50 protein-coding genes and 5 pseudogenes (2 of these 55 only partly in view) are annotated in these 57,671 nt (G+C 55.0%); 22 read left to right on the top strand and 33 right to left on the bottom strand.

The features are described from left to right. Positions 1-156: the 5' end (the start) of a histidine kinase famiy protein gene (locus JN403_RS03610; protein WP_205485388.1), read on the bottom strand. 1,440 nt of this gene lie to the left of the window's left edge; the window shows 156 of its 1,596 coding nt (coding positions 1-156); the start codon lies at positions 154-156; the stop codon falls past the left edge of the window. A gap of 63 nt (positions 157-219) precedes the next feature. Next, positions 220-582 (bottom strand): response regulator, encoded by a 363-nt coding sequence (locus JN403_RS03615; protein ID WP_205485390.1) that lies wholly within the window; start codon positions 580-582, stop codon positions 220-222. Positions 583-1,203: 621 nt separating this feature from the next. On the opposite strand from JN403_RS03615, the gene JN403_RS03620 reads away from it, so the two are divergent. Next, positions 1,204-2,517, top strand: a complete 1,314-nt coding sequence (locus tag JN403_RS03620) for a PAS domain-containing methyl-accepting chemotaxis protein (protein WP_205485392.1) — start codon at positions 1,204-1,206, stop codon at positions 2,515-2,517. Positions 2,518-2,978: 461 nt separating this feature from the next. Here JN403_RS03620 and JN403_RS03625 read toward each other — a convergent pair whose 3' ends face one another. The 5 genes and pseudogenes from JN403_RS03625 to JN403_RS25250 form a co-directional block, all read right to left on the bottom strand. Continuing rightward, positions 2,979-3,242, bottom strand: coding sequence for a hypothetical protein (locus JN403_RS03625; RefSeq protein ID WP_205485394.1), 264 nt, complete (start codon positions 3,240-3,242; stop codon positions 2,979-2,981). Between the two features lie 236 nt (positions 3,243-3,478). Continuing rightward, positions 3,479-3,712: pseudogene (locus JN403_RS03630) on the bottom strand (methyl-accepting chemotaxis protein); the annotation flags it as partial. 330 nt (positions 3,713-4,042) lie between these two features. Beyond that, positions 4,043-4,180 carry a hypothetical protein gene (locus tag JN403_RS03635; RefSeq protein WP_166650636.1) on the bottom strand — a complete coding sequence of 46 codons (138 nt, stop codon included), beginning with the start codon at positions 4,178-4,180 and terminating at the stop codon, positions 4,043-4,045. 451 nt (positions 4,181-4,631) lie between these two features. Continuing rightward, on the bottom strand, positions 4,632-5,942 hold the full coding sequence (locus JN403_RS25245) for a M10 family metallopeptidase C-terminal domain-containing protein (RefSeq protein ID WP_275900176.1): 1,311 nt from the start codon (positions 5,940-5,942) through the stop codon (positions 4,632-4,634). Continuing rightward, positions 5,923-6,174, bottom strand: coding sequence for a hypothetical protein (locus JN403_RS25250; protein ID WP_240356801.1), 252 nt, complete (start codon positions 6,172-6,174; stop codon positions 5,923-5,925). Before JN403_RS25250 ends, JN403_RS25245 begins: the two co-directional genes overlap by 20 nt. Before the next feature lie 608 nt (positions 6,175-6,782). On the opposite strand from JN403_RS25250, the gene JN403_RS03645 reads away from it, so the two are divergent. Beyond that, the gene (locus tag JN403_RS03645; protein ID WP_205485396.1) at positions 6,783-8,408 is read left to right on the top strand and encodes a methyl-accepting chemotaxis protein; all 1,626 of its coding nucleotides are present in this window, start codon (positions 6,783-6,785) and stop codon (positions 8,406-8,408) included. Between the two features lie 971 nt (positions 8,409-9,379). Next, the gene (locus JN403_RS03650) at positions 9,380-9,931 is read left to right on the top strand and encodes an IclR family transcriptional regulator C-terminal domain-containing protein (protein ID WP_240356802.1); all 552 of its coding nucleotides are present in this window, start codon (positions 9,380-9,382) and stop codon (positions 9,929-9,931) included. Positions 9,932-9,987: 56 nt separating this feature from the next. On the opposite strand, the gene JN403_RS03655 is transcribed toward JN403_RS03650, so the two are convergent. Then, positions 9,988-10,824: an SDR family oxidoreductase gene (locus tag JN403_RS03655; RefSeq protein ID WP_205485400.1), complete on the bottom strand. Its 837-nt coding sequence runs from the start codon at positions 10,822-10,824 to the stop codon at positions 9,988-9,990. A 448-nt stretch (positions 10,825-11,272) separates the two neighbouring features. Between JN403_RS03655 and JN403_RS03660 the strand changes: the two genes are divergently transcribed. Next, complete coding sequence (locus JN403_RS03660) at positions 11,273-12,685, top strand: MFS transporter (protein WP_205485402.1); 1,413 nt, start codon at positions 11,273-11,275, stop codon at positions 12,683-12,685. A 704-nt stretch (positions 12,686-13,389) separates the two neighbouring features. On the opposite strand, the gene JN403_RS03665 is transcribed toward JN403_RS03660, so the two are convergent. Then, positions 13,390-14,223, bottom strand: coding sequence for an SDR family oxidoreductase (locus JN403_RS03665; protein WP_205485404.1), 834 nt, complete (start codon positions 14,221-14,223; stop codon positions 13,390-13,392). Between the two features lie 1,307 nt (positions 14,224-15,530). On the opposite strand from JN403_RS03665, the gene JN403_RS03670 reads away from it, so the two are divergent. From JN403_RS03670 to JN403_RS03690, 5 genes are all read left to right on the top strand, one after another. Beyond that, positions 15,531-16,388 (top strand): fumarylacetoacetate hydrolase family protein, encoded by an 858-nt coding sequence (locus JN403_RS03670; RefSeq protein WP_205485406.1) that lies wholly within the window; start codon positions 15,531-15,533, stop codon positions 16,386-16,388. Positions 16,389-16,467: 79 nt separating this feature from the next. Beyond that, on the top strand, positions 16,468-17,151 hold the full coding sequence (locus JN403_RS03675) for an EthD family reductase (protein WP_205485408.1): 684 nt from the start codon (positions 16,468-16,470) through the stop codon (positions 17,149-17,151). Positions 17,152-17,228: 77 nt separating this feature from the next. Next, entirely contained in the window at positions 17,229-18,074 is an 846-nt protein-coding gene (locus JN403_RS03680; protein ID WP_205485410.1) for a hypothetical protein, read from the top strand. A gap of 33 nt (positions 18,075-18,107) precedes the next feature. Continuing rightward, on the top strand, positions 18,108-18,506 hold the full coding sequence (locus tag JN403_RS03685) for a cupin domain-containing protein (RefSeq protein ID WP_240356803.1): 399 nt from the start codon (positions 18,108-18,110) through the stop codon (positions 18,504-18,506). Positions 18,507-18,662: 156 nt separating this feature from the next. Beyond that, positions 18,663-18,998 (top strand): NIPSNAP family protein, encoded by a 336-nt coding sequence (locus tag JN403_RS03690; protein ID WP_205485412.1) that lies wholly within the window; start codon positions 18,663-18,665, stop codon positions 18,996-18,998. Positions 18,999-19,095: 97 nt separating this feature from the next. On the opposite strand, the gene JN403_RS03695 is transcribed toward JN403_RS03690, so the two are convergent. The 4 genes from JN403_RS03695 to JN403_RS25255 all read right to left on the bottom strand — a co-directional run bounded on the left by JN403_RS03695 (position 19,096) and on the right by JN403_RS25255 (position 23,594). Beyond that, a complete protein-coding gene (locus JN403_RS03695; protein ID WP_240356804.1) occupies positions 19,096-19,458 on the bottom strand; it encodes a hypothetical protein in 363 nt (120 codons plus the stop codon). A gap of 603 nt (positions 19,459-20,061) precedes the next feature. Then, positions 20,062-20,835 (bottom strand): hypothetical protein, encoded by a 774-nt coding sequence (locus JN403_RS03700; protein WP_101270437.1) that lies wholly within the window; start codon positions 20,833-20,835, stop codon positions 20,062-20,064. Positions 20,836-21,067: 232 nt separating this feature from the next. Then, positions 21,068-21,589: a DMT family transporter gene (locus JN403_RS03705; RefSeq protein WP_205485414.1), complete on the bottom strand. Its 522-nt coding sequence runs from the start codon at positions 21,587-21,589 to the stop codon at positions 21,068-21,070. 1,333 nt (positions 21,590-22,922) lie between these two features. Next, a complete protein-coding gene (locus JN403_RS25255) occupies positions 22,923-23,594 on the bottom strand; it encodes an MFS transporter (protein WP_240356805.1) in 672 nt (223 codons plus the stop codon). Positions 23,595-24,238: 644 nt separating this feature from the next. On the opposite strand from JN403_RS25255, the gene JN403_RS03720 reads away from it, so the two are divergent. Next, positions 24,239-24,790 (top strand): TetR family transcriptional regulator, encoded by a 552-nt coding sequence (locus JN403_RS03720; protein ID WP_101270432.1) that lies wholly within the window; start codon positions 24,239-24,241, stop codon positions 24,788-24,790. Positions 24,791-25,146: 356 nt separating this feature from the next. Here the strand turns inward: JN403_RS03720 and JN403_RS03725 are convergent, their stop codons facing one another. Both JN403_RS03725 and JN403_RS03730 read right to left on the bottom strand, forming a co-directional pair. Further along, complete coding sequence (locus JN403_RS03725; RefSeq protein WP_205485418.1) at positions 25,147-26,037, bottom strand: hypothetical protein; 891 nt, start codon at positions 26,035-26,037, stop codon at positions 25,147-25,149. Between the two features lie 573 nt (positions 26,038-26,610). After that, positions 26,611-27,573 (bottom strand): tyrosine-type recombinase/integrase, encoded by a 963-nt coding sequence (locus tag JN403_RS03730; RefSeq protein WP_205487224.1) that lies wholly within the window; start codon positions 27,571-27,573, stop codon positions 26,611-26,613. A 544-nt stretch (positions 27,574-28,117) separates the two neighbouring features. Here JN403_RS03730 and JN403_RS03735 point away from each other — a divergent pair. Then, the gene (locus JN403_RS03735) at positions 28,118-28,732 is read left to right on the top strand and encodes an HAD family hydrolase (protein ID WP_205485419.1); all 615 of its coding nucleotides are present in this window, start codon (positions 28,118-28,120) and stop codon (positions 28,730-28,732) included. 380 nt (positions 28,733-29,112) lie between these two features. Here the strand turns inward: JN403_RS03735 and JN403_RS03740 are convergent, their stop codons facing one another. From JN403_RS03740 to JN403_RS03765, 7 genes are all read right to left on the bottom strand, one after another. Further along, positions 29,113-29,604 carry an HAD domain-containing protein gene (locus tag JN403_RS03740; RefSeq protein ID WP_205485421.1) on the bottom strand — a complete coding sequence of 164 codons (492 nt, stop codon included), beginning with the start codon at positions 29,602-29,604 and terminating at the stop codon, positions 29,113-29,115. A 143-nt stretch (positions 29,605-29,747) separates the two neighbouring features. Continuing rightward, positions 29,748-30,209, bottom strand: a complete 462-nt coding sequence (locus tag JN403_RS03745; protein WP_205485423.1) for a hypothetical protein — start codon at positions 30,207-30,209, stop codon at positions 29,748-29,750. Continuing rightward, a complete protein-coding gene (locus JN403_RS03750; protein WP_205485425.1) occupies positions 30,210-30,689 on the bottom strand; it encodes a hypothetical protein in 480 nt (159 codons plus the stop codon). It abuts the gene before it with no gap. 62 nt (positions 30,690-30,751) lie between these two features. Beyond that, positions 30,752-32,032, bottom strand: coding sequence for a hypothetical protein (locus JN403_RS03755; protein WP_205485427.1), 1,281 nt, complete (start codon positions 32,030-32,032; stop codon positions 30,752-30,754). Continuing rightward, positions 32,029-33,261, bottom strand: coding sequence for a hypothetical protein (locus JN403_RS25260; protein ID WP_240356807.1), 1,233 nt, complete (start codon positions 33,259-33,261; stop codon positions 32,029-32,031). Before JN403_RS25260 ends, JN403_RS03755 begins: the two co-directional genes overlap by 4 nt. Positions 33,262-33,344: 83 nt before the next feature. Then, entirely contained in the window at positions 33,345-34,046 is a 702-nt protein-coding gene (locus tag JN403_RS25265; RefSeq protein ID WP_240356809.1) for a hypothetical protein, read from the bottom strand. Positions 34,047-34,052: 6 nt separating this feature from the next. Then, the gene (locus JN403_RS03765) at positions 34,053-35,162 is read right to left on the bottom strand and encodes a site-specific integrase (RefSeq protein WP_205485429.1); all 1,110 of its coding nucleotides are present in this window, start codon (positions 35,160-35,162) and stop codon (positions 34,053-34,055) included. Between the two features lie 98 nt (positions 35,163-35,260). Between JN403_RS03765 and JN403_RS03770 the strand changes: the two are divergent. From JN403_RS03770 to JN403_RS03780, 3 genes and pseudogenes are all read left to right on the top strand, one after another. Further along, positions 35,261-36,397 (top strand): annotated as a pseudogene (locus JN403_RS03770) (YifB family Mg chelatase-like AAA ATPase); the annotation flags it as partial. Positions 36,398-36,457: 60 nt separating this feature from the next. Then, on the top strand, positions 36,458-36,757 hold the full coding sequence (locus tag JN403_RS03775; RefSeq protein WP_122534143.1) for a type II toxin-antitoxin system RelB/DinJ family antitoxin: 300 nt from the start codon (positions 36,458-36,460) through the stop codon (positions 36,755-36,757). Next, entirely contained in the window at positions 36,744-37,028 is a 285-nt protein-coding gene (locus tag JN403_RS03780) for a type II toxin-antitoxin system RelE/ParE family toxin (protein ID WP_122534372.1), read from the top strand. Before JN403_RS03775 ends, JN403_RS03780 begins: the two co-directional genes overlap by 14 nt. Before the next feature lie 50 nt (positions 37,029-37,078). Here the strand turns inward: JN403_RS03780 and JN403_RS03785 are convergent, their stop codons facing one another. Both JN403_RS03785 and JN403_RS03790 read right to left on the bottom strand, forming a co-directional pair. Next, entirely contained in the window at positions 37,079-39,055 is a 1,977-nt protein-coding gene (locus JN403_RS03785) for a methyl-accepting chemotaxis protein (protein WP_205485431.1), read from the bottom strand. Between the two features lie 218 nt (positions 39,056-39,273). Further along, positions 39,274-40,194 carry a LysR substrate-binding domain-containing protein gene (locus JN403_RS03790; protein ID WP_108121193.1) on the bottom strand — a complete coding sequence of 307 codons (921 nt, stop codon included), beginning with the start codon at positions 40,192-40,194 and terminating at the stop codon, positions 39,274-39,276. A 163-nt stretch (positions 40,195-40,357) separates the two neighbouring features. Here JN403_RS03790 and JN403_RS03795 point away from each other — a divergent pair, with 163 nt between their 5' ends. Then, positions 40,358-41,740, top strand: a complete 1,383-nt coding sequence (locus tag JN403_RS03795; protein WP_172610281.1) for a NorM family multidrug efflux MATE transporter — start codon at positions 40,358-40,360, stop codon at positions 41,738-41,740. Positions 41,741-41,920: 180 nt separating this feature from the next. Here the strand turns inward: JN403_RS03795 and JN403_RS03800 are convergent, their stop codons facing one another. Beyond that, positions 41,921-43,591, bottom strand: a complete 1,671-nt coding sequence (locus JN403_RS03800; protein ID WP_122623547.1) for a bifunctional diguanylate cyclase/phosphodiesterase — start codon at positions 43,589-43,591, stop codon at positions 41,921-41,923. 201 nt (positions 43,592-43,792) lie between these two features. On the opposite strand from JN403_RS03800, the pseudogene rep reads away from it, so the two are divergent. The 4 genes and pseudogenes from rep (at position 43,793) to JN403_RS03820 (ending at position 48,382) form a co-directional block, all read left to right on the top strand. Continuing rightward, positions 43,793-45,801, top strand: a pseudogene (gene rep / locus JN403_RS03805) (DNA helicase Rep). 39 nt (positions 45,802-45,840) lie between these two features. Further along, positions 45,841-46,410, top strand: a complete 570-nt coding sequence (locus tag JN403_RS03810; RefSeq protein ID WP_122534147.1) for a xanthine phosphoribosyltransferase — start codon at positions 45,841-45,843, stop codon at positions 46,408-46,410. A 189-nt stretch (positions 46,411-46,599) separates the two neighbouring features. Next, positions 46,600-47,483: pseudogene (locus JN403_RS03815) on the top strand (MBL fold metallo-hydrolase). An 83-nt stretch (positions 47,484-47,566) separates the two neighbouring features. After that, on the top strand, positions 47,567-48,382 hold the full coding sequence (locus JN403_RS03820) for a sulfite exporter TauE/SafE family protein (RefSeq protein WP_205485433.1): 816 nt from the start codon (positions 47,567-47,569) through the stop codon (positions 48,380-48,382). A gap of 34 nt (positions 48,383-48,416) precedes the next feature. Here the strand turns inward: JN403_RS03820 and JN403_RS03825 are convergent. The 6 genes and pseudogenes from JN403_RS03825 to dadA form a co-directional block, all read right to left on the bottom strand. After that, a pseudogene (locus JN403_RS03825) lies at positions 48,417-50,338 on the bottom strand (acetyl-CoA hydrolase/transferase C-terminal domain-containing protein). A 105-nt stretch (positions 50,339-50,443) separates the two neighbouring features. Then, a complete protein-coding gene (locus JN403_RS03830) occupies positions 50,444-50,746 on the bottom strand; it encodes a DUF2845 domain-containing protein (RefSeq protein WP_205485435.1) in 303 nt (100 codons plus the stop codon). Positions 50,747-50,754: 8 nt separating this feature from the next. Then, positions 50,755-51,303, bottom strand: coding sequence for a cupin domain-containing protein (locus JN403_RS03835; protein WP_122534152.1), 549 nt, complete (start codon positions 51,301-51,303; stop codon positions 50,755-50,757). A gap of 158 nt (positions 51,304-51,461) precedes the next feature. Then, positions 51,462-52,535, bottom strand: a complete 1,074-nt coding sequence (alr, locus tag JN403_RS03840; protein ID WP_205485437.1) for an alanine racemase — start codon at positions 52,533-52,535, stop codon at positions 51,462-51,464. 44 nt (positions 52,536-52,579) lie between these two features. Next, the gene (locus JN403_RS03845) at positions 52,580-52,933 is read right to left on the bottom strand and encodes a RidA family protein (RefSeq protein ID WP_205485439.1); all 354 of its coding nucleotides are present in this window, start codon (positions 52,931-52,933) and stop codon (positions 52,580-52,582) included. Next, on the bottom strand, positions 52,905-54,206 hold the full coding sequence (dadA, locus tag JN403_RS03850; protein WP_205485441.1) for a D-amino acid dehydrogenase: 1,302 nt from the start codon (positions 54,204-54,206) through the stop codon (positions 52,905-52,907). Before dadA ends, JN403_RS03845 begins: the two co-directional genes overlap by 29 nt. A gap of 154 nt (positions 54,207-54,360) precedes the next feature. Between dadA and dadR the strand changes: the two genes are divergently transcribed. Continuing rightward, the gene (dadR, locus tag JN403_RS03855; RefSeq protein ID WP_065988245.1) at positions 54,361-54,849 is read left to right on the top strand and encodes a transcriptional regulator DadR; all 489 of its coding nucleotides are present in this window, start codon (positions 54,361-54,363) and stop codon (positions 54,847-54,849) included. Between the two features lie 20 nt (positions 54,850-54,869). Here dadR and JN403_RS03860 read toward each other — a convergent pair whose 3' ends face one another. Beyond that, complete coding sequence (locus JN403_RS03860) at positions 54,870-55,223, bottom strand: YkgJ family cysteine cluster protein (protein ID WP_205485443.1); 354 nt, start codon at positions 55,221-55,223, stop codon at positions 54,870-54,872. Between the two features lie 153 nt (positions 55,224-55,376). Here JN403_RS03860 and JN403_RS03865 point away from each other — a divergent pair, with 153 nt between their 5' ends. Then, a complete protein-coding gene (locus tag JN403_RS03865; protein WP_205485445.1) occupies positions 55,377-56,687 on the top strand; it encodes an FAD-binding oxidoreductase in 1,311 nt (436 codons plus the stop codon). Positions 56,688-56,725: 38 nt separating this feature from the next. Here JN403_RS03865 and JN403_RS03870 read toward each other — a convergent pair whose 3' ends face one another. Continuing rightward, on the bottom strand, positions 56,726-56,959 hold the full coding sequence (locus JN403_RS03870; RefSeq protein WP_122534158.1) for a DUF1127 domain-containing protein: 234 nt from the start codon (positions 56,957-56,959) through the stop codon (positions 56,726-56,728). A 177-nt stretch (positions 56,960-57,136) separates the two neighbouring features. Between JN403_RS03870 and JN403_RS03875 the strand changes: the two genes are divergently transcribed. Further along, positions 57,137-57,671 carry the 5' end (the start) of a PLP-dependent aminotransferase family protein gene (locus tag JN403_RS03875; protein WP_205485447.1) on the top strand. 893 nt of this gene lie beyond the right edge of the window, so the window shows 535 of its 1,428 coding nt (coding positions 1-535); the start codon lies at positions 57,137-57,139; its stop codon lies off the right edge, out of view.

The raw sequence follows: 57,671 nt of genomic DNA on the forward strand, positions 1-57,671 counted from the left end.
GTTGTTCGCGAAGATTATCGGGTTATCAGGCCGTTTGGGGTCTGTGACGATCATCGGCATGCGCGTGGTCTCCACGGCAGCGAAGAAGATGTTGTGATCTGATCCGCTGATGTCTCCGGTGGAGCTATCGTTTACACGTGTTGGGTGACTCGCCATCGCTGCTCCGGCCTGTATCAAGCAGTACGCTATCTGTGAATAGTCTGTATATATGAACAGTCTTTAATGCTGTGGTGCAAGTTTTTGACAGATCGCATGCAGTTGATCGATTTCGAACGGCTTGGGTAACCAGTGCACGTGATGACCAGCCAGTGATTCAGCAGTAGCGTGGTAGCCGGAAGCGACGACAACGGGCGTCGAAGGCTGAAGCCGATGGACGCGCCTAACCAACTCAATGCCATCAATCTCTCCTGGCATCTGCAGATCCGTAATCAGTAGCCGCGGAGGATAGCCGCAGTTTTCGATAAATCTCCAGGCAGCATCGGCATTGCTGAAAGGCGTAGCCGTGTAGCCATACATCTCCAGAACGTCGATTACCAGATTCAGGATCAGACGCTCGTCTTCAACAACCAGGATGGAGTCCATTCGCAGTAGCTCTACAGAGGAGGAGTGTGTCTGCTCCGACAAAATCTTCAGTGGTTGATTCCTAATAAGCGAGTGGAATTTGCCGGCCGGTCAGTCCAGTGCTGTGGTTAAACTCATGGAGTTCCGACAGTCCGGATGCCTGTATAGAAAAAACGGTTACCGACTTATGCACGGCGGGTCAGTCAGTTAGGCTAAGGCATTTTCCGTTCAGTCTCTTTGCTGTAGAGAGAAGCGCTATGGCCCACCGTCTGCTCAACTCAGCCTCCGATCCGCAGCGTCTCATTCGTGCCTTGAGGCTGAAGCAAGACCTACAGCAGGGACTGCTTACGTGTCTGGAGCAAATCTGGTCTGCAGACTCCGTCATTGTCTAAGTCAAGCTCATGGCCGCGCCCTCGGTGTCAGCACTGGCCTCGGGTTAGCGCATGCTGTAACTCCGGAACAGTTCAAGGTATTAGCTGAAGCCTATTTGCGAGCTTTCGACGTTCGCCTTGCAATGTTCATGCACCAAAGCTCACGTCCGTCGCTCGGAGGTACTTGTGAGCTTTAGACTGTCCAGAAAAACTGCATTTCAAGGTTTTTTCAGGTTGTCGATAGCCTTGAATATCAACGCGAGCGGCCTTTATGTTCAACACCCGGTTAAAAAATAAAATCCAGCAATTGGAGAAACGGCTGGTGGCTCTAGAGCAGGTAAAGGCCACACTGGATCTCGAAACCGTGTCCGTTAGTTTGGACGCGGAAGGTGTCATCCTGCAGGTGAACGCCTTGTTCGAGAAAGAGTTGGGATTTACCAGGGCAGAACTGTCCGGCCGTACCCTCCGTGAACTCAGTCCCCCTGAACTGCATGGAGATGTACATCAGCGCCGGGCTCTCGACGCAATTGCCCAAGGCAAGCATTACAGCGGCACGCTGCGCCTTTGCAGCCGGGATGGTCGACATGTCTGGCTACGGACAATGGTGATGCCTTTTACAGGTGAAAGTGGACGTGCCGAGCAGATCGTTTTGTATTCCAGTGTGCTGACAAGGACCATTGAAGCCTCAAGGGAGAATGAGGCGCTGGTGGGGGCAGTGATGCGCTCCACAGCTGTCATCGAGTTTTCCCTGAACGGAGCCGTGCTGACGGCCAATCAGAATTTTCTGAGCGCTATGGGCTACACGCTTCCCCAAATCCAGGGCCAGCATCATCGGATCTTTTGCCTGCCGTCCGAAGCTGAATCAAAAGAATATGAGCAGTTTTGGCATACCTTGCGACAGGGGGCGTATGTCACTGGAAGGTTTTGCCGAGTGGATAAACTTGGCAAAGAGGTATGGCTGGAGGCTTCCTACAATCCAATCGTGGACGCTAATGGCAAGCTCTACAAGATTGCCAAATTAGCTACCGTTATTACCGACCAAGTCACTCGTGAGCGTGCGGTCTCTGAAACAGCCGGCATGGCCCACGGCACTTCGGTTCAGACCAATGCCAGCGCACAGCAAGGCCGAGAAGTCATTCAGAATACCGTCACGACCCTTAATACTCTTTCGGCTTTGATGCAAGACGCTGCCCATGGCATTGAAGCACTCAATACCCAAAGCCAGGCAATCGGCACCATTGTTGAAACCATCGGCAGCATCGCGGACCAGACCAATCTGTTGGCCTTGAATGCAGCGATTGAAGCGGCACGCGCCGGGGAGCAAGGCAGGGGTTTTGCTGTTGTCGCCGACGAGGTCAGAAATCTGGCCCTTCGAACCACAAAAGCAACTGGAGAAATCGTCGAGGTTGTGAAGAACAATGAGCTTTTGGCTTCCAACGCCGTGACGATGATTGGTAAAAGCAGGCAGCAGGCCGAGGCGGCTTTGGATTTAGCAAGCGAGGCGGACGACGTGATCAAGGACATTCAACAAGGTGCCAACAGCGTTGTTGCCGCTGTTGAGCAGTTCTCCGGGCAAGCTGGGTAGTCTTAGCTTTGCGATCGTGATCCTGCCCCCTGATTGAGATTCGGGGCTTCGCGCACAGCTGGTAAATACCCTTGCGCAGCAACACGCGGTGTTCGGCCACTCGCATGCATGGCAGTCGCTGAGCGTAATCTTCCCTAGGCTCTTTAGGCAGTGGGGACGCATGGCCGAGCGGATGGATTTGCTTTGGAACTGAATGTGGCCGGGCGGTTAACCCCTCTCCCAAGCCGACTATCTAAGGGCGTGTTATGCCGCTGCACGTGAAAAATGCGAGGTCCAGTTCAAAGCTAAAGCAGATGCTAACCAGTGTCAGGCTGCAGTTTTTTCTGGAGAGGCCGTGCTTAACGCCGCTATCTGAGAGGTGTAAGCCCCAAGCCCTGCACGGCCGTCTCCAACTTGGCTAGGGCTTCTTCGCATTAGTGAACGCATCAGTACTTCTTATGAGCTTGAGGCCACTTCCTGGCTCAGAGATGCTTCTTGGCTTCCTTGTCTAAATGCTTGTCGGCCTTATGGCGTTCGTCATTATCATGTTTCACGCCTTTATCAACTTCACTGGCGTCGTGCCTGACGCCTTTATCGACTTCGCCAGCGTCGTGGTCGACGCCTTTGTCCAGCTCTCGGTTGTCATGGCGAATACCTTTGGCCACGTCGTCTTCGGCAGATGCGAATGGGATAAGAGAGCCGGTTAGTAGAAAGGCGATCATGGCAGATGAAACGAGCTTGCGCATGGTGGAACTCCTGAGTGAAAGGCGAGGTTTCCAAACCTCATCGCTTTGAGGCTAGACGATTGTGCTAAAAACGAAAGGTCTATAGTTGGTCAGGCACTTCAACCCGTTGGCACTGATCACGACAAACTGCTCAGTCCCAGCGGGAAAGCTGTCCATGTTGTGAATTTCTTAAAAATCGCTGTTTGGCACTGCCAGTGAAGGGAATCTTGAAATAAAGGCTGGATAAGAGGCCAAGCCTATACGCGAAAACGACGGATTCGTTCGTTGAGTCCGACCGCCAGTTCCGACAATTGCTGGCTGGCCGCTCGCGTCTGTTCAGCCCCGGCTGCCGTCTGGACCGAGAGATCACGAATTCTAAACAGATTGCGGTCGACCTCGCGGGCCACCCGAGCCTGCTTTTCGGCCGCGCTGGCGATCACTAGGTTTCGCTCGTCAATACCTGACAACGACTCGGCAATGGCGGACAGAGCAAGGCGTTTGTGCAAGTAGAGAGATGCAGCGTCGAGGATTGTACGATAGATGGAGATCAGCCGTCGTAAGGATCCCCTTTGTTGGATCAGGCTAATGGGCCCAACAGACCGAGAGCAACAGCAACTCCACCGAGGTGCTCAAGTAACCGCCGCAGTTTCGCGAATGTCCACACCTAGACGACAAGCTGATCGACGAAATCGTCTAGAGGGTTACCCAAGGTGTCGCTCCTCTTGCTGGCCGCTGTAATCCAGGGCTCAAGTCTCCTTGGATTACAGCGATTACTCGGACATGAGAAAATGCTGGGGTCAGACGCGTTCAGTAGCAAATGTCTACTTTTTCTTTTTGTCTGGGGTTTGAGTCAGTGCCGAACCAGCGACTGATTTTTCTGCAGCAGAAGATTTATCGTCCTTCAATTGCTTACCTGCTTTTGACGCTACGCCTTTGCTGGTTTTTTCATTGCTAGCCATATTGAGCCTCCAGTAGGTGTGCCGGTGATGGCACTGTTTCTCTTCTAATGTATAGCTGAGCGGCTGGCTTTAGGCGAATCATAAACAGGACTTTTTGGAAACTGCTTACATCAGCAGGTGCTGGCACCACTATTTGTCCTCTGTTAGTAGTTGACCTTTTAGAGTCGGTAATCCGGTCATTCCTCCGGCGGTTCTACCGGCAATCGTAGATTCGCGCCGTGGTGATGTTGGCGAAGGGGAAACTGCGCAGCAAATGCACAAGGATACTGGGGCACCTACGATCATCTTTGGCTCTTGATATCGTGCAGCAGCTCCGGCTGGTGGCTGCTTACGGTCGATAGCTGTCGGTCATGGGTGACCGCTTTCGCCCCACAGCTGCCGTCCAGCACGCACACCGTAGCGATTGCGTAAGCTAAAGTTGCGTGCGGATAGCCCGGTTGCTCAGGCAGCGTTAGCCCACGTGGTCAATGTCAATAGTGGCGTGGCCAATGAGGACCACCTCTGCCTTATCGGCAACCACCAAATCTGCATTGGTGATCAACTGCGTGTAGTCGAATCCGGCTAGCGAGACCTGGAAAGCGTGCCCATCGGCCCCCGCTTCGCTGCTGCGCAGGTAGGTACGATCAGTGTTCTCATCGTAGGTCATGCGCAAGGTACCGTCACGGCCGTCTCCCAAACCGGTCACGCCGAGCGCAGCGACGTCGAGCTTGTCCTGGCCCCAGATGAAGTCAGTGATCAGGTCGCTGCTGCCGGCATAGCTGTCGGCGCTGCTCGTGAACACGAACCGGTCGTTGCCTGTACCGCCAGTGAGCTTATCCGCGCCTAATCCACCGGTCAGCACATCGTCGCCGGCGTTACCCTCCAGCGTGTCGTTTCCGGCGCCGCCGGCCAGCGTGTCGTTGCCCCAGTAGCCATACAGGATGTTCGCCTTGTCGTCGCCGGCCAGATTCACTGGTGTGATCGGCTGCGGGGTGGTCACGGCGGTCGCGTCACTGGGCGGGGCGAACAGTACGGTGCTGGCATTGAGCTCACTGACGTGGTTCCCGCTGAGCAGAATTTCGAAGCGGTTGCCGTTGGCATCGGGCTCCAGCGATTTAAGCGCGGTGGTATCGCCGGCCAAGTTGAGGACCACCTTCAGCGTACCATTGTAGCCGTTGCCCAGCCCGGTGAAGCTCAGCGCGGACACGTCGATCATGTCATGGCCGCTGCCACTGAAGTCGGTGATTAGGTCGCGGCTGCTGTAGCTACCACTGGCATCATTACGGTAGCTGTCGCTGAGCCGGGTATACACGAAATTGTCGGCACCTGCTCCGCCGCTCAGGGTATCGCCGCCGGCGCCGCCGAATAGCCGGTCATTGCCCGCACCTGCTTCGACGGTATCGCGGCCAGTGCCGGCCTTCAGGGATTCGCTGGCGTGTGTGCCTTCGAGCAGATCGTTGTGCGAAGTGCCGTTGATCAGCGGCTGGAAGTTGGCATCGGTAATAAGGCCGCTATTGGCCAGAAACTGCACGGCAAAATGTTTGCCATTACCGTCTCGCTCGTAGCTTTCCAAAATGTAAATGCCGCGCAGAGGCTCGCTACGGATGTGCAAGGTATCGCCATAACCATTGCCTAAATGACTATAGCCCAGAGCCGACACGTCGAGGATATCGTGGGCGGGATCGAAATAGTTGATGGTGTCGGTATACTCCCCTCCGTCCTTGATATAGCTGTCGCCGAGGCGGTCGAAGCGGAATACATCATTACCAGCCCCGCCGTCCATACCGTCGTATCCGGCACTGGAGACCATCACATCGTTGCCCCCCGCTGACTAGCTGGTCGTTGCCGCCCCCACCCATTAGCAGTTCATTGGCCAGCCCACCACGTATGTAGTCATTGCCAGGAGTACCCTGCACGATGAGTTCGATCGCGTTCTTGCTGACCTGGCTACTGGCACTTGTGACCTGTAAATCCGTATAGCTGGTGACTTCCTTGATGCCGGAAATTTGGGTCATACCTGCTCCTTATCTGCGGTTGGTCCACAGCACGTGTGGTGTAACGCTATTAACGCCGTTTCGTTGCGGGCAATGGGCCGGTATCGACGAAGCGGCGATAAGAAGCGGGTCAATACACATCGTTACGCGGTAGCCTTTAGTTGTTTGACATTCGATGCCAATGGCCGCTTCGGGTCGATAGCGGCCCCCAAGGACCTTGGGTTTTGTCAGATTCCGGTACTAGATGGTGTCAACGCAACGCCTCTTAATTCGTATCGGGAAGGCTGGCCAGCTGATCGAGCAGTTGGGCACCTACAGCGTCGAATCGCAGATGCGCTTTATCCCAGAAGCCGCATGACAGCTCGTACTCGTACAGTGGCACGATCGGCAGTCGATGGATCTGCCAAAGGTGCCAGAGCAATCCCTGGCCCACCCCTGACGCTGATGCACGACCTTGATCTTGTTGATGTACATTCGGATACAACGATGACGGTTCGACGATATTGCTTGCTACCTGGCCGCACTGATACCGCTGTAATTGACCCTTGTTCTAAATTTATGTTTTTCATTGCCGATGGCTTCCGTACAGAACGCAGAAAGTTTCTGCGTTTGCCCTTCGGAGTTGCACCGTGAACCTACGTTCTTTAAATATTGCGCCCCGTGCCGCCTTGTGTTTCGGTTTAATCACGCTGCTGGTCATTGCCCTTGGCGGCTTCGCATACGTGCAGCTAGGGAAGCTGCGTGGCACCGAGCAGGACATCGAAAAGAACTGGCTGATCAGCGTGCAGACCGCTGACGACATCCAGATCGCGCTGCTCGGCGCGCGCCTGGAGAGCATCCGTCTTCTGGCGACTTCGAATCCCCAAGAGCAAGCGACCGCCGTGCAGCACCTGGAAGACGCTAAGCGCATCCTCAACGAGCGCACCGACTTCTACCGCAATAACCTCATTTCCGACCCAGAAGAAGGGGCCAAATTCGAGGCCGCAGCGGCGCTGATGAAGACCTATCTTGATGGGCTGCAACGCGTCGTCGACCTTGACGCTACCCAGCATGAGCAGGCCGTGACATTCGCCAACACTGAACAACGCGACCGTGCCGCAGCGTACCAGGTCAAACTCAATGAGTTGCGCCAGCACAATACCGACGGCGCTGCAGCAGCAGGCGTGACCGCCACTGAGGTGTATGCCCACAGCATCACCATCGTCGATAGTGTGGTACTCGCCGCGCTGGTGCTGACGCTGGTGCTCGCCACCCTGCTGACTCGCAGCATTGTCCAGCCTATGAGCGCCTCGCTGAAAATGGCCGAGGAAATCGCCGACGGCGACCTGCGTCTTATCCTGGAGGTTAAGGGTAATGACGAATCTGCGCGGTTGATGCGCGCGCTAAACACCATGCAAGGCAACCTGCGAAGCACCATAGAGCAGATCTCCGATGCTTCCGCACAGCTCAGTTCCGCCGCAGTAGAGATGACTTCCATCACCGAGAGCGCCAGCCTCACCCTGCAGCAGCAAAACAGTGAGATCGAGCAGGCCGCCACGGCGGTAAACCAGATGAGCGCCGCCGTCGATGAGGTCGCGCTTAACGCTAACTCCACCTCCGAAGCGGCCAAGGACTCCACACGCGCTGCCGCCACCGGTAACCAGAAAGTCGACGAAACCCTACATGCCATGCGCAGTCTAACGGACCGCGTGGAAATGACCTCTGAACAGGTGCAGGGCCTCGCTGGTCAGGCGCAGGACATCAGCAAGGTGCTGAGCGTGATCCGTGCCATTGCAGAACAGACCAACCTGCTGGCTTTGAACGCCGCGATCGAAGCGGCCCGCGCTGGTGAGCAAGGCCGAGGCTTCGCCGTGGTGGCCGATGAGGTTCGGGCGCTGGCTCATCGCACACAAACCTCAACTCTGGAAATCGAACAGATGATTTCAAGTATCCAAGCAGGCACGTCACTGGTTGTGGATTCGATGAGCAGCAGCACCATCGAGGCACACAACACGCAGCGCACTGCCGACGAAGCCGGGATTTCACTGAAAGTCATCGCCGACTCGGTGCAACTGATCAATGACCGCAATCAGCAGATCGCCACTGCCGCGGAAGAGCAGGCTCATGTAGCTCGCGAAGTAGACCGCGCGCTCGTGAGCATTCGCAACCTGGCGCTGCAGAGCAGCGAAGGCACGCAGCAAACCCTGGCCGCCAGCAATGAGCTCTCGCAGCTGGCGGTGAACTTGAATCAGATGGTAGCGCGCTTCAAGACCTGAAATTAGCGTTTAGTCTAGTATGGAAAGTGACCTACCAATGATCAGAACCTCATTCCTAGAGCCGCTGACAATGTGGTCGCTTTTCGAGTTAGCTCCGATCTTTCGCCAAGGCCAGAGGCTCCAAAGAAACCCAAGTTGACGATCGTCCGGCAGTCGCCGAGCATGAAAGAATGTGCGTGCTGGGCTTATAGACAGGGAAGTATCGAATCGCGAAATGCCACGACTCAATCGGCCTCAAGCATCGTCACAGACGGCTGCGGGTCGGAAGCAGACGGTCGCGGCTGACCGCTTTTCGACCCAAAGCAGCCGCTCCGACTGAGAGCCTTTGCCACCTGCTACAGCTAGCTGCGTGGAACGGATTTTATGGTAAATCGGGACAGCTATAAGTTTACTGGTAGAGGTTGGACCTGGGCCCAGGTAGCTATCGACCAGGGCAGCATTTTCACAACGCCTAAGCCGGTAGCCGCCATCGCTCGAGGGCTACTACCGGCCGTCGCTGAGTAAAAACTCAACTCAATGTCCGAGATCAGTTGACCATTACACTTGGACATACCTTGAGTTAAGAAGCATAGGATTTAATAATCTGCATGTTTTAAAAAACGACAGCAATGGCAACCAAATTTTTCGAAAAAAATTCGAGAGAAATATGATTTATTCCCTTATTGTGAGATTGCACATTTTTTGATACTGTCTCCAGCTTATAAGCTCACATGCGATTGGTAAAAATGTCTAAAACGACTTCTACAGAGCGTGCTCAATCCAGCAGCCGTCCTGATAGCAGCACCGAGCGTCTTCTGGGGCTGCTGGGTTTGTTCACTGCTGAAAACCCAATTTGGACGGCCGATATGCTGATTGAACATCAGGGCCTCGGCCGGGCGACTGTATACCGTTACCTAAGGGCTCTTACCGAATCAGGCTTTCTCACATCAGTCGGTGGTAGCGGGTACGCGCTAGGTCCTAGGTGTGTTGAAATGGACCGTCAGATCCGCCTCGCTGATCCGCTTTTGCAGATTGCGCCGCATGCTATGGACAGAATCGCTGAGAAAGTGGGAGGGTTACAGCTCCTATGCAGGTACTACGGTACTCGAGTGCTTTGTATTCACCAGCAACAAACCGATAATCGAATTGAATCGTTCTTTCAGCGCGGCAAGCCACTTCCGCTTTTCAAGGGATCGCCGTCTAAAATTATCCTTGCCAACCTTCCCCTAGCGCGACTTCAGAAACTGTTCCTCTATCATCCAGAGGAGATCCAAACTGCCAACATGGGATCAACCTGGGTAGACTTTCGTGACTCACTGAAAACCATGAAGAAGCAAGGCTACTCTGTAGCCAGCGACTTCGATGCGGCACTGGTGGGCGTCTCGGCTCCTATTTTCGTTGGGCCGGATGAAGTGACGGGCAGCCTTTGCCTAGTTAGGCTGAAAGATGAGTGCACTACCGCGGATATCGAATACTTGGGTGTGCTTGCAACTCAAACTGCGAGTGAAATTACTGAGCAGTTGATGCATGCGCGTGATAGCTGAGGTGAATAAGGCGATCAGAGAGCTTGAGCGCCTTACAATCATGCTAGCCAACTACCTCATATTTGCTCAGTAGACTGCCAACCGCCATACTGTTCATTAGGTGGCTGAACATGCATCAGGTTAGCCTGAAGAAAGCCGCCATCCACGATCAGATCTTGCCCATTAATGAAAGAAGCGTCTTCACTAGCCAGGAACACAACGGCTTTGGCGATTTCTTGCGTTGTTCCCAGCCGCCTTAGCGGCACGGAACTGATCCGCTTATTAAGCATTTCAGCATTGGCGTAGTTCTCTTTGCTTAATGCTGTTTGGATAAAGCCTGGGCAAACGGCATTTGTACGAATGCCGCGGGGTCCCCACTCGACGGCAATATGGCGGGTAAGCTCTAGAACTGCAGCTTTTGTAGAACCATAGGGGGGACAGCCATTCGGTGAGTAGCCGGCAATCGAAGCGACGTTGATTATACTGCCGCTTTCTTGTGTCAGCATAAGCTTCCCGAAATGCTTGATGACCAGAAATGTACCAGTAACGTTGATGGCGAAGGCACGATTCCAAGCATCGAGTTCTAGACTCTGAATGGAACTAGCCCGAGGAAGAATTCCAGCATTGTTGACTATGACGTCACAGCGTCCGAAGCGTTCGGCAACCTGCTGTACTGCGTTAGAAACAGACTCTTCACTGGTGATGTCACATACGATGGAAAGCAACTCGCATCCAAGCGGTTCGGTGCGGGTTACAGCGGTACACAAGGCGTCGGCATTCACCTCAAGCAGTACGAGCTTGGCACCTAGGGTCGCAAATAGGTCAATGATTGCACTAGCTATACCACCACCCGCTCCTGTCACGACAACTACCTTCCCTACGAAGGTAGTACCGAAAACTCGCATTTCGCTCATATCTATCTCCTTGGTCCACATGTTGTATGCCCTCCTTCCTGCTTGCGGAGATGGCCCTTTTTGTCGGTCCCAATGGGGCATCGCCCAGCGTAAATGGCGGGCGATGGCAAAAATACTACTAACCAGTCGCCGCAAAGGAAAAGTATCACAATAAGAGACTTTTCTGAATAAGTCAATTATTGGGAATATCGTGAATTCCCGGATAAGGTCATGAGCTCTCCATGGTGATCCCTGCCCTCCTAGATTCGTGATATCACGCTGCCAAAATCGCATGCACACCTAGGTTTCAAATCATCAGGAAGCAGAAAAAGGGCGTTTGCTGGTGAAATTTCGTGAGATAGGTTGAGAGTCTCTCATAGAGAGAATATGATTCTGAATCTCATGGTGCGACAAAATGCAAACCTGCTTGTGCTGCCCATGGCGTACCACCTTTGCCAGCAGACGATGCTTGGATAATAAAGATAAGAGGGCAAACAAAATGCAGCACAAAGATACCGTTGTCGCGCTGTCCGAAACGGACGAGCGTGCGCTATTACGCAAGGTGACGTGGCGACTCATGCCCTTGCTGCTAGTCGGATATTTCTTCTCGTTCATCGATCGGTCGAACGTTGGCGTGATGGCGACACCGCTCTCCGAATCTCTGGGACTAACGGCCGCAACCTTTGGATTAGCAGCTGGACTGTTCTACGTGGGTTATCTGATTTTCGAGATCCCGTCTAATCTGGCGATTACGCGGTTCGGAGCCAGGATCTGGATTGGCAGGATTTTGGTCATGTGGGGCCTTATCACGATTTCGATGGCTTGGATGACAGGTCCAAACTCCTTCTATATCCTTCGAATTCTGCTAGGCGCCGCAGAAGCAGGCTTCTACCCAGGCGTACTGTTCTATCTCACCCTCTGGTTCCCGCGCCACGCACTACACGGGGCTTATTCTTTGTTTGCTCTCTGCGTGCCATTTTCGTTAGGTGTCGGAGCAATCGTCACATCGAGCTTGCTGCTGCTAGATGGAAAAATGGGGCTGACAGGCTGGCAATGGGTGTTCATTCTCGAAGGGCTGCCTGCAGCAGCGCTGGGCGTTTACTATTTTCTTAAGCTACCGGCTCGCCCTGAAGAAGCGTCTTGGCTAACTCCAGCTGAAGCCCAGTACCTCAGCGCTCAGGCCTCGCGCCCAACAGACAGTCAACATGGTGAGCTGTCCCACATCGGCACCGTCGCGATGAAAGGAGCAACATGGATTTTCACCCTACTATATTTCTGCATGGTGATCGGCTTCTGGTCCGCAACGTACTTCTTGCCAAGGATTGTCCAAGAACGCTTTCATGTAGATACCGTACATGCCGGTATGATCTCTTCAATGCCTTGGATCCTCGCATTCGTTACTATTTGGGTTGTATCCAAGACTGCTAAGGCCACAGGTGACCGCCGTTGGCACATGCTCGTCCTGCTCTGTATGTCCGGAATCGGAATGCTTATCGCGGCGTATACTCAATCTCCGATTTTCGCCTTGGTCGGTATCGCCATGGCAGCTGCCGGCATACAGGGGTCGACACCGTTGTTCTGGACTATGCCCTCGACGGTTTTCCGAGGTGCTCTCGCCGCGGTGGCATTAGCTTTGATTAACTCCATCGGTAATATCAGTGGATTGGTAGGCCCTTGGGTGCTTGGGGCTCTGACGACGTCAACCGGGAACAGTCGCATGGGTTTGTATGTGATGGCAGGCTGCTTCTTCTTGGCATCGATTCTTGCTTTCGTGATTAGCACCCACGTTTCACGCCAACAGGCAAAGGGCGCTTACGATGTTCCTAAGCTTGAACAAGAAGTGGAGCCAACTGTTGATGGGAGAACCTCTCTTCAACCCTGAGCTGACTTAAGTAACTTCCAATTCACTATATCCTGGAAATCCAGAGTTATAAGGTTTTGATAAAATAATCGACTAATCATGATTTAGCGATATTTATACTCGGTTAAACTTCAATAAAAAATATTGCTGCATTCAGGCTAATAAAAGACCTGAATGTAGCAAAGATTTTATTGGAAACATAAAATTTTAATCACAATAAAACTTTTTATAAGTTAAAGTTTCACGGGTTCATAACTGAAATTTTTTAACCGTAAGAGCCTTTCACTGATACGAAAGAAATCTATAATTATTATATAATTTCTTAAATAGAAAATATTTAGAACTGTTACATATAATTTTTAAAATGAAAAATTAGTATATAACGTTAAATTTTGATCTGCATTCCGTGTCACAGGTAGCCTGTAGCTTTTAGCGGTAACAGATTGAGTAACTAACCTACATGTATAGGGATGGCGAAACTACGGATACATAACTACGGCCGAGCAGAAAAATTTCTGAGATTTAAATGTAATTTGTCTATTCGGCCCGATTGATATGTAGGACTGGGCGTGTCCGGCCAAAGCAACTTGCGAAGGTTGCCTGAATGGATTACTCCTACGAAATATAAGATCGGGCCGATACCCTATTCTCTATTAAAACTGCCAGGAATCAGAACAACTTTAATACGGAAAATATTTGAGGCTGAACCTATAGTAGAGGATAGCCTATAAGCATATACCGCCATACTGGTGCTCATGCCTCTGTGCATGCATCAAAGTCGTTTGGAGGAAGCCCCCATCGATTGTTAGATCCTGACCACTTACATAGGCAGCTTCGTCGCTAGCGAGGAATGCGACCATGAATGCGATATCTTCGGTCGTCCCGAGCCGACGCAGAGGAATCATTCCAAGCCTTAGGCTATAAAGTTCATCTGTGTATTGGCTTTCTGAAAGAGGTGTTCGAATGAAGCCTGGGCTTACCGTATTAGCTCGAATTCCCCGTGGCCCCCATTCGACAGCGGTATGCCGGGTAAGGGCGAGTACACCTGCCTTGCTAACAGAATAAGGTGCAGATGAGTTTGGACTGTGAGCAGCTGTAGAACCTATATTGATAATGCTCCCCTTACCTTTCGTTAGCATGTGTGCACCGAAATAGCGCGAGGTCAGGAACATGCTTCCCAAGTTAACAGAAAGGGCCTTTAAAACCTCTTCCTGAGGTACGCTTTCGAGAGGGCATGGTGGGGGCAGAATACCTGCGTTGTTGACGAGGATGTCGCAGCCACCCCAGGTACTCTTCACCTGTTCGGCAGACGCTTTCACCGCGATTTCGTTAGAAATATCGCAGGCGATACTAACGACCTCGATACTCTCCTTCATCAGAGCATCCTCAACAGGCCGCAGTGTTGAGATGTTCAAATCCAGCAGGACGATTTTGGCTCCCCGCTTACCTAATGTGCGGGCTATGGCTTGGCCGATCCCACCAGCTGCGCCCGTTACCACGGCTACGCGCGCTCGGAGGTCGTGGTTGGCAGCCGGCGCTGACATCGCTTGATCACTCATGAATCCACCTCTATCTGTTTTTGTCTTAATTCCCTCATTATGAGACATATCAAATTACTTTAATAGCGATACAATCTTATCAAGCTGGAATCCATCACATACGCAGTGTTGGCGCGCTCGTGCGCTGGTAGAAAGCTTCAGAGTGCCGCGCACTGGGTGTCTAAACCACGAAGGAAGCAACCTTGAGATATTTTTCGCCGTAATGGGGGACAGTTGCACGTGAGCTAAAGATACTGATGCGGCTCCCGAGACCAGTAGCATTCTTAAGCTCGACCTACAATATTGTCGGTGCTGACAATACGATCGTGCTACGTAAACCTGTACGAATAACTGATCGTCTTTCGGAAAATGGTGCAACTCATTGCGGATTTCGTTACTAAATTTGCCGTTTGATTGAGTGCGACAGCTTCGCTTGTGGATTATCACCAACCGCTTCGGATGCCCCATCTACAACCATTCGCTATTTGGCTTAGTAACATTACCCCGATCGGCCTTGTGATCGCTGGATCAGTCGGCATGAGTGAATGGAAGGTCTCGCATTTTTCTGAAAAAGCAAATCATTCAGGCTTAGCTCGGCACACCCCTACCAGACCTCTTTCCGCCATTTCTCAAACGGGCTCCCCTACCTCTCAGGTGTGTTACAGACCGATCGCGCTATTTTTCTTGAAAAATCTATTGAAAGTCTCGCATAGCGATACTATCATAAATGCACAGAATATGAGATAAATCACTAAAGAATTGCTTTGAGTGGGTGAAGTCTCAGAAACGAATGCTGGCGACAATACGCATAAGAGGAGCTATCTCATGCGCTCAGTACCTCTTGGATCGCAGCTCTTTGAGCCTAAATTGCTGAGCAAAATCAGTTGGTGGACTGCGCCACTCTTGCCGAGCGTTCCAGAGGCAGGTTGCCGTAGGTGTAGTCAAACATCGGTCTTAGCTCCGATCGCTCTGGCTCCAACCGCAGCGCAGATGCCGGCGTTGACTCATCTATTCTGGACCATAACTTCACCGATTTTCTGTAGAAAAATGGTAACCATTGCTCTGGGTACGATCAATTCGCTAAGCAATCTGAGCAGCTTGATTTGCCATTGCGTAATGAATTTCATTACTAAGATATCTAGATCCCGCCGAACTAGACTCCGCGCGATGTCGCGTGTCCTATTCGTTCCAGATATTGCTGCGTTCTTCGTCAGTTCCTCCATTTCACATATACACGAAAAAACACATTTATCGAATCTTCTTGAAGAAAGCCCACGGATGCCTGATTTCGCACGTGTAGCCATCAAATCATCACTGGAGTCCATTTTATGAAATTCTTAACGTTCGAAATAGGTGGCCAGCCCAACTTCGGTATTTCCATTGATGGTCGTAACTTGGTCAATCTGACTCAGGCGTGGAAGAAAATCTTTCCGCACACGCATGCTCCAGTTGATTTGTCCGAATTCTTCGCGAGCGGTGTCGAAGTCGAGAGCTTGCAACGGTGTCTATCTGAGCTCTCAGCAGAAGAGTTCTGCGTGATGATGGACGAGATCAAGATTCTAGCTCCGATTCCGCGCCCAACAAAAAACATCTTCTGTGTAGGCCGCAATTACCGAGAGCACATCATTGAAGGCAACCGCGCTGCGGGCAGGGATCCGAATGACTTCCCGAAAGCCGTCGAGTTTTTTAGCAAGCCGCCCACCACTGTCGTCGGGCATGATTTTGAAGTCAAAGCGCATGCTGAAGTAACAAACCTTCTTGACTATGAGATCGAGCTCGGGATCGTAATCGGTAAAAGCGGTAGCAATATCAAAGAAGCTGACGCGCTCGATTACGTCTTTGGCTTCACAGTCATCAACGACATCACCGGTCGCGACCTACAAAAACTTCACGGGCAGTGGTTCAAAGGTAAATCGCTTGATACTACCTGCCCAATCGGTCCCTATGTCACACACAAGTCGGCGATATCCGACCCACAAGACTTGGACCTGGAGTTGTATGTTAATGGTGATCTTCGCCAGAAGGCGAACACCTCCGACATGCTCTTCACAGTTGCCCAAATTATAGAGCAATTATCGGCGGGGTTGACTCTTGAGCCTGGTGACATGATTGCTACCGGAACACCAAGCGGCGTGGGCTTTGCTACGTCTCCCCCTGCCGTCTGGTTGCGGGCGATGAAGTTTTAGCTCGTATCTCTGGAATTGGCGATCTCATAAATCGAATTGTCAACTGACCTTCACAAAACCTATAAGGAGGGTGCCCAAAATGATTTATCGCTCTGCAGTATTCAGTCGAAAAGAGGGTCTGAGCAGTGAGGAGTTTCGTGCTCATTGGATCAATGTCCACGGCAAGCTTGCGAAAGATATGCCTCATTTGCATGCCTACAATCAGAATCATATCGTTGAGTGTCTTTATCAAACCGACGAGCCTCTGGATCATGCGATTGCCGGAATTTCCCAGCTTGCTTTCGATGATATTGGCGCGATGGAGCGCTCAGAAGTATCTTCTGAGTATTTAGCAGTTAAACGCGACATACCTAATTTCCAAGGCGCTATTACCATCTTGGTGTTGAGCCCCCTTGTCGTGATAGAGCCACCTGCAAAATTTTCGAAAACTCGGACCAAACTGTTCTGGCTATCAATTGCTAAGGGCGATATTCCAGGCACATCAATCCAGCAAGAGTGGTCACTCACCTCGCGCCCGGAATACGCAAAGGTAAGCGAGTTCAAGGGATTCATTCAGAACTTCGTTGTTGATCGCGCTCATCCGGTTTCTGCCGGCGTTCCGCAGGGCGTACTTCCCGTAGAAACGATTTCTGAAGCTTGGTTTGAAGATATCGATGCACTGAAAGCATGGGTTTCCTCCGACGTTGGACAGCGCTTCATTCATCATGACCCAATGCTCAAGACGATCGGGGTCTACGTCATCAAAGAACTGACAATTATCTAGCAACGATAATCGTCAACACCGTACTGCTACGCGGTGATAGTCATGACTATTAATTCATTTAAACTGGGAAAATTACTATGGCTAATTCTACTCCTCCAAATATTCACGCCTTCCAAGAGGGCCGTGTATTAGTCTTCGACTCAGCGACTTACGTTGAAGACCACTTGCGGTCGCATGAGGCACAGTCCGACGTCATTATCGCTGCATCCTACGCCGGTGTGCTGTGTGCTCGAATGGTTATGAAGGCCAAGCCACGCGCTGCCCTGGGCCTTGACTGTGGCATTGGCAAGGACGGTGCTGGCATAGGTGGCCTTTGGTACTACGAGGCGCTGGGCGTTGCTGCTGCGGCTGTCGATGTGATGACGGCAGAAATGGGTAACGGCGCCGACATGTACGAGAACGGTGTGATTTCGCGTGTAAATGATTGTGCGCAAAGGCTGGGCATCGAACCAGGCATGTCTGCGAAAGAGGCAGCCCACGCGATGTTAACGGGATCGCACAAACCCGAAGAGTTCGATCCTGCTCGTCGATTGGTAATCGAGACGGACGGCGAAACAGGGCGCAGCATTGTCTGCACCGACAGCATTGCCTTCGCCTTACCAGAAGACCGCGAGCGTAATGTTCTGTGTACTGCAGGTCATACGGGACGCAGTGTCATCGAGTACTTCCGCAGCTTCCGACCTTGGGCATTCATCTGCTCCGATGGCGGCATCGGCAAGAACGAATCAGGTATAAGCGCGCTGACCATTGTTGAAGCAGAGGGAATTCCTGGTGCCTCGGTCGACGCGAACACTGCGCGCATGGGTGACGGGATGAGCACCTATTTCGACGGAGTCATCAGCGCTGCAAACAAACTAGCGCAAGCCAAAGGCGTGCGAGTCGGACAGTCCGCTCGGGAAGCAGCTAAATACCTATTAGGTTAACCGAACCTGTCGCTGAATTAAAAGGAGGTCATCATGGCTACAACCCCGCAGATGCCTGGGCATGACGCTTTAGGCGCGTTGCAATCCCGTTTTGTAGCAGTGGACGAGCTGCCGTGGAAGCCGACGCCGACACCTGGTATTGACATGAAAGTTCTCATGGAAGAGCCCTCTACCGGTTTGCTAACGGCACTATTCCGCTGGCAGCCTGGTACAGAGCTTCCACTTCATGAGCATGTCGAGATCGAGCAAACCTATGTCCTCGAAGGAAGCATCGTGGATGAAGAAGGTGAGGTTCGAGCTGGCGAATATGTTTGGCGGCCGAAGGGCAATCAGCACATCGCACGCGCCCCGCACGGGGCGCTGGTAATTTCCTTTTTCCTCAAACCCAACCGCTTCCTGAAAGGCGAGTTGGCCGGGCAAGAGCTGAAGTAGGGCTGGGCAGTATGGAATCCCTGGAACGGCGACGTGCTTAATATCACTGAGCCGGTGTCGATTAGTCCGTATTGATGAGCATCTCCAAGGTCTAATAGCTACTCCTTACTTATCAGCCTACTGTGCAAATCTAGCTAATAACAGATAGAGGTCACTATGTCGTTTGTAGAAGAGCGGTGCTACATATTGCACACCGAATTCGGTGCGAAAGATTATTTTGAGATTTACGAACATGATGCACGTCAATTACAGCAGCGCATTTTGGGTGGATTTTTAGGCTACTACACTACCGAATTCGGTGAATTGAATGCGTTGGTGAGCCTCTGGAAATACTACTCGATCGAAGATCGTCAGGCTCGACGAGCGCAACTCGCTAGCGAGCCTGAGTGGCAAGCTTTCCTGGTAAAAGTGCGCCCGATGATCAGGACGATGAGCAATCGCCTTCTTTCCCCTGCCGCGTTTTCCGAACCTCAGGTTCTGGAATTTCAGTAAATCGAAGCCAATAGACTTGCCCCTAAAAACCAGACACCAATTCCTCGTTAAATTGATGCTGCTGCCAAGCACCTGAATTTTCTCGGCGATCGATATCTCAAGGCGCTGTTTGTAGTGGTCTAATGAAATCGGACACCCATTTAGGCGAGAATGCTCGCCACAGAAAGGTGTCTGATGACCAATCAAGGAGGGCATCGTTGACCACCATGATTCCGGCGTTCTGAATGGTATAGCGACAGAAGGATTGCTCGATGGGTGTCTGGCTCACCTCGAAGCCCACTCGGCCAGGGAACCATTGACGGTCTTTTTCAACCAGAGAGACAAGTACAGTCGACACCCCAAAATGCGTGGCAGCTATACGGCACAGACGGTCAAAATTCTCGTTATGAGCGGTTTCCAGCCATTGCAATGCATGAACAGCGGACAGGCGCTTCTGCTCGATTTCCAACGGATAGCTCATGACATATGCCTTGGGTGAGAATACGACAGCTATGATGTCGCATGGCCATCATTGCTATCGGCCGATTAAGACGTAAGGTCATTCATGTCGAGCGCTCGGCGAATGTTGATTCTGTAGGGAACCCATTCGGGTTAGCTGAGCGCTGCATTGCGCGAGTCACCGCATCCATGTTGAGCACACCTAACACCATGTGCCGTCCCCTGCTTGCGTCCAACATCAAGAAATGCACGTAACGGGGTTTACGGTAAATGCCTGCTTTTATCCGGCGGGTAACTTCGCTGGATCGCAGCAGGCTGCGGCTTCTTGGTGGCCGGCAACCCTGAAGCCTGTGAGCATCTATAGTCCACCGAACCGGCTGCTTTCGACCCATAGCGGACACTCACGGATGACAGCCCTTGGCCGACTGCGGCCCTTCTTGCACAGGGTCATGCAAACCTCCATCGACGGAGATATCAGAAAGACCTGCCCTGGCAAAGCAATAAATGCGTAAAACTAGGTTATTGGTGGACTTGGCCGAATCCCAAAGGATGTAGCTCAAAATAGAGGCAACCAAAGCTGCGCTGAAGCAAGCGGCGATCTTTGCCCGAGTATGTGTTCAGCTTGTCAGCCAACATCACTGAAAGCCCAACCTACAATTACCCCGACAATCAGTACCGCGAGCAATTTAATGCGATCACGAAGCTTACGCCGCTGCTTGTTAACGCGTTCCTGAGGGAGCTCGACGTGGTTGTCGAAGCCGGTGTGCAAGACCGCGTCGTTTTCCAGAATCAACGCGTAACGGTTTTGCGCTGCATAAATGCCCGCCAGCTTCTTTTCGCCGCTGTGTGCGGCATAGGGAGCATGTTCTTTATAGTCAGCCAGGCGCCGCAGGCCAGGATTGAATGAAAAACCCTGCCACTCGGGCTTGTGCGAGCCCAGCTTGTAGAAGGCGATGCCCTGCAAAACCTCCCGGGCATTGAGGAATAAGTAGGGGCTGTGCACCCGAAGATCATGGTTGTAGCTGCGCAGCCAGACTTGCAATGCCTGACGGTCGTTTTCCAGCAGAGTCATGGATTCTTCGACAAAACTTGGGCGGTAAAAATCCCAGTCGTCCTCGCAGTGGAACACCCATGACGTTTCGATCAGTGCATAAGCGGCATCCACCGAGCGCATTTGTCCGAGTTTCGGGTTGTTGATGATGAAGCGGGTGAATGGGCGCCAGTGCTCGGGGATGCAAGCTTCAACCTGGGCCTCCCCGGAGTCTTCGGTGATCAGCACGGTGCGAATCGGTGCGGAGTTGAACTGGTCAAACGTTTCAAGCGTGCGCGTCAGCAGATCGAACCGTCCGCAACTGGTGACCACCAGCGTTATATCGCTACTTTCGCTAAACTGCATCATGTGTACTCAATAATTGAAATTTCAAAAGCGATTACAGCCCCAACCGAGACATCAAGCGAATCCGGTTCAGGGTATGGCAATACTCTTCTACGGCGGGCAAGCCAAAGGCGAGCGGTGCGCGTGTCATCGCGTCTGCCTCCGGTAAGCATGAGAGGCTGCTTTGCGACTCGCGGCTCTATGTGAACTCTAAGGTTCGTTTGGTCGGGTTGCTCGCCCTGCTTGCCTCCGATCGCTAGCCATCTGCGCGCCGTCCGGCAGGACGGTTTGTCCCTCCTTCCGTACGCGTGATTCTGAGCTCCGTGACTGCAATGCCCAGAATGATTAGCGCCGCCCCTGCGAGTCTTTCAGGGGGTAAACGATCTCCAGCGAGAAAATAACCAAAAGCCCCACTAAACACAGGTTCGCAAATAAGTATCAGGGCGACCTTTTCAGGGGAAAGCACAGCCTGAGCTCGATTTTGAATGGCGTAAGCCAAGGCAGTAGCGAACAGCGCTAGCGAAAGGATGGTAACTGTCGTAGGGAGCGCCCTGGGAATAGAAAACTGGTTACCAGCCAAGCTCCATATCAAAGAAAGCGAGCCAACCAGCCCTAGCTGGATTGAAGTTGATGCCATGGAATTGGCAGGTGTTGCGAACGTTGAGACAATAACGATGTGTAATGCGAAGCATGCAGCACACCCCAAAATCAATAGATCACCGTAGTGCAGCGCGAATCCGTCAAGGCTCAGTAAAGCGAGCCCAAATACGGCAATCACTGTTCCTGCTGCCTGTTTAGGACTTGGGCGTCCTCTTCCTATGAGATAAACAAACAATGGAGTGAAAACTGTGCACAAGCCGGTGATGAACCCGGCATTGGAGGGGTTGTGAGGGCTGTCCCTGAGGTCTGCAATGAGAACGCAGCAAAGAGGACTATTCCAGCAAATACTGCACTCACCCAGTCACGCGGTTTCAGATGTCGAAATGAGCGGATTGAAAATGGAAGAAGCGCTAGAGCCGCTAAGGTGAACATCCATGCGTTCAGCGTGGATGGAGCCATGATTGCCAACGTTTCGTGCTTAGCTACAAAGCTCCAGCCCCAGACAGCGGTGACCAGTAAAAGCGCGATAGACCATAGGGTTCGGTATGGCATAGCTGTCCCCAAGGAAGACATTTATACCGAATGCCTTACCAAGAACGTTATGTCAGCGGTACCCAGAGAGACCTACGATAATTTAGTTAGAAAGCATTGGCAACCATGAACGCCATGACTGGCGAGCTAACTCGGAGCCTAAAATCTCTACGAAGGGGATCAACAAGCATCGCCTTGCCAATGAGCATTTGCAGATCCTTTTTGTAGACTTACCGTTCACACGTTACCGAGGCGTAGCGAGATCCCCCGCCTATCCTTTCAAGCGTATTTGCCTGAGCAGTGCGAGGTGATTTCGGCAGACGCTTACGGTGCGTAGACATCCATATAGCTTGTAGCGAAGTGGTATAGAACAAGTGAAGGCGCCGAGTACGCCGGTGAGGAAGATGCTCGCTGGATATTTCTTCTACAAGGATTGAGTGCTACTTCTACGCTGGGCGCTTATGGAGTGGGAAAGTCTCAATGCGAGAGAATCTCCGCCCCCTCCAGCGCGGCAGCAGGGTAATCTAGGGAGATGAAAGGTGATCGCCACCTGAGCCCCGAGATGACGACCACCTGCCAGGCCCAGCGCTATTTGTATGATGCGAACTTGGCGCTGCAGAGGACGAGGATCAGTAACGCAGAGGTGAACAGCAAAGAGAAGCTTAGGGACGTAGCATGAGCGATAAATCCAATTGCAGCCGGGCCCATCAGTATGCCTAGGTAGCCGATCGCATTGATGATTGCCAGAGCTTGAGCGACGGGCATAACAGTCTGATGCCCGGCCTTGGAGCAAAATATCGGAACGAGATTCGAGATCCCTAATCCGACGAGTACGAACCCCAAAACCGAAACTATCCAATGGTCGATGCCCACCGCCAACGCCATGCCTCCCATCGCCAATACACTTCCTGCCAGTAGCACTGCTCGCGATCCGAGCTTGCTTACGATCCAATCGCCTGACAGTCTCCCTACTGCCATGGTCACGGAAAACGCGGCGTAACCGATGCCCGCAATATTAGGCTCCATGTCCCGATTCGAAGTGAGATAGACGGCACTCCAATCGAGCATTGAACCTTCAACCAGAAAAGCGATGAAGCACAGCGCCCCCAGCAGCAACACCAGCTTGGTTGGCTTCTTTTGGCCGGCGCTCCCTCCAGCTCCGCGAACGGGAGCATGTGACGACCAAAAGACAAGAGCGCCGCGCCCAATCCAAGAGCCAAAATAACGATTGACTGGACGGGATTGAGGCCAAGCCAAAGCAGCAAGCTTATCGTGCCCGCGCTGAAAATATTTCCGACGCTGAACAGCCCATGAAAGCCAGACATCATCTGCTTGCCGTGGTGGCGCTCAACAAGCGAGCCTTGAAGGTTCATGTTTACATCGGCTGTAGCGATGGCGGCCCCAAACAGAAGCAGAAAAGCCAAGAGCATCCAATATGAAGTGGCTGTTGCCAGGCCAACCAAGCCAATAGCGGTAAAAGCGCTTACAAGATAGACAGTACTTCTGCAGCCAACTCGGTTTGCTAAACGGGCCACAAACGGCATCATGCACATTGCTCCCGTCCCAAGGCCCAGAAGCAGCAGACCAAGTTCCGCCTCACCTATCTGCGCCCTTTCCTTAGCAAATGGAACCAAAGGTGCCCATGCGCCCATGCCACATCCGGCCAGGAAGAATGCATATCTGGAAGCAGGTAGCGTATTAGAGGTAAAAAAGCTTGTTCCGTACTATTCATCTAATAAAGCCTGTTGTTAGCAAACGCACACCGTGCCTGTAACATATGTCGCAGACCGATAATAAGAATTTTGCTGACGCATCCGATCTTGAGAGCTATGCCCATTTCTCAGGGATGTAGCGCTCGACAGTGAAGACGCCCGGTGAGTAGCCGAATTTTTCTCCGGAATCTTAGCCGATACGAGTCAGCGCGCAGCCTCCCTGTGCCAAGAGAGATCACCTGTCCCCACGACCAGTAGCATTGATGGGTTCTGACCTAGCAAGGTCTTCATCTTGCGCTGTGGCGTTGAACTGAGCGCATAGTGCCTTCGTCTTCTACCTCAAACTAATAAGAGATTCGTCGAAATTTGCGTCATACAAAAAACCATCAACAACACCGGTCAATTTGTTCATCCGAAAATTTCCTATGCAGCAGCTATTAGGCTCGGTCTCATGCTGAGCACTAGAAACCGTACAGATGTACGGTTTCTATCCTACTGTGAGCGCTAATCAAGGTCAATGAAATCGTACAGTTGTACGATTTTACGTCCTATGCTAATGTCAGCTGGCTGAGATAGGAGCATGCATGACGAACGAGAAACGGAAGACTTGGCGGCAAGACCCTCATCGTAGGGAGCATATCCTCAACGCAACCCTAGACTGCATCGAGCTGCACGGGGTTGCATGCACAACGTACCGAAAAATTTCCGAACTGTCGGGCGTGCCTCTCGGTTCACTTACACACTATTTTCCGAGCATGCAGGAGCTGCTGCTAGAGGCATTTCAGCTGTTGGCTCAATGCGTATCTACTCGATTTGCAGCAGCAATTCGAAAAGCAAAGACTAAAGAAGACGCTTGCCATGCGATAGTGGATGTAATCTTTGAAAGATCCACATTCGGCACTAGAACGATCCAACTGACTTGCGAACTCTATATTTTTGCGGGCCGTAACCCTGTCATGAAGAATGTTATGAGAGACTGGATGCTCGAAATCAGAGTTTCACTCGAACTCTATTTCTCCCCTTTGTCAGCAGTCGCGCTAGACGCTTTGATTGAAGGAATCATCCTTCATCGATCAGTAATCCCCATTGCTCGTGAAGACGCTTATAAAATGATAGTTAGGCTATCCGAGTTGTAACATTTAGTGGTGGTGGACGGAAAAAGAAGGCGTTATCTAGCCCGGATATCTATGCCTATACGGAATAGGGTAGCTGTAGTCACATCGGTCTTCAATGATGAGACGAACATGATGGCCTCCGGGTGCCATGCCTATACATGGGCACCTGCTGAGACCGATGGTATTTCAATCAGAACGGAAACCAAGTCGAATGGCCGCTTTTGGCCGAAAGCAGCCGGTCGCACCTGACCGCTTGCGACCCTCTGCGGTCGGTAGAAATCGACACAGAAATGACATTGGTTATGCCGGGAATAATGTCGTTACTGCCTATCGAACTGGCAGGCTCTCTAGAAGCTATTTGCCTAAAGGTCATAAAATTAGTCCGGTTTTTGCCCTTGGAGCTCAATGGCATACCGGATAAAGGCTGCACTCAGATGCATGGCTAGCTCTGCATCCATCTCATCAGATTTTGGCTTTTCAGTACCGCCGTGCCTAACCCCAGGTTCGGCGTTAGCATATGCGTAAAACTTTTCCATCACAGTTACGAGCATCGGCGGAACTGATCCGTCCTTTTTCATCCGATTTAGTACGTCACCAAGTGTGGCAGTTTTGTTGTAAAGAACCTTTCCTACGCTCTCGAAAGCGCTCACCGATTCTTTAATCGAGTTCTCGTAGTCCTTGTGAGTTCCCAACACATATCGCTTGGCTTTTCTAAAATGCTCCCGTGCCGCGTCAAACTGATCGAATTTCTTTTCGATGGCATCAAGGCGGTCTGCTAAATCCTTGGGAAGAGCTGATTCGAGCTGGCTCCTGCTATTCAACCGCCAGCTAACTTGGTGTTTGGCAAAGATTTCGTTAACCTTTACGCGGTACGCGTCGAAGGTGTATGCGGAAAAGTCGATAAACCCAGGTGCGCCAAGATAGAAGGGTTCCACCGACATCAGTTCATCGCCAACGACCTCCACACAGTCGTAAAACTGATACCACTCACAGTGTTTTATTGTATAAGCGAGGCCGTCGTTGCATGTCCAAGAATCCCAATCTTGGTCGTCCATTTGACGCCGGGTTTCAATGCATAGACGCTCGTTAAGTTTCTTAATGCCTAAGGGCAGTTTGTCTTTATTTTTTACCCGGCTGTCCAGATCAACGTAGGTGAGTTTGGAGAGCACGGTGATGAAAAACTCGTCTCGCAGCCACATGGGAGCATCTTCAACGATAGGTCCTTGTAGACGATTTGGATCGAAATTGTTTCGGTGAGAAAATTTCAAAAGCTCGCTCCGTGTGGACTGCGCAGGCCAAGGGCCGTCCTGCTTCGAAGCTTAACACTTGAATTTAAGGGCGTATGCGGCGCGCTGAAGATGTCAGGTAGCGAACCAAACAGGGATCAGCCGCCAACTCAAGAGCTTAGTGCAGGTTTACGATCTCGGCCTAGTGCCAAGGGCTGCATCGGGGCGAAAGCTGCCCGCCACAGGGTGAACTGCAGGCGAAGTTTTAGGGGAGCGCTGGGCCTTGCTTACCTTTAAATAGGGGTATGTTTTCGAACGTATCAATCCGGTTCCCCTAGAAATACCCTGTGCTATCCCAAATGCCTATTGAGGAAGTGAAGGTGGAGAATGAAAGAAGGATTGAGAGATGGAACGCTCAATGGATGATCGTTGCCGGGCGAGCGGTTTGCACCAGCTGCATGGAAAGCCAAGCGCCGGAAGACTGCGAAAGCCCCTTTCTCCACGCTCCTACCTGTCCAGCCAGCGACGTGAAGGGCCATCATCCGTGGGCAGCGCTGCACGACATTCTCGACAGTGCGCGGGGGTGAGCTGCCGCTTAGGTCTCGGTCTCTTCTACTAATACTTCACCTTGTAGGTCGGAGAGTCCTCGGGCCTGTTCTCACGCCTATCGTAGATCTTGGTTGTGCTGATATTGGCATGACCCAGCCAGGCCTGGACCTTGGCGATGTCGGCCTCGTGCTCCAGGGCGTTGGTGGCTGCTGTTGCCCTGAGTCCATGAACGCCCAGGCCGTCGACCTCAATCCCGGCCTTTTTTGCCCAGGCCGTCACCACGGCATAGATGCCGTTGGCCGTGATGCCGGCACCGGTCAGCTTGCCGCGCAGCGGGATGAACAGCGGCACCTTCCTGTCGGCCAGATGATGCCCCGAGCTTTCGAGGTAAAGATGGATGCGGCCGGCTGCTACCGGGTGCAACGGCAGGTACCGAACCTTGCCCCCTTTACCGTGCACCTTCAGGTGCTGGATTCCACGGCGGTCCTGGATGTCGCTCACCTGCAGCAGCGCCGCTTCTTCGCGGCGCAGTCCGTGATAGAGAAGAACAGCCAATAGCGCCCGGTCGCGCTGTCCTTTAAGCGTCGTTTCATCCGGCTCATCGAGCAGTGTTTTCGCCTGGTGATCGCCCAGTGCCGGGGTCTTGCCTTCGTTGCTTTCAATCTTCGGTCGTTTCACCCCATGCACGGGGTTGCCGCCGGCGATTGCATTGCTCTCCAGGAGGTGATCAAAGAGGCTGGCCAGCGCGGCCAATTTGCGGCGGATCGTCGCTCCCGCCAAACCGCGATGCTCGAGCTGGGCCCGCCAGGCCAGAACGTGTGATCGGGTCACCACGCGAAACTCATCCGCCGAGGCCAAGCCGACGAAACCGCAGAAGTCTTCCAGGTCATTCTGGTAGGCACGGCGGGTTCGAGGGTTGTCCAGGTTGGCAAACCACTCGACTGCAGCGGGTACTCGGGCCAAATCCTGAAATTCGATCGCCGTCAGCCTGCGCTGATCGTTCTGGGCGGTTTTCGTCATTTCCTGCATATCTATCTCTCTGTTGGCACCGCTGCGATCACTGATGATCATTCCAGTCACCAAAGCAACGCTCTAAGCGATCAGCGTACGAAAATCGGATAAACGGCAATAATTGGTGATAACCTATTTTATCGCCAGTCACAGTCGTTTCCGGGGTCCCTTTAGGGGCTCCAGTGGCAGACCTCCGCAAAATCAGCGCTTGGCTGATGGCAGAACATCTGAAGCGCTGGTTTCAAACCATGCCCCGGGAAAGGAGCATCATGGGGTTCCCCAAAATTGACGGTATGTGATCAGGAGCATTTACGCGGCCGTCATGGCGGGACAAAGAACAAACAGGCGAAGTGTGGGACGTCCACTGGAATATCGTATATGGCGTACGCAGATCTTTGGGCTGCACTGCACGGCATCTTTGACGATGCGCAAGCGTAGTCCTTGACCGATTACCCCTGCGTTGAAGGGACTTTGCTTGGCTTACATTTGCCCTCCCCGCCACAGACGAGGAGGATGGAAGCTTAGATAAATATGGCAGATCATGTTCACTGAGGTTTCCTTCATGCCTATCACGACTGCTATTTTTGACGCCTTCGGCACATTGCTCCAGATTAAGGAAGGCACCCGCCCTTATCGCAAAATATTCCAGCTTGGCATTGAGCAAGGCCGGCGACCTGAAGCCACTGACGCGGAGGTCTTGATGTCCGCGCCAATGGACCTTAGGGAAGCTGCCGATTTTTTTGGCATCCGGGTCGAGCCCTCCGTAATGGACCAGCTGGAGGCCGGACTTCATGAAGAGCTGGCTAGCATTGAGGCCTACCCAGATGGCCTTGCTGCGGTGACAGCCCTACAGGCCACAGGGATAAAGGTAGTTGTATGCTCAAATCTAGCGAAACCTTATGCGTCGGCGATCAAGAGGCTTTATCCGACCCTTGACGGTTACGCTTTCAGCTTCGCGATCGGGGCCATCAAGCCTTCAAAGAAAATCTATAACCGCGCTACGCAGCTAGTGCGCGCATTACCTCACGAAGCGTGGATGGTTGGGGACTCGAAGCGATGTGATTGTGATGGTCCGACAGCACTCGGTATTCGTGGCTTCTACCTAAATAGGCAAGGAGACGGGGGATATAGGACGCTACACACTTTTGCGGACGAACTCCTGCGGAGCCGTGATTAACTTTCGCCAAGGCCACGATAGATGGCATCCGTCCCACAAAACCCCAGTTCATTACAGCCCAGGCACGGCACGCATCGGAATTTTCGGGATGATGCCACCATTGCCTCCGCGATCCGATCAAGCGTGCCTACCAGGGAAGGGTCAATTCACTCGCGCATCGCCGATTCACAGGAATCAGATAGCAGGTGAACGTTAGCCAAGTCCATTGACGTAACAGACTATGTTGTTCGTAACCGTCCGGCCAAGCCATCTACCCAGCCTCGCAAGCCAGGACATGGTGCGCACTGAAACTATTGGCGCTAATCAGGTTTGCCGATGTGCTAACCCACCATGCCGTTGCAGCAGGGCATCGAACCCGCAGAATCACTTCAAACCCCGGCTCAATCACCGCCATTCCCGGTGAGCAAACCTTTCAATTTCGCGAGTGCCAGGGGATCTGATAATCCTTGCGTCGGTTGAGCGAGAACAAGCCTATGAGAATGCGCTGGGTCCCAGCCCTGAGCATCATCGTCGATGGCAATCCAATCTGTGACCTGCGAGCGAGCGACATAACGTGCGATCTGATCGTGGCGCGTAGCATGATCCCACCAAATAGCATTGGAAAGGTCCTTCTCCATTGAGCTGTGCCACGTCGAACCTACGATTTTGGACTGAAGGGAAGGAGGCAAACGCTTCTTGGCTCTTGAAAAGCCAAGCTGTCTCACCCAACTCGTACTGAGGACAATTCTAACCTTGGGGAAATGCTGAAGGAGCTCATCTAGCAGCGGCGTCCACATGAACAATTCACCGTCTCCGCGAAGTCTAGGTCCGCTTCGGGTGATGTAGACTTCGTCGGGATGAAGTACACCATCAAAATCTAAAAAAAGAATCATGGCCAGCCCTCTGTTCGAGAAAGTACTACCCTATTCCGAATTTCTGATCGTTCTACTGGCTTTTGATGCTGTCTCATCTTGAGATATCGAAGACGCGCACGAGTGAAAAGAATCGCATCGAATGGTAAGATGTGCGCCCCATTCTAGCGCCTGAAAGACGATATCATAGCTTTAAGCCGAGTTACGACCCTCTCCAGATCATTACACCTTTTCTTGTAGTGCTCTGTATCTGCGCAATATTGCGCAATCTTAGCAAGAGCTTGATCGCGCTGCTCCCTAGTCTCTTTCATCTGATCTTTCATTTCATGCATGGCTAGCCTACCACCAACGGCTTCCTCACCTTCGCCTTGATTCAAAGCAGAACAGTGAATTTGTCTGTTATGAAAATCAATCTCCATTTTGATATGCGCATTCCACGGGCTATCAAGCGCGATTTGGCTTTTTAGACCGCAACCTGCCCAAACATCCTTATAGGACCATTTGGAATTTGGCTTATTAAGCCTAAGCGTTTCTACGACTCGCATCATGTTGGCTGTATTTCGAGCTTTAGTGTCAGCATGAAATTCTTCCAGCCCACTAGTGGTGCCACGAGGTTTTGCCTTCATTCAAACCATCTCCGCTTGATCGATCTGCAAAAGCAATTTATCCAGCTGGTCATTCCTAGCAATCAAATAGACAACTTTTGGTTGATCATGTCGAAAGAAATTGAGCAGCCGAGTATTTTCATGCTTGCGCCACTGAAAACTTTTCCTTTTACCATCAATTGAAACTAATGCATTATTACAGTCTGCGGGACGACAGGCCGCCATATTTCCGCCACAAAGCGCATGTTTTGACCTGTACAAACAAAGCCCATCATCGAGCTGCTCAATAAGAGCAGACCTTGGAAGCTCTACCAAAAACCTCTCTTGCTGATTTTTTGTCATGCCAAGGAACTGCCTCCGGAGCTGATTCACTTCCGCTGCGCCGCCGCCGACAAACATTTTTTGCCCACGCATGATTTCCTCATACTGCTCCGACGAAATCTGGAATTTTTCCTTCTGCAACTCAACATAAAGATTCATGTCCCCATAGACGCGAGTCACTTCTATATCGAAATGCTTCAATTGGTCTTGAAGGGCCTTAATCCCTAGTCCTTGACGGACCATTATCCTCGCAAACTTTTTCTAAACTGATGTGATGCCAGCGCCCAATAGTCACCGCGAAAGGTAATATTATGGGCTTTGACAAATCGTCCTAAATTTGTCCCTGAGATACTATTGGAGGCTCTTGCGTCAGCCATGTAAAATGATGGAAAAAGAAAACTGCCGCCCTTGCGCCTTCGAGCCAAACCTACCTCGGCGGCCTCGATCGCCTTTTTTACTATAGGCAACGTTTGCCACTTATACTCGACAGGCTCAGCTTGAAGTTTATTAGTATGACTGACCACAAAGAAAAACTTATTTGTCTGACCATCGTGGGTGATGTTCTCTTCTAGCCAATTTACCCTATTTTCACCAGTTTTTAACGCGACAACCTCATGCCATCGCATGCCTGTAAGCATCGCGATGACGATATAGCACGCTGTGGCTAGCCTCGCTTCCCATTTAACGACTTCATGCCCGTTAACCATTCCAAATAAATGCCATGGAAACGGATTCAACAATTTATTGTTACGACCATAGTACTCTAACTCATAGCACTTTCGCGCTTCACACAATCTTTGGAGGGTGTCGGCGATTGTTAGATCGTCTAGAGCACGGTTAAAAATTTCACGAGCCACCTCATCGGGCATTTCTATCGTTCTAGATCCGCCTCTCGGAATCAGTTTTTGACAACATGCCCTAGCCCAGCCCGAAGCCGATCCATAATCCCCAAATGGATTGCTTTGTAAGCCATCCTCTAACTTAGAGGATTGTTCATATAGCCAATTCAGCCCCACGACTCTCGCTATCAGCGAACGATCAGTAATGGCACCTCCGTCTTTCAGTGGCTCAACTGCAAGTGCTTCGAGGAAATCTTCAAAATCGGTAGGGCCTAAGTCGGAAAATTTACAGAACGCATTTGCCTCCATGTATCTTAAAAGTCGAGCAACTCCTTTGTGAAGAGTAGAGCAAACTGTAGACCACTTTGGACAGGTCGGAGGCGGGTTTACCAACATAGAGTACAAATACTCTTTTAACGGCCGCAGGTAAACTGCTTTGCACGGATCCGTAATCCGAGCATCTCCATCGAAAAAAATCCTGGATAGGCGAATTTTCACATTAGCAGGATGCAAATTAGGATGCTCACCAGAACAATCCCATACATCATCAGAATAGTTTGATTTTTCGGAGATACGTATAGAATTACGGCTTTGATCTCCTACTCCGATGAGGCCCACAACTCTGGGACTCACGGAAGCTGGCCAAGACTTCTCAGCATTCACCTTTGTAATTCGCCCGGTCATGACCATGCCTCCTCAGAAGTTTTCGACCATACTGCCAACGGCCGCAATTCTGCTTCAACACGAATTGCTGCAATAAGGTCTGGGTTGTATCTAACTAAAATTTGTTCCTCCCAAACACTTTTTTTGTCAGAAGTAGCCCACTTATGATCGTGCTCTCCAATAATTCCGCTTTCGAGCAACTGGTCATGGTAGCGCATATAACAAAAATATTTCTTTATGTCTTCATGGGTTATAACAAGATTCGGGCAAGACAAGCATATTTCATGTCCCGCAGTGCAATAGACGCCCTCTTTTTGGCCATCAATGGGCGATTTCTGTGGATCTCTACAAGAGTTCAACACCAAATCTGCTGGATTAGCAAAGTCGTCGTTCTTCGTGTCGGAGGAAAGAGTCTCCACAAACATGGCATTCAAATGTACACCTCTTCGAAACTTCAACACCGGGTCAGAAATTCTCCGCAGATATTCCGCTGTCGTAGAGGCCTTTTCATGTCCTAGAATAGTTTGCAGATATCTTATGTCTTCGGTCCTAAGGTATTCTTGCCATGCCATCGTAGGGCGTATAAGCTGGGCTTGAATTGAGAGAGGCATTCCCGAAGAACCTGAAAGCTTGTGACGTTTTGAAAATTCCTGCATGGCTCTTTTGAACCCTGACGCACCCAGTGGTTGGCTATTTTTAAAGCGATTAGAATTTGCAATCCACAACCCCAACTGTCCATCCTCCCGGATCTTTGATGTCACCTGTATAACCTTGTTGATCAACATTACGGGCCAACCATCTTGTGCCTTGTCTGACGGAATCACTTTGCCGCTTTGAGAGGCTCTGAACTTTGTCCACGCAATGGATTGCTTAGATTCGTCGGTGGGGTCGGGCGAAAGACTCTCTGTCGTCAGCCGTTGGATCGTAGAAGGATTGAGTTGAGTTCTGACAAGCAACATAATGTAAAACGGAACTAAATCGACTGCTGAGATCCACGAGTGCAATCCTAAATCACTATAGAAACTACGAATTCTGCCATTAAAGTGCTCTTTTATAGCACCGTAAAATTCTGGCGACGCGGCCTTGAGGGCGGCATCGGAAAGTGGTTGACAACCCAGATGGTTTTCCCAGTACCAAACCAGATAATCAGGCTTCTTCCATCGAGTACGATATTTGATCGGGCAAGGCTTTTGATAGAATCTAGCCACATAGCCCTCGCCAGCACCTAGCTCATCATAAAACCTGTTCACACCCGCAATTCCTGACAGCACGTCATTTCTAAAGCTCTCGATGAATACCTGACCCTGGGGGATTCTCGCAAGCTGTCGACTATTCAGTCGGCAATTGTTGCAATTTTTTCCCACCACCAAACTTTATAATCATAGCTATTCCAAAGAGAGTGTCCACCCGCTGCTGAGCGTGGTGCAACATCGTCAAGAGGAGCCGATTGACCTAACCACTGTGGCTTATACTGCGTTGTGAACTTGTTCATTGTTTCGCGCATACCAGCTACTGCGGCACGCATGATGGTCTTTAGCTCGTCTCGATCGTAACCTTCATTAGCGGTTTGCAGGGACGAGCTTTTTGGGAATGGATTCGAAGGCGGAAGGAAATCAGAAGATATTGACGGATGTTCGCTCATTTTTCGAAAGGTAGGAACTAATAACCGGAAGTGGGCGCCAGCGGTTGAGTATTTGAGGTTCGGCTGATGCTTCAACCAGTCAACATACTTAACCAGCGTGTCACGCTCCAACTCATGAGGCTTGGTAACTCCAAGTTCCAGCAAGAACCTCAGAAATTTCCATAGATTCATGCGCTGCGTGTCTCTACTAGTATGTCCCATCTTGTTGCGACGCTTATAGAGCGCCCAGACAAATACACCCGTAATATCTTCTATTTCTAGATATTGCTCTCTGCCTCCAAAATCGTACGTGTAGAGCTTTCCATCATTTTTGCAACGCGTAGTAAAGCGTAATTCAGAAACCGCTCTTTTTTCGTCAGCCGCAAGCGATATAATTGCTTTTTTATTTTTCATTTCGATCTAAATCTCACGACATTCAGCGTCAAGTTTGCGCTGAAGCTCTTCATATTCCCCTGAGTACGCAATCAACTTAGCAATATGAATATAATACTTTTCGGTCGTCCTCTCGCTTTCGTGGCCCATCAACTGGGAAAGAAATGTTAGATCTTTGTTGAGCAAATAATGATATGAGCCAAACGTATGCCTCAATATATGAGGAACCACCTCCAACCCAATTATCCTTCCAACTCTGTGGAAAATCTTCTCAACCCAATTTATCGATATCGATTTGGCCCGTTCAGAAATAAATAAATTGCGATACTCAAAATCAGATTTGATCCTAGATACATTATCCAAAATGCATTCTCTACTAACATCATTGTAAGCCCACAAATCAGAAAGCAGGCCGTTAGGAATAAGTATGAATCTCGCCTTCCCACCTTTACCAATAATGCGCGCAGGCGTAGAGTCACCATTATGGTTAATGTCAGGTAGATCGCAGACAGGAAAATTGGTTGCCTCCGACACTCGCACCCCGCATTGCAGCATAAGCTTAGCCATAAGTAGATTTCTTTCCTTGTTGCGAGCAGAACTAGCAGACATTTCCCCGAGAGCACGGACAAACTTGATAGCGTCTTCCATGATCAGAAATTTTGTTGGCTCGCTTAATTTTCGCATAGGATGCTTCTTGACTTTGAACCTCGGATACACCTCATCATGCAACTTCGAAGAACATTCAAGATTTAAATTGCTATTTATTCCTTTGGTTTTACACCATATCAAAAACCGATGCGCCCCGCCGACTCTACTATTAACTGTATTCCATGCTAGCTCTTGACCTTTGTCGCTCTTATAAGTACATAGCGCATCGATGAAGTATTCAAAGTCATCCTCTGAAACATCTTCAATATCTAGCCTATTGCTAATGCGCCACTGTAAGAACTCTTTGATGTGTTCCGCCGTAGTGATGATGCTTTTTTCACGCATACGGCGAGCCTTGAACAGCAGATATGAATTCTCGACTTGGTAGGCATACCCATCGACGCTGAAAAATTGGGGCACACGGTAGGAGAGCCGCGCCAAGGCGGGGCTAGCTGCGTTGGAGAAGGAAACGGGTGTCATCAGGATCATCACTGGCCTCAGCGTCGTTGTTGATGTAAACAGTCGCAAGCCGTAAGCCTCCGCCTATGCTAGGGTTTAGCTTAGATTTGGTTATGTAGTCACACTAACAGGGCGTGCTCCCGGCGGCGCTTGCTGCGCGTGAAGCGGGCCACACGCTGATGGTCCCGGCAGTGAATGCCGAGGAAGCGTGTCTGGCGTCAGGCCTGAAGGTAATCGCGGTCAGTCATCTGCTGGAGCTGGTGTCCCACCTTAATGGGCACACGGTCATCCCGCCCTATAAATCCAATGGCCTGATTCTGCAGACGCAGCCTTATCCCGACCTGAGTGAGGTGCAAGGCCAAACTGCCGCCAAACGCGCTCTATTGGTAGCCGCCGCTGGTGCCCATAACCTTCTTTTTAGTGGCCCTCCCGGCACTGGCAAGACGCTGCTTGCGAGCCGTTTGCCCGGGCTATTACCGCCGCTGGATGAGCTCGAAGCGCTGGAGGTGGCGGCGATTCAGTCGGTCGCCAGTCATGCGCCGCTGACCAGTTGGCCCCAGCGCCCTTTTCGGCAACCCCATCACTCTGCATCGGGTCCTGCGTTGGTCGGGGGTGGCAGTCGCCCGCAACCTGGCGAGATCACCCTGGCGCACCACGGTGTGCTGTTTCTGGACGAACTTCCGGAATTTGATCGGCGGGTGCTGGAGGTCCTGCGCGAACCCCTTGAATCCGGCCACATCGTCATTTCCCGCGCGCGGGATCGGGTGCGCTTTCCGGCGCGCTTTCAACTGGTCGCCGCGATGAACCCCTGCCCGTGTGGTTATCACGGCGAGCCGACCGGGCGCTGCCGCTGCTCAACCGATCAGATTCAGCGCTATCGCAACAAGCTGTCCGGACCGCTGCTCGACCGCATTGACCTGCATCTGACGGTTGCTCGGGAAACGACCTCCTTGGCCGCCACTGCAGACAGCAAGGGTGAAAGCGCCAGCGCAGCGGAAGTGGTCTCCGAAGCCCGACAACGCCAACAACGGCGCCAGGGCTGTGCCAACGCCTTTCTTGACCTGCCTGCGCTGCGCCAACACTGCGCGCTGTTGCCGGAAGATGAAGCCTGGCTTGAGAACGCGTGTGAACGCCTGAACCTGTCCCTGCGCGCTGCCCACCGCCTGCTGAAGGTCGCGCGCACGCTGGCTGATCTAGAGAAGGTGGACGCCATCGCGCGTTGCCATATTGCCGAGGCTTTGCAGTATCGGCCTTCGACGAACTAAGATCTCCGCTGCGCGTATCTCAAATGAGATACATAGTGATCTTTTTCAGGAGTAGCCCTCGTGACAACCCAGACTTCAATGCTGCATGTGAGGATTGATCAGGCACTTAAAAACCAGGCATCGGAGACCTTGGCCAGCTTCGGCCTCACCATTTCCGATGCCGTGCGTATTTTGCTCACGCGGGTGGTCCGGGAAGGCGGTTTGCCCGCGGGCCTTGGCGCACACCCGGACGCTTACGATAAATGGTTCAGGGCCAAGGTGCGGGAAGCCATGGACGACTCGGGGCCGACGCATTCGCACGAGGACGTCATGGCTGCCGCCACCGAATTACTCGAAAGGAAGCGCGGTGCTGACAATTGAATGGAGCAGGTATGCCAAGGACGATTTGCTGGCGATCCTTGAATACATCGCCGGCCATGACGCCAAAGCAGCGTGGCGCTTGAAGGAGGAGATCGATGTTCGCATCGACCACCTCCCTCGCCATCCAAGGCTTTATAAAGCCGGTCGGGAAGCAGGAACCAGGGAGATCGTAGTGGCTCCGAACTACTTGGTGGTGTATGCCGAAACCCCTACAGCCCTTCTCATTCTTCGCGTTTTACATGCTGCACAACAGTGGCCGCCAAAAGCCTGAGATTTGGTGCCGGCCCCGATGCGCACTCAAGCGCCACCAACTCTCCCGCCTCACCGAAACCGATCCACTTCCTTCTGCAAGTCAGCTGCCACCGCGTTCAGCTCTTGAGCGGTGATCGCCAGGTTGGACACGACTTCGCGTTGTTCGCTGTTCGCCAGGGCGATGCTTTGCAGGTTGGCGCTGAGCAGCGTTGCGGTGTTGCTCTGCTCCTGGGTGGCGGTGGTGATGGACGTGAATTGCTCACCGGCGGAACGGCTTTGTTCGTCGATCTGGGCCAGGGCTGCGGCGACTTTGGCGTTGCGCGACAGGCCTTCCTGCATCAGGGCGTTGCCTTGCTGCATGGTGTTGATGGCATTGCTGGTCTCTTGCTGAATGCTGCTGATCATGCCGGAGATTTCGTCGGTGGCCTGGCGCGTACGAGATGCCAGGCTGCGGACTTCATCCGCTACCACCGCAAAACCACGGCCTTGCTCACCAGCGCGTGCTGCCTCAATGGCGGCATTGAGGGCCAGAAGGTTGGTCTGCTCGGCAATCGAGGTAATGACGCTGACAATCCCGCCAATCTCCTGCGAGCGCTGGCCCAAGGTATCGATCACCGTCGCGGTGCTGCTCAGCGAGCCTGCAATTTGCTCCAGCGAGGCCGATGCCTCCTCCATGGACGTACGACCGATACGCGTCTGCTGGGCATTGCCCTGGGCCATGCGTTCGGTGGTGCCCATGTTGTCGGCAATGGTCAGGGCCGTGGCGCTGAACTCCTCCACCGCGCCGGCCATGCTGGTGATTTCGCCGGATTGCTGCTCCATCCCTTCATAAGCACCGCCCGACAGACCGGACAACGCGTTGGCTCGGCTGCTGACTTCCAGCGCCGCCGTGCGGATGTGCGACACCATGGTTTCCAGCGCCTGACCCATCTTGTTGAAACTGCCCGCCAGCTGACCAATTTCGTCATGGCTGGAAACGTTCAGGCGCGCGCTCAAATCACCGGCACCCAGGGCTTCGGCCTGACTGACCAACGCCGACAGCGGCCGGAGCTTGCTGCGCAGCAGCCAGATCGCGGCAGCGACAGCGATCAGCATCGCCAGGAGGCTGCCGATGGCCAGTTGCGTGCCGACGCTCCAGGTCACTGCGCTGATTTCATCCTTGGGCATCGTCGCCAGAACCGTCCACGGGCCGCCGGCAAACTTCTCGCCGACGGTGTAGAAGTCTTCACCGGCGTCCTGCCAGAACCGCCCAACGCCTGGCGTCTTGGCGAACTCGGCAAGAGTGGTGCCTGCCTGATCCAGGTCTTTCACGCCCGCTGGTGCCACCAGCCATTTGCCCTGCTCGTCGAGTAGAGCCAGCGAGCCGGTGGAGCCGATGCGGAAGTTTTTCAGGTTGTCGAACTGCGCTTTCTGCGCGTCGGTGTAGTCGAAACCGACAAACAGCACGGCGATGACCTTACCGCTGGCGTCACGCACCGGGCTGTATTGAGTCATGTACAGGCGATCGAACAACAGCGCGCGACCGACGTATCCCTGGCCGGCGAGCAGCTTGTCGTAGGCGGGATGCTTGTGATCCAGCGAGGTACCGAGGGCGCGTGAGCCGTCCTGCTTGCTCAGGGATGTGCTGACGCGCACGAAGTCGTCGCCGCTGCGCACAAAGACCGTCGCCACGCCGGCCGTCATTTTCTTGAAATCATCGACTTCCGTGAAGTCGTTGTTCAATGCCGTACCGTTCAGCAGCAACGCAGGAGTCTGCATGCCCGCAACCGCGATCTGTTGATCGGCCTGGACGCTCAACCCGCCCGAAAAGCGTTTTTCGAACAGACCGCTTAAACGCTGGGTGCTGTCACGCAGGGTGCTGTGGAACGTGTTCAACTGGTCGGCCAGCAACCGGGCTTCGCTGCTCATGTGCTCTTCGCGGATGACCAGGTTAGCCGAGTCCAGTGAGCGCAAGGCGAACAGCGTACTGCCGCTGATGACGACGGCCAGAATAACGGCCAGGGCGATGCCGAGTTGCGAGGCAATTCGGGCGCGAGGCTGAGACATTGGAGCTCCTTGCCGAACGACTGGACCGTCCTGATCTCAGGAACACCATTCGGACGAATCTAATAGAGGGGATCGATGGACCGATTGAGGTGAACCGGCTCTGCATTACACCTTCGGCCGACAAAAGAAATACTTGAGTCCAACACCTTCTATGGACGGAATTATTTCCTTTTCTGACAGTCTCGGCGCCCTTTTTCAATAAGCCTGCGCTCTGCGGCTTACTCCAGAATCGTCACGTCCGGCAGCTCCATCGCCTGCACTTCACCCTGCAAAAAGTCACTGAGCCGACGCATACGCTCTCCGCCCGGTCGGGTCTTGGGCCATACCAGGTAATAGTTCTCGCCGCTGACGACTGCGGTGCGCCACGGCAGGCTGAGTCGGCCTTGAGCGACGTCCTCCGCCACCATCAGCAGATCACCCATCGAAACGCCGTAACCCCGGGCCGCCGCGATCATGCCCAACTCAAGCGTGTCGAATACCTGCCCGCCCTTGAGCGAGACCCGGTCAGACAAGTCCATGCGCTCCAGCCATCGGCGCCAGTCGCGACGGTCAGGCGTGGGGTGCAGCAGTTCGGCGCCGGCCAGTCGCTCGGCATCCCACGGCGCGTCATCCAGCAGCGTCGGGGCGCCCACGGGAATCAGCCATTCCGGGAACAGGTAAGTCGCCTCCCAGTCTGGCGGGAAATGCCCGTGGCTGAGCAACACTGCGCAATCGAATGGCTCTTGAGTGAAGTCGACGCTGTCGATGTCCATCCACGCACTAGTCAGCTGGACTTCATTACCCACCTGCAGATGACGAAAACGACTCAGCCGCGCCAGCAGCCAGCGCATGGTCAGGGTTGAAGGAGCCTTCATGCGCAAAATGCCCTCCTCCGCCATCAACGCGCTGCACGCTCGCTCCAGGGCGGAAAATCCTTCACGTACGCCCGGGAGCAATTCCCGTGCGGCCTCGGTGAGCTGCAGATTCCGACCGTTGCGCCGGAACAGACGGCAGGCGAAGTGCTCTTCCAGGGTGCGGATATGCCGACTGACGGCACTCTGGGTGATCGACAGTTCTTCAGCGGCGCGCGTGAACGAGCTGTGTCGCGCAGCGGCTTCAAACGCGCGGAGGGCATACAGCGGCGGAAGAGTGCGAGACATCGGCGTAGCTCCTCGGGGAGTCGGGCAACGGCAGTCACTCTACTGTAGAAATACCAGGATGAGTTTTACTCATGCGAGTGATCGGATTTATCGCTTTGTGCATCTGCGCCGCAATCCCCACAATGACCAGCCTGCCAACACCCGTAGCCCGAGCGCAAAGACCATGCACCAGCACGCTTTCAAAGAACTGTGGATCATCCTGCGTCTGGCCGGGCCGCTGATTGCTTCGCAAATGGCGCACATGCTGATGGTGTTCACCGACACCGTGATGATGGGCAAGCTGGGCCCGGAATCCCTGGCCGGTGGCGGGCTGGGCGCTGCGAGCTACAACTTCGTGTCGTTCTTCTGCGTCGGTGTCATGGCGGCGGTCGGCACGCTGGTTGCGATTCGCAAGGGCGCGAATGATCACGCCGGGGTCACCCGTCTGACCCAGGCCGGCTTGTGGCTGGCATGGGGCATGGCGTTGATTGCTGCGCTGATCCTGTGGAACCTTGAGCCGATTCTGCTGCACTTCGGTCAGGACGAGGCTAACGTGCACATGGCCAGTGAGTTCCTGATCACGCTGCCATTGGCGCTGCCCGGCCTGCTGAGCTTCATGGCCCTGCGCGGTTTCACCAGCGCATTGGGGCGTGCCACCCCGGTAATGGTGATCAGTCTGGTGGGCGTAGCCCTGAACTTCGGGCTCAATTATGCGTTCATCCACGGGCTGTTCGGCCTGCCGCACTGGGGCCTGATGGGCATTGGCCTCGTCACGGCCATTGTCACCAACGCCATGGCGCTGGCGCTTGCGCTGCACATTCGTTATCACAGCGCCTACGCGGCGTATCCCCTTCACAAAGAACTGATGAAACTCTCGCGCAGCTGCCTGAAAGAGCTATGGCGTCTGGGCCTGCCCATCGGCGGTACGTATGCGGTGGAAGTCGGCCTGTTTACCTTTGCGGCGTTCTGCATGGGCGCCATGGGCAGCACCCAGATGGCCGCGCACCAGATTGCCCTGCAATCGGTATCGATGGCGTTCATGGTCCCGGTCGGGATTTCCTACGCGGTGACCATGCGCATCGGTTTGCACTACGGCGCAGGGAATCTGCTGCTGGCGCGCACCGCCGGACGCATGGGGATTGGCTTCGGCGGGCTGCTGATGCTGTCGTTCGGCATTCTGTTCTGGGTCGCACCCCACGCGGTCATCGGCCTGTTTGTCGACGTCAACGACCCGAAATACCAAGGCGTGGTCGAGCTGGCGGTGAAGCTGTTGGCGATCGCAGCATGGTTCGAAATCCTCGACGGCACGCAGACCATCGCCATGGGCGCCATTCGGGGATTCAAGGACGCCAAGACCACATTCCTGATCGGACTCGCGAGCTATTGGGTGGTCGGCGCGCCGTTGGCGTGGGGCCTCGGGTTTCTGGCGAACCAAGGCGCGGTGGGCGTGTGGTGGGGATTGGCGATCGGCCTGCTCTGCTCAGCGGTGGCACTGACCTGGGCATTCGAGCGCAAGACGGCGCGGCTGCTGCGCAAAGAGGCGACCGGCGTTGTGGTGATGGGATAGGCCTCTACGGGTATTCACAATCCGGGGCGGTCACAAACCCGACTGTAGGAGCAATCGGAGGTTACGACGGTCGCGAAGGCGGTGGGTCTGTGACATCCATATCGGCTAACCTCATGCATTCGCGAGCAAGCTCACTCCTACAGAATCACTCCGAGGTGTGTTCAAAGAACGAGCCGCCGCTCACTGGCTCTGCAGCGCAATCCCTTTGTTCTGATCCATCGCCAGATACTCCATCAGCTCCGGCAATGCCAGCGGGTGGCTGATCAAAAAGCCCTGAGCCTGATCGCAATTGAAGCTGCGCAGTAATGCCAACTGCTCAGGAGTTTCGACACCTTCGGCCACCACTTCGAGGCTGAGGTTGTGGGCCAGGTTGATCATCGCGTGGACCAGCTTGCGGTTTTCCTCACGCTGCTCCATTTCACCAACGAAGCTCTTGTCGATCTTCAGCAGCGTGATCGGCAGACTGTTGAGGTGCACGAAGGATGAAAACCCGGTGCCGAAATCGTCCAGCGAGAAGCGCACACCCAGGCGCCCCAGCGCGTCCATGGTCTGTTTGACCAAGTCACTGCGGCGCATGACGGCTGTTTCGGTCAGTTCGAATTCCAGCCATTGCGCGTCAATGCCGCGGTCGGCGATCAAGCGGCTTAGCGTTGCGAGCAACTGGTTGTCCTGAAACTGGCGGAACGACAGGTTGATCGCCATGTGCAGCGGCGGCACGCCTTTTTCGCGCAGGGCCTGCATGTCGCGCAGGGCACGGGCGATGACCCAATAGCCCAGCGGCACGATCAGCCCGCTTTGCTCAGCCAGCGGCACGAACTCGCTCGGCGGTAGCAAACCGCGCTCGGCGTGGCGCCATCGCACCAGTGCCTCCAGTCCCAGGATGTGCCCGGTATTCAGGCACAGCCGTGGCTGGTAATGCAGCTCTAGCTCATCGCGACGCAAGGCCCGTCGCAGCTCGCTTTCCAGATCGGCGAGACTGCGGGCATTGCGGTTGATGCGTTCGTTGAAGACATGAAAGGTGCAGCCCTGGGTGCCCTTGGCCTGCTGCATGGCGATGTGCGCGTGCCACATCAACGGATCGGCGCCGCCGTTAAGGCGCGCATAAGCGATGCCAAGGCTGCAACCGATCAACAGGCTTTCGCCGTCGACCCAATACGGTTCGGACAAGGCTTCGGTAATGCGCTCGGCGATGGACTCCGCCCGTTCTGGAGCGCGGCGTGTGTCGATCAGCAGAGCGAATTCATCGCTGCCCAGTCGCGCCAGTTGATCGCACGCCTCCAGCTGGCCTTTCAGCCGGGCGACCACTTGCAGGATCAGCCGATCCCCCGCCTGATGGCCCAGCGCGTCATTGGCGCGGCGGAAGTTGTCCAGGTCCAGATGCCCCAGCGCCAGACCTCGGCCGTCGAACTCGGCGAGCCGGGCGGCCAACAGCGTCTGGAAGCCCTGTCGGTTGGCGATGCCGGTGAGGGGATCTTGCTCGGCGAGGCGATTGAGTGTGGTTTCCAGCACGCCCCGTTCGCGCACATGGCGCAGACAGCGGCGCAAGGCCTGCGGAGTGAGCGCGTCGCGCACCAGCCAGTCGCTGACACCGACGGGCTCTTCCTCCGGCTCTGTGTCAAAAAGCAATACGGTGGGCCAGTTGCATTGGCCGGCGGCGGGCTGAAGGGCTTCAGTGGTGAAAAGGATGCCGGGGACTGCGAGGTCTGCTTGATGGCCAACAGCGCCCCAGCTCGACGCGCATTCAAGGACAGCGGCGTCTCCGAGCGGCGCCAGGCACTCGCGCAACGATGCCGGCCATTCGGGCGAGTCCGCCAAAAGCAGCAAACGCAAGGGTTCGACAGGCGTAGACAAGCTAACTCCCCACACAAACGTAAAGACCTTGGCGCACCCTCGAATGAGGGTCGTCAAACGCGAGAATCATCCGCAATACGCAAATGTAACAAAACGGCGAAATATAGATAGCGCGGCGCATCACAGGGTCGGACGGTGGCTGCACAATCCGCTGACCCTGTTAAAATGCCCGCCCTTTTCCAGGCAGCCCCATTTTTCCCCATGTCCCGACTCAATCCCCGGCAACAGGAAGCCGTGAACTACGTCGGCGGCCCTCTTTGGTGCTCGCCGGCGCTGGCTCCGGCAAGACCAGCGTGATCACACGCAAGATTGCCCACCTCATCCAGAACTGCGGCATCCGAGCCCAGTACATCGTCGCCATGACCTTTACCAACAAGGCAGCGCGGGAGATGAAAGAGCGTGTCGGAACCCTTTTGCGCGCTGGCGAAGGACGCGGCCTGACCGTTTCGACGTTTCACAACCTGGGCCTGAACATCATCCGCAAGGAACACGCCCGTCTGGGCTACAAGCCCGGGTTCTCGATCTTCGACGAGACCGACGTCAAGGCGCTGATGACCGACATCATGCAGAAGGAATACTCGGGCGACGACGGCGTCGACGAGATCAAGAACATGATCGGCGCCTGGAAAAACGAACTGATCCTGCCGCCCGAGGCCCTCGCCAATTCGCGTAACCCCAAGGAGCAGACCGCCGCCATCGTCTACAGCCACTACCAGCGCACGCTCAAGGCGTACAACGCGGTGGATTTCGACGACCTGATTCTGCTGCCGGTGAAGCTGTTCGAGGAGCACGCCGACATTCTGGAAAAGTGGCAGCACAAAGTGCGCTACCTGCTCGTCGACGAATACCAGGACACCAACGCCAGCCAGTATCTGCTGGTCAAAATGCTCATCGGCACGCGCTGCCAGTTCACCGTTGTGGGTGACGACGATCAGTCGATCTACGCCTGGCGCGGCGCGCGGCCGGAAAACCTGATGCTGCTCAAGGACGATTATCCGTCGTTGAAAGTGGTGATGCTGGAGCAGAACTATCGCTCCACCAGCCGCATCTTGCGCTGCGCCAACGTGCTGATCGCCAACAACCCCCATGTGTTCGAGAAACAACTCTGGAGCGAGATGGGTCACGGCGACGAGATCCGCGTGATTCGCTGCAAGAACGAAGACGCCGAAGCCGAACGTGTGGCCATCGAAATCCTCAGCCTGCACCTGCGCACCGACCGGCCGTACAGCGACTTCGCGATCCTCTACCGCGGTAACTATCAGGCCAAGCTGATCGAGCTGAAGCTGCAGCACCATCAGATTCCGTACCGGCTGTCCGGGGGCAACAGCTTCTTTGGACGTCAGGAAGTGAAAGACCTGATGGCCTACTTCCGCTTGCTGGTGAACCCGGACGACGACAACGCCTTCCTGCGGGTGATCAATGTGCCGCGCCGGGAAATCGGTTCGACCACCCTTGAAAAGCTGGGCAACTACTCGACCGAGCGCAAGGTGTCGATGTACGCCGCGACCGACGAGATCGGCCTGGGCGAACATCTGGACGCCCGCTTCACCGATCGCCTCAGACGCTTCAAACACTGGATGGACGGCGTGCGCCAGCAATGCGCGACGCAGGACCCGATCGCCGCCTTGCGCAGCATGGTCATGGACATCGATTACGAAAACTGGATTCGTCAGAACAGCTCCAGCGACAAGGCCGCCGACTACCGCATGGGCAACGTGTGGTTCCTGATCGAGGCGCTGAAGAACACGCTGGAGAAAGACGAAGAAGGCGGCATGACCATCGAGGAGGCCATCGGCAAACTGGTTCTGCGCGACATGCTCGAACGTCAGCAGGAAGAGGAAGATGGCGCCGAAGGCGTGCAGATGATGACCCTGCACGCCTCCAAGGGGCTGGAGTTTCCGTACGTGTTCATCATGGGCATGGAAGAGGAAATCCTCCCGCACCGCTCCAGCATCGAGGCCGACACCATCGAAGAAGAACGCCGCCTGGCCTATGTGGGCATCACCCGCGCGCGGCAGACGCTGGCGTTCACCTTTGCGGCCAAGCGCAAACAGTACGGCGAAATCATCGATTGCCTGCCGAGCCGGTTCCTCGACGAACTGCCGCCGGACGATCTCGCCTGGGAAGGCAACGATGACACGCCCGTCGAAGTCAAAGCCGTACGCGGCAATACAGCCCTGGCGGACATACGCGCCATGCTGAAAAGATAACGTTCATTTCGCGCACATCGCGCTCTGAGGACCACCCACGTGGAAGCACTGCACAAGAAAATTCGCGAAGAAGGCATCGTGCTTTCCGATCAGGTATTGAAGGTCGACGCGTTTCTAAACCATCAGATCGACCCGGTGCTGATGCAGCAGATCGGTGACGAATTCGCCGCGCTGTTCGCGGGCTCCGGCATTACCAAGATCGTCACCATCGAGGCTTCCGGCATCGCCCCTGCAGTCATGACCGGTCTGAAGATGGGCATCCCGGTGATCTTCGCGCGCAAGCATCAGTCTCTGACCCTCACCGAGAACATGTTTTCTGCATCGGTGTATTCGTTCACCAAGCAGACCGAAAGCACCATCGCCATTTCTACCCGTCACCTGAACAGCAGCGATCGGGTGTTGATCATCGACGACTTCCTCGCCAATGGTAAGGCGTCCCAGGCGCTGATCTCGATCATCAAGCAAGCGGGCGCAACCGTCGCCGGCCTGGGTATCGTGATCGAGAAGTCGTTCCAGGGCGGCCGCGCTGAACTGGACGGCCAGGGCTATCGTGTAGAGTCACTGGCTCGCGTACAGTCGTTGAAAGATGGCGTTGTGACGTTTGTCTGATCCGGATTCACCTCTGGGGTGCGCAGCGGACGCCGCGCTTTGAGCCAGCAAACGCGCAACCCCGTGGGAGTGAGCTTGCTCACGAAAGCATACTGTCAGGCGCAGAGGTCACTGTGAATGTACCGGCCCCTTCGCGAGCAAGCTCGACTCCCACAGATTTCTTGCGGTCAGTAGAACAGGAGACACGTTATGGAAATTGGCGAAAAACTGAGCGTAGAGGCGTTCTTTGATCCGCAGACCTCGACCATCAGTTACCTGGTCATTGACCGCTCTACGCTTCAAGCCGCGTTGATCGACAGCGTGCTGGATTACAACCCGAAATCCGGGCGCACCAGCACGCAGTCCGCAGACAAGCTGATCGACAGGGTTCGCGAGCTGGGCGTGTCGGTGCAGTGGATTCTGGAAACCCACGTCCACGCCGATCACGTCTCGGCGGCGGCCTACCTGAAAGAACAGCTCGGCGGCACCGTTGCGATTGGCAGCCACATCACCCGCGTGCAAAAAGTCTTCGGCACGCTGTTCAACGCCAAAGGTGACTTTGCCCGGGACGGCAGCCAGTTCGACCGGCTGCTGGAAGATGACGCGCATTTTCAGATCGGGACGCTGCAGGCCCGAGCCATGCATACCCCGGCCATACGCCGGCGTGCATGACGTACGTGATTGAAGCGGGTGACGAAGCCGTGGCGTTTGTCGGCGATACGCTGTTCATGCCCGACTACGGCACCGCCCGTTGCGACTTCCCCGGTGCAGATGCGCGCACGCTGTTTCGCTCGGTTGGCCGGATTCTCAGCCTGCCGCCACAAACGCGCCTGTTCATGTGCCACGACTATCTGCCCAACGGCCGTGAATTGATGTTCATGACCACCGTCGCCGAGCAACGCGCCAGCAACATCCACGTGCGCGAAGGCATTGGCGAGGACGCCTTTGTCGAGATGCGCGAGAAGCGCGATGCCACCCTCGACATGCCCGTGCTGATCCTGCCTTCGGTGCAGATCAACATGCGCGGCGGCAACCTGCCAGAGGCGGAAGATAATGGCGTGCGCTACCTGAAAGTTCCGATCAATGCGCTGTAATGTCTGCACAGCGCGCCGCTCAGGCGCGCTTACACACTGAACAGCCACCTCCTGACAGCCCCCACGGAACTTGCTCCCTTACGATGAACGAACACGAACTGATCGGAGCCGGCCTCGGTACGATCATTGGCGCTGTATTGGGATTGACGGGCGCGGGTGGCGGCATTCTCGCCGTGCCGCTGCTGGTTTTCGGGCTTGGCCTGACAATGATCGAAGCCGCGCCGGTAGGCCTTCTGGCAGTCGGGCTGGCTTCGGCCGTCGGTGCAGCGCTTGGGTTGCGTCAAGGCATCGTCCGCTACCGCGCGGCCATCTTCATTGCGATCATTGGTATTGCGCTGTCGCCGGTAGGCCTTTGGCTGGCGCATCAACTGCCCAATGCGCCACTGGCGTTGGGGTTTGCCCTGGTTCTGTTTTATGTCTGCGCGCGGATCTACCGCAAAGCCGCTCACGAACTGCGCCATGGTGAGCCGCCAGAGCGAGGCGCGTTCAGGCCCTGCGTGGTCAATCCGCTGGTGGGTCGGCTGCGCTGGACCCTGCCTTGCGCACGTTCCCTGGCGGCGACCGGCGCATTGGCCGGGCTGTTGTCCGGATTGCTCGGTGTGGGTGGCGGCTTTGTCATCGTGCCGGCGCTGACCCGCTACACGGACCTTGAGATGAAGAGCATCGTCGCCACGTCGCTGGCGGTGATCGCACTGGTCTCCACCGGCAGCGTGATCACGGCCAGCGTCAGCGGCGCGATGCATTGGTCAGTAGGGCTGCCGTTTGCCGCCGGGGCGGTCGTCGGACTGATGGCCGGCAGGCAGGTCAGCCGCTACCTCGCCGGCCCGAGGTTGCAACAGTTGTTTGCGATCAGCGGCTTTTTCGCCGCTGTGTTGCTGGTGATCAAAACCCTCGGCTGAACGGATGCCACAGTAAACGTGGGCAACATCAGGCCTAAGCCGTAGCCTGCAACCCCGCCAGCACCAGCCGCTGATACAGCTCTTCTCGCAGTCCCTGTGGATGATCAAGGCCCATGCGCTGCAGATGCTCGGAATAAGCGCTCGCGTCAGGAGCCTCAAGCGTGGCCTTGCCCAGCTCGATGATTTCTGTGAGCTTGAACTTGCTCTTCAGCCAGTTCAGCGCGCGCAGCAGATCGCGCTCTTCAGCCGTAAAATCGCTGCCCAACGGGTACTCGATGAACAGCGACGGGAACTGGTCGCGGATGTCCTTCAGCCGCTCGGGCGTGTTCTGGCTGAACAGCGGATCAAGGCGGAAATCCTTCGGCAGCTTGCCGGCCTTTTGCGCCTGATCGATCAGGCCCGGCTGGAAGCGTGAATCGCTGATATTGAGCAGCGCTTCGATCACTGCGGCATCCGTCCTGCCGCGCAGATCGGCAATTCCGTATTCGGTAACGACGATGTCGCGCAGATGCCTGGGAATCGTCGTGTGTGCATAGTCCCAGACGATGTTGGAACTGACCTCCCCGCCCGATTCACGCCAGCTGCGCAGGATCAGCACGGAGCGCGCGCCTTCCAGCGCATGGCCCTGAGCGACGAAGTTGTACTGCCCGCCGACACCGCTGACCACCCGGCCATCAGCCAACTGATCTGAAACCGCTGCGCCCAGCAACGTGACCGTGAAACAACTGTTGATGAATCGCGCATCCCGCCGTTGCAGGCGCTTGAGCGTCTCATTGCCGTATAGCTCGTTGATGTAGCTGATCGCAGTCATGTTGATCTGCGCGATCTGCGCCGGGGTGAATTCCCGCAGCCGCTCATAGAAGCTGCGCGGGCCGAGAAAAAGCCGCCGTGAATCAACACGCCGTGGCTGTAAACCGATTCGTCCAGAACCCCGTCGTTGGCCATTTGCTGCAGCTCGACGTCGGCGTACACCTTGCGCCGGATGATTCCCGCATCCAGCAGCACCAGCAGACCGTTGACCAGCATTTCGCTGCAGCCATAAAGCCCGGTGGCGAAGGGCATCACCCCGCCTTGCGCCTCGATCAACGGCTTCCAGGTGGAGATGCCGTCCAGCTCGGCCAGGCATGCGCGGTAGGTTTCGTTATCGGCCTGGCGCGCAAGCAAGGCGGCGGTCAGGGCGTCGCCCATCGAGCCGATGCCGATCTGCAGCGTGCCGCCGTCGCGCACCAGCATGCTCGCGTACAAGCCAATGAAATGATCCTGAATACCGACCGGCATGTTTGGCGTTGAAAAAAGCGTGCTGCGTTCTTCGTGCTCGATCAGGAGGTCGAAGGTGTCGAGGCCGACCTCGGCATCACCCTGCATATACGGCAGATCCGCGTGGACGTGGCCGAGCACCAGAATACGCTCGCCCAACCCACGGCGTTTTTCCACCATAGGTAGCAGGTCGAGGGTGATGTCGGGGTTGCAGCTCAGGCTGAGTTGACCGGGCCGTTGCGGGTCGCGGGCGATCAGCTGTGCGATCAGATTCAGGCCGTTCGCGTTGATATCCCGCGCAGCGTGGCTGTAGTTGCTGCTGACGTAATCCTGTTGCGCTTCGACGCTGCCCAGCAGGCTGCCGGGTTGCATGAAGAACTGCTGCACGTGAATATTGGGCGGGAGGTTGTCCCGGCGCAGGTCGGCGAGGAAATCCAGTTCAGGGTAATCGTCGAAGACGCGCTCCAGAAAAGGCTCGAGAAACCGTCCCTGCAAACCGTCGCCGCCATCGGGACGCCCGAGGCACAGCGCGGTGTAGATAGTGAGATGCCGATCGGGCAGCGATTTGATTCGGGTGTACAACGCGTTGGCGAAGCGATTGGGCTTGCCCAACCCCAGCGGCATACCCATATGGATGTGCGCCGGCAATTCAGCTAACACGTGATCGACAGCTTGCTCGATCGAGCAGGAATGCGGCATCCGGCCTCTCCTGATTTTGTTATTTGATAGCGGTTGGACCGGGCCTTCAGGGGATTTGCTGCATTGCGCCGCTTGCGCCCTTAAACACGACCGCCACTCGGCGACTCAATCCCGCTTCGTCTCGATCTCTACCAGCTTGTCCTCGATAAACCGCAGGTGTTGTTTTGCACCGTTACGAGGGCCATACACCCACAAACTGACCTTCGCAAAGCCGAGCCTGGGTACGCCGTTGCTTCGCAGCGCAGGCATTTGATCAACACTGCTGTCTGGCGCTCCGCACTTCTGGCGGACCACATCGGCGGTGTCGCCCAGACTGATAAGCGCCGTGCCGCAGCGCATGGTCGCGTCAGCAGCACCGGCGAAGAGCAAGACGGCCAGGCCGAGGACGATCAGTTTTCGGTTAATCATATTGATGATCAGAAATTCGCCGGCGTGGCCGCGCTGATGAGTCGCGCAGGGACGTCGTACGGGTTGCGAAAGCGATGCGGCCGGGAGCTCTCGAAGTAATAACTGTCGCCCTCTTCGAGCACGTAGGTGTCCAGACCAACCACTAGCTCAAGACGGCCCTCGACCAGAATCCCGGTCTCCTCGCCCTCGTGAACGAGCATCTCAACGCCGGTGTCCGCGCCCGGCGGATAGACCTCGGAAAGGAACGCAATGGCCCGGCCCGGATGGGATTTGCCGACCAGTTTCATGGTCACGGCACCGTCCGAGATATCGATCAGTTCACTGGCTTTGTAGACCACTTGGGTCGGATTTTCGGGTTCGAGCTCTTCGGAAAAGAACTCCACCATGGACATCGGTATGCCGCCCAGCACCTTGCGCAACGAGCTGATCGAAGGGCTGACGCTGTTCTTCTCGATCATGGAGATGGTGCTGTTGGTCACGCCCGCTCGTTTGGCGAGTTCACGCTGGGACAGACCTTTGAGTTTACGAATGGATTGCAGTCGTTCACCGACGTCCAATGCGGCAGTCCTCCTGATAATCAAGTTGAGTCAAGTGGCCGCCATCATGGCAACAGCGTTCAGTATTTACAACACTTGAGCCCATGGCCGGATTGGCAAAGGGACTGGCGGCCAAGACTGGCCGCCTATGGGTGGTTTACACAGTTGGCGAAAGGCGATCAGGCCCCGGTATAGAACCTGGGCACGCGCTTGAGATTGCAAAAAATTTGATAAGGAATCATGTCTGCGCTGGATGCAAGGTCGCTGATGAGAATGTTTTTCCCCCACAGTTCGACGCGGCTGCCCAGCCCTGCGCCCGGCACGTCGGTGAGGTCCACGCAGAGCATGTCCATCGACACACGCCCGAGCAATTGGCTGCGATGGCCGTCGATCATTACGGAAGTGCCGGTGGGCGCCTGGCGCGGATAGCCGTCGGCATAGCCCATCGCGACCACACCGATGCGCATATTTCGTTCGGCGACGAATGTACCGCCGTAGCCCACCGGCTCGCCGACAGGCAGATCGCGCACGCAGATGACCCGGGACTCCAGGGTCATGACCGGCTGCAAACGATCGGCGACCGATTGCGACTGATCAAACGGCGTCGCGCCGTAGAGCATGATCCCCGGACGGACCCAATCACTCGGCACGCTGGGCCAGCCCATGACGGCTGGGGAATTGCGCAGGCTGAGCTCGGCGGTCAGACCGGCACGGGCCGATTGGAAAATCGCCACTTGCTCATCGGTGCGCGCGCTGTCGAGTTCGTCGGCGCGGGCGAAGTGGGTCATCAAGACAATCTTCGCGGCCTTGCCGCTGTTCAGCAGCCGCTGATGGGCCGCCTGAAAATCCGCCGGGTGAATGCCGACGCGGTGCATGCCCGAATCCATCTTCAGCCACACATTCAGCGGCTTGCCGAGGTTGGTTTGCTCGATCACGTCGAGTTGCCAGAGGGAATGCACCACGCACCAGAAATCATGCTCGACCATCAGCGCCAGTTCGTCGGCTTCAAAGAAGCCTTCCAACAGCAAAATGGGCGCTTTGATGCCGGCCTGACGCAGCTCCAGCGCTTCTTCGATGCACGCCACGGCAAAGCCGTCGGCCTCGGATTCCAGCGCCTGCGCAACCCGTACCGCACCATGGCCGTAGGCATCCGCTTTGATAACGGCAAGCGCCCTGGCGCCAGCGGTGTCACGCGCCAATTGGTAGTTGTGGCGCAAGGCCTGAAGGTCGATAAGGGCGCGGGCTGGACGCATGGTGGGGCTTCTTGTTGGTCAATAAACGGATATAGGTGAGTGAGCTATGGCAGCGCCGCAACCACCGACAGTTCAACCAGAATCTCCGGCTCGCACAGCTTCGCTTCAACCGTCGCACGTGCAGGCGCAAGGCCTCTTGGCAGCCATGTGTCCCAGACACTGTTCATGCCGGCAAAGTGCGCGTCGATGTCTTTCAGGTAAATGGTCACCGACAGTATGCGGGTCTTGTCGGTACCGGCCAGGTCCAGCAATCGCTCGATGTTGTGGAGCGTCTCGCGGGTCTGCTGATCGATTCCCCCTGCCATGTCGTCGGCCACTTGCCCGGCAAGGTAAACGGTGCCGTTATGGACGACCAACTGGCTCATGCGCTCATTGGTGAGCTGGCGCTGAATGGACATGTTTTGCGATCTCCCTGGAACTGCCATAACGAGAAATATCGAGGCCTTCAGCACTGATCTGCGGTGTTTTGCGCGCGATCAGGTCAGCCAGCAATCTGCCTGATCCGCAGGCCATCGTCCAACCCAACGTGCCATGGCCGGTGTTGAGGAACAGATTGCGATAGGGCGTGGCGCCCACGATGGGCGTTCCGTCCGGCGTGGTCGGGCGCAGGCCGGTCCAGAAGCTGGCCTGCTGCAGGTCGCCGCCGTGAGGATAAAGGTCGTTGACGATCATCTCCAGGGTTTCGCGGCGACGGGGATTGAGCGACAGGTCGAAGCCCGCGATCTCGGCCATTCCGCCCACACGAATGCGGTTGTCGAAGCGGGTAATCGCGACCTTGTAGGTCTCGTCGAGAATGGTCGACGTCGGCGCCATCGCCGGGTCGGTGATTGGCACCGTCAGCGAATAGCCCTTGAGCGGATACACCGGCGCCTTGATGCCAAGCGGCTTGAGCAGTTGCGGCGAGTAGCTGCCGAGTGCCAGCACGTAGCGGTCGGCGGTTTCGAGCTTGCCGTTGATGCGTACGCCGTTGATGGTGTCGCCCGCAAACTCAAGGAATTCGATGGACTGGCCGAAGCGGAACTCAACGCCCAGCTTCACGCACATCTCGGCCAGACGCGTGGTGAACAGCTGGCAGTCGCCGGTCTGATCGTTCGGAAGGCGCAGCGCGCCACTGAGGATGTTGCTGACGCTGGCCAACGCCGGTTCAACCCGGGCAATGCCTTCGCGGTCGAGCACTTCATAGGGCACGCCGGCCTGTTCGAGAACGGCGATGTCCTTGGCGGCGTTATCCAGCTGTTCCTGAGTGCGAAACAACTGAGTCGTGCCCAGGCTGCGGCCCTCGTAGGCAATGCCGGTCTCGGCACGCAGCTCATCGAGGCAGTCGCGGCTGTATTCGGAGAGGCGAACCATGCGCTCTTTGTTCACGGCGTAGCGGTTCTGGGTGCAGTTGCGCAGCATCTGCGCCATCCACAGGTACTGATCAATATCCGCCGTGGCTTTGATGGCCAGCGGCGCATGGCGCTGCAGCAACCATTTGAGCGCCTTGAGCGGCACACCCGGCGCCGCCCATGGCGAAGCGTAGCCCGGCGACACCTGTCCGGCGTTGGCGAAACTGGTTTCCATGGCAGCGGCCGGTTGACGGTCAACGACAGTCACCTCGAAGCCCGCACGCGCCAGGTAATACGCACTGGTGGTACCGATTACGCCACTTCCAAGGACCAGAACGCGCATGTTGATTCCCTCATCGCGGATATCCGCTGACGTTTTCAAGTTTTAAGCAAGGATGTGCGCAGTATAAAAAGGCGTGAGCAGTGCTTTTGACTATATAAACGCCTATATTCGGCATTTCTTCTCGGCAACCGACGCTTTGGCAGAGGGCTCTTCGATGCGTACCCAGCACCAGTCCAAACGCGAGCTGGACAAGATCGACCGCAACATCCTGCGCATCCTGCAAAACGACGGCCGGATCTCCTTCACCGAACTGGGCGAACGGGTCGGGCTGTCTACCACGCCGTGTACGGAGCGGGTCCGGCGTCTGGAGCGTGAAGGCATCATCATGGGCTACAACGCCCGCCTCAATCCGCAGAACCTTAAAGCCAGTTTGTTGGTGTTCGTCGAGATCAGCCTGGACTACAAGTCTGGCGACACCTTCGAAGAATTCCGCCGCGCGGTGCTCAAGCTGCCCCACGTGCTGGAATGCCATCTGGTGTCAGGGGATTTCGACTATCTGGTAAAAGCGCGGATTTCCGAGATGGCGTCGTACCGCAAGTTGCTGGGCGACATCCTGCTCAAGCTGCCCCATGTGCGGGAGTCCAAGAGCTACATCGTGATGGAAGAGGTGAAGGAGAGTTTGTGCCTGCCGATTCCGGAGTAGCTCACCGTAAATGGCATCGGCTAGACCAATACTTGCCGCGTCGAGGCGATGAACTCATGCACCTGTTTCTCGGCGCGGGGATGAATCAGGACCTCAGGGCGGCGACCGTTGGGGCATGGAAGGGTCTTGGTGGTACCGAACAGACGACAAATCAGCGGCCGCTCGTCGTAGACGGTGCAGCCGTTGGGCCCCAGGTGTACGCAGTTCAGCTCGTTGAGCGCCGCTTCCTGCTCGGCCGGCGTCTTGCGAGGCAAACGCGACATTTCTTCGGACGACGTGGTCACCGGCCCACAGCAATCGTGGCAACCCGGCACGCATTCGAACGACGGAATCTGCCGCCGCAGATCGCGGATTGTCTCGCTGTTGCAGCTCATAGCGGCAGTTTTCCCTGTTAAAGGTGGTGATTGTGCCCCAGTGCCGCTGCGACTGACACCCGGATGATCATCCGCCGGCATTTTCTTGCCCGGGCACCCTGACCCCGCTACCCTCCGTAAAATTTTCCAAACAGTGCTCTCGGGATATTCAACATGAATGCTCGGTCTCCCCAGCCCGGATTGTCTGATCACGCGGCCTCTTACTACGCCACCACCCGCCATCCTCAGGCTGACTACCCTGCCCTGCACGGCGAGATCAAAACCGACGTCTGTATCATCGGCGGCGGGTTTTCCGGGCTGAACACGGCGATCGAGCTGGCTGAACGCGGCTCTAAAGTGGTGCTGCTGGAAGCACACAAGGTCGGCTGGGGCGCGACCGGGCGCAACGGCGGGCAACTGATCCGCGGCGTCGGCCACGATGTGGACCAGTTCAGCAATATCATCGGGGAGGATGGCGTTCGTCAGCTCAAGCTGATGGGCCTCGAAGCGGTGGAAATCGTCCGCGAGCGCGTCAACAAATACCAGATCGACTGCGACCTGACCTGGGGCTACTGCGATCTGGCGAACAAGCCCAGGGAATTCGAGGGTTTTGCCAAAGACGCCGAAGAGCTGCGCAGCCTGGGATACCGACACCCGCTTGAATTGATTGAAGCGGGCAACCTCAGTAGCGTTATCGGCTCACCCAACTATGCTGGTGCCATGCTGGACATGGGCTCGGGCCATCTGCATCCGCTGAACCTGGCGCTGGGAGAAGCCGCCATCGCCCGGTCACTGGGCGTGCAGGTGTTCGAACACTCAGCAGCGACGCGCCTGGAATACGGGGCAGAGGTCAATATTCACACAGCCCAAGGTTTAGTGCGCGCCAGTACGCTGGTGCTGGGCTGTAACGCTTATCTTAACGCGCTCGATGAAGAGTTGAGCGGAAAGGTCTTGCCCGCAGGCAGTTACGTCATTGCCACCGAGCCGCTGAGCGAAGCACTCGCCAGCCAGCTGATTCCGCGCAATACCGCGATGTGCGATCAGCGTGTAGCGGTCGATTATTTTCGGCTGTCGGCTGATCGGCGCCTGCTGTTCGGCGGCGCTTGTCACTACTCAGGCCGGGACCCGAGCGACATTGCCGCATACATGCAGCCGAAGATGCTCAAGGTGTTCCCTCAGCTCAAAGACGTGAAAATCGATTTTCAGTGGGGTGGAATGATCGGCATCGGCGCCAATCGCTTGCCGCAGATCGGGCGACTGCACACACATCCGAACGTGTTCTATGCCCAGGCGTATGCGGGGCACGGGCTGAACGCAACGCATCTGGCCGGGAAGTTACTCGCCGAAGCCATCAGCGGCCAACACAGCGGCGGGTTCGAGCTCTTTGCCAAAGTCCCTCACATCACCTTCCCCGGTGGCAAACATTTGCGCTCGCCGCTGCTGGCGCTGGGTATGTTGTGGCACCGTTTCAAAGAGCTGGTGTAACGAAACTCGCCGCTGCGAAGCCGACTGCGTTACGGGCCTCATTCGCGCCAGAACGGCTTGAGCCCTTCATGGCGCGCCTGCTCGCTGCTCAAGCCAATATCCTTCAACTGCTCGTCAGTCAGCTTCAGTAACGCGCGCCGACTGGCCAGGCGATGCTGAAACAGCCCCCACATCCCTAATCCTTCAGGCGCACTAATGCGCGAGCTCCCGTCCTGCTCCCGGACCAGCTCACCGGCATACAGCGTTAATCGAACATCACTTATCCCGCTCATTTCCAGACACCTCATGGTGGGTTTCGAGTGGATTAATGATGCGTCTGTATGCAAAACCATTACAGATCCAAAGAATTATTATTCTTTGCATACAGATTGGTTTCTAACCGGGCTGAATGCTGTATTTTCCCCACATCTGTATCGGTTACCGATCGTTCCGCCTTGTGGAATTACGCCATGACCCTCTATGTCAACCTTGCCGAATTACTCGGCACGCGCATCGAAAACGGCTTTTATCGGCCCGGTGACCGACTGCCCTCGGTGCGTGCGTTGAGTCTTGAGCACGGCGTCAGCCTGAGCACGGTGCAGCAGGCGTATCGATTGCTGGAAGACAACGGGCTCGCGCTGCCACGGCCTAAGTCCGGGTATTTCGTGCCGGCTGGCCGCAAGACGCCCGCCCTGCCTGCGATAGGCCGCCCCGCCCAGCGCCCGGTGGAAATCTCTCAGTGGGATCAAGTGCTGGAACTGGCACGAGCCGCACCCAGCCCTGACGTGGTTCAGCTGGGTCGCGGCATGCCCGACGTCACCAGCCCGACCTTGCGCCCACTGACCCAGGCGCTGGGCAGGATCAGCCGGCGCTCGGACATGCCCGGGCTGTATTACGACAACATCCACGGCCGGCGCTGCCTGAGGGAACAAGTCGCGCGCCTCCTGCTGGACTCCGGCACCAACATCGACCCGGACGACCTGGTGATCACCACCGGCGCTCAGG

The sequence above is a fragment of the Pseudomonas sp. 15A4 genome (assembly GCF_016925575.1).
Classification (GTDB): Bacteria; Pseudomonadota; Gammaproteobacteria; order Pseudomonadales; family Pseudomonadaceae; genus Aquipseudomonas.

Coding starts and splice junctions, on each gene's coding strand:
- JN403_RS03620 (WP_205485392.1), top strand. CDS start 1,204: ATGTTCAACACCCGGTTAAAAAATAAAATCCAGCAATTGGAGAAACGG.
- JN403_RS03740 (WP_205485421.1), bottom strand. CDS start 29,604: ATGATTCTTTTTTTAGATTTTGATGGTGTACTTCATCCCGACGAAGTC.
- JN403_RS25255 (WP_240356805.1), bottom strand. CDS start 23,594: ATGGGCGCATGGGCACCTTTGGTTCCATTTGCTAAGGAAAGGGCGCAG.
- JN403_RS03790 (WP_108121193.1), bottom strand. CDS start 40,194: ATGTCTCGCACTCTTCCGCCGCTGTATGCCCTCCGCGCGTTTGAAGCC.
- JN403_RS03745 (WP_205485423.1), bottom strand. CDS start 30,209: ATGAAGGCAAAACCTCGTGGCACCACTAGTGGGCTGGAAGAATTTCAT.
- JN403_RS03785 (WP_205485431.1), bottom strand. CDS start 39,055: ATGTCTCAGCCTCGCGCCCGAATTGCCTCGCAACTCGGCATCGCCCTG.
- JN403_RS25245 (WP_275900176.1), bottom strand. CDS start 5,942: ATGGACGGCGGGGCTGGTAATGATGTATTCCGCTTCGACCGCCTCGGC.
- JN403_RS03670 (WP_205485406.1), top strand. CDS start 15,531: ATGAAATTCTTAACGTTCGAAATAGGTGGCCAGCCCAACTTCGGTATT.
- JN403_RS03650 (WP_240356802.1), top strand. CDS start 9,380: ATGGACCGTCAGATCCGCCTCGCTGATCCGCTTTTGCAGATTGCGCCG.
- JN403_RS03690 (WP_205485412.1), top strand. CDS start 18,663: ATGTCGTTTGTAGAAGAGCGGTGCTACATATTGCACACCGAATTCGGT.
- JN403_RS03665 (WP_205485404.1), bottom strand. CDS start 14,223: ATGAGTGATCAAGCGATGTCAGCGCCGGCTGCCAACCACGACCTCCGA.
- alr (WP_205485437.1), bottom strand. CDS start 52,535: ATGCGTCCAGCCCGCGCCCTTATCGACCTTCAGGCCTTGCGCCACAAC.
- JN403_RS03845 (WP_205485439.1), bottom strand. CDS start 52,933: ATGTCCATTCAGCGCCAGCTCACCAATGAGCGCATGAGCCAGTTGGTC.
- JN403_RS03765 (WP_205485429.1), bottom strand. CDS start 35,162: ATGATCCTGATGACACCCGTTTCCTTCTCCAACGCAGCTAGCCCCGCC.
- JN403_RS03695 (WP_240356804.1), bottom strand. CDS start 19,458: ATGAGCTATCCGTTGGAAATCGAGCAGAAGCGCCTGTCCGCTGTTCAT.
- JN403_RS03795 (WP_172610281.1), top strand. CDS start 40,358: ATGCACCAGCACGCTTTCAAAGAACTGTGGATCATCCTGCGTCTGGCC.
- JN403_RS03730 (WP_205487224.1), bottom strand. CDS start 27,573: ATGCAGGAAATGACGAAAACCGCCCAGAACGATCAGCGCAGGCTGACG.
- JN403_RS03860 (WP_205485443.1), bottom strand. CDS start 55,223: ATGAGCTGCAACAGCGAGACAATCCGCGATCTGCGGCGGCAGATTCCG.
- JN403_RS25265 (WP_240356809.1), bottom strand. CDS start 34,046: ATGAAAAATAAAAAAGCAATTATATCGCTTGCGGCTGACGAAAAAAGA.
- JN403_RS03720 (WP_101270432.1), top strand. CDS start 24,239: ATGACGAACGAGAAACGGAAGACTTGGCGGCAAGACCCTCATCGTAGG.
- JN403_RS03735 (WP_205485419.1), top strand. CDS start 28,118: ATGCCTATCACGACTGCTATTTTTGACGCCTTCGGCACATTGCTCCAG.
- JN403_RS03755 (WP_205485427.1), bottom strand. CDS start 32,032: ATGACCGGGCGAATTACAAAGGTGAATGCTGAGAAGTCTTGGCCAGCT.
- JN403_RS03655 (WP_205485400.1), bottom strand. CDS start 10,824: ATGAGCGAAATGCGAGTTTTCGGTACTACCTTCGTAGGGAAGGTAGTT.
- JN403_RS03700 (WP_101270437.1), bottom strand. CDS start 20,835: ATGATGCAGTTTAGCGAAAGTAGCGATATAACGCTGGTGGTCACCAGT.
- JN403_RS03820 (WP_205485433.1), top strand. CDS start 47,567: ATGAACGAACACGAACTGATCGGAGCCGGCCTCGGTACGATCATTGGC.
- dadR (WP_065988245.1), top strand. CDS start 54,361: ATGCGTACCCAGCACCAGTCCAAACGCGAGCTGGACAAGATCGACCGC.
- JN403_RS03625 (WP_205485394.1), bottom strand. CDS start 3,242: ATGCGCAAGCTCGTTTCATCTGCCATGATCGCCTTTCTACTAACCGGC.
- JN403_RS03830 (WP_205485435.1), bottom strand. CDS start 50,746: ATGATTAACCGAAAACTGATCGTCCTCGGCCTGGCCGTCTTGCTCTTC.
- JN403_RS03635 (WP_166650636.1), bottom strand. CDS start 4,180: ATGGCTAGCAATGAAAAAACCAGCAAAGGCGTAGCGTCAAAAGCAGGT.
- dadA (WP_205485441.1), bottom strand. CDS start 54,206: ATGCGCGTTCTGGTCCTTGGAAGTGGCGTAATCGGTACCACCAGTGCG.
- JN403_RS03680 (WP_205485410.1), top strand. CDS start 17,229: ATGGCTAATTCTACTCCTCCAAATATTCACGCCTTCCAAGAGGGCCGT.
- JN403_RS25250 (WP_240356801.1), bottom strand. CDS start 6,174: ATGACCCAAATTTCCGGCATCAAGGAAGTCACCAGCTATACGGATTTA.
- JN403_RS03870 (WP_122534158.1), bottom strand. CDS start 56,959: ATGAGCGGGATAAGTGATGTTCGATTAACGCTGTATGCCGGTGAGCTG.
- JN403_RS03675 (WP_205485408.1), top strand. CDS start 16,468: ATGATTTATCGCTCTGCAGTATTCAGTCGAAAAGAGGGTCTGAGCAGT.
- JN403_RS03865 (WP_205485445.1), top strand. CDS start 55,377: ATGAATGCTCGGTCTCCCCAGCCCGGATTGTCTGATCACGCGGCCTCT.
- JN403_RS03615 (WP_205485390.1), bottom strand. CDS start 582: ATGGACTCCATCCTGGTTGTTGAAGACGAGCGTCTGATCCTGAATCTG.
- JN403_RS03685 (WP_240356803.1), top strand. CDS start 18,108: ATGGCTACAACCCCGCAGATGCCTGGGCATGACGCTTTAGGCGCGTTG.